Origin of the sequence: Natronococcus sp. A-GB7 (assembly GCF_029688865.1) — an archaeon.
Taxonomy (GTDB): domain Archaea; phylum Halobacteriota; class Halobacteria; order Halobacteriales; family Natrialbaceae; genus Natronococcus.
Genome location: NZ_JARUKV010000001.1, coordinates 278450 through 335027, shown reverse-complemented (window position 1 = coordinate 335027; position 56578 = coordinate 278450). Strand labels below are relative to the sequence as shown.

Here is a 56578-nt window from a genome sequence, read left to right as displayed (position 1 = left end):
GCTGACGCCTTCTCGCTGCGGCGAGCGGTCGGGCTCGTCCTCGCGTACTGGCTCGGCTCGCTCGCCGTCGATCTCGGCTGGTGGCTCGCGGGCGATCTCGCTGGCGATCCCGTGACGGTGCTCTCGGCACTTCAACACCTCGAGGCGACGCTGCTGTACTGGGTCGTGCCGACGATCGTCCTCTACGGGCTCGTCCTCGCGGTCGGCGCCGACGGCGAACCGGCCGAGACGCTCTCGCTCGCGGCCTGGGGGCTCGTTCCCCTGCTGGTCGGGCTGGCCACCTTCAACCTCACGCTCGCCGCGCTCGCGACCCTCGGCGTCGATCCGGACGCGATTCCGTCGGCCCCCGACGTCTGGCTGTTCGTCCCGCTCGCGCTCCTGGCCTGCGGCTGGGCCGCGTACGTCTGGCGCGGCGGGCTCGCGGTCGGCTTCTCCCTCGAGCGATCGACCGCCACCGCGACCGCGCTGCTGGCGGGCGGGGTCTGTGCGGCCCTGCTCGTCGTCCCCGCCCTCGGCTGAGAGCTCGATCCGAGTCGAACCGTTTACACCCCCGCCGTTCGACTCGTCGGGTATGATCCTCTCCGACGCCGATATTCTGAAGCGCCTCGAGGACGGGGACCTCGCTATCGATCCCCTCGACGATCCCGAGTTGCAGATCCAGCCCGCGAGCGTCGACCTCCGCCTGGGCCGGGAGTTCCTCGAGTTCCAGCGGACGAACATCTCCTGTATCCACCCGAACGCCGAACACGAGGTCGACGAGTACGTCACCGAGACGGTCGTCGACAACGGCGACGACTTCATCCTCCATCCGGGGGACTTCGTGCTGGGGACGACCCACGAGCGCGTCGAGATCCCCGCCGATCTGATCGCCCACGTCGAGGGCCGCTCGTCGCTGGGTCGGCTCGCCGTCGTCGTGCACGCGTCGTTGCCCGCCGACGAGGAGGTCTTCCTGTGGACCCCGGAGGACGGATACGGCTTCTACGAGATCGGCGACATCGTCGAAAACGAGCGCCCGGCTCACGCGGTCGCGTTCGATCCGAAGACGCTTCGCGTGAGCACGCACCCGGTGACGAACTACATCACGAATCCGACGAAGCGGATCTACCGCGTCACGCTCGAGTCCGGACGACAGGTACACGTCACGAAGGATCACAACCTGTTCACGATCGACGAGTGGGGCGGCGTCACCCGGATTCCCAGCGAAGATGCCGAGGGAACGCACGTAATGGTTCCCGATCAGCTCCCCGGACCGCGCGGGACGGAGACGGAGCTGGATCTCGTGACGCTGTTCGAGGGGGACGACGAGATCGTCGCGTACGCAGCCGACGGGTTGGGGGCCGTTCGATGGACCGACGATATCGGACGAACGACCCGCCGTCACTACGAGTCGAGGAACGCGGCTCCGCTCTCCTGTCTCTCGTCCGTACAGACGCCGGACGACGCCGAGGTTGCGTTCAAACAGAGTGACGCGCGGCTTCCCCGGCATCTCGATATCACGCCCGAGTTCGGGTGGGTCCTCGGCTTCTATATCGCCGAGGGCTCCGTCCGCCGAAAGCAGGTCCAGATCGCGAACACCGACCCGGAGCTGCTCGACCGCGTCGAATCGTGGTTCGAGCAGTACGGGACGAGTATCTACCGACGGGAACGAAACGACGGCGTCGAACGGCTGACCGTCTGTTCAGCACTCTGGGCGAAACTGTTCCGACGGCTGGCGGGCGAGGGTGCCGAAAAGAACGTCCCGGAGCGCGCGTGGAACTGGTCCGACGACGTGCTGGAGGCGCTGCTCGAGGGGATGCTCGACGGAGACGGTTGTCGGCGCGAGACGAGAGACACGCTGTACACGGCGAACGAAGCGCTCGCCGACCGAACGCTGTATCTCGCTAGCCGGCTGGGACTGTTGAGTTCGACCTACAGCCGGGACCGCGAGACCTACATCGAACCGAGCGACGTTCACAACAGCAGTACCGAATGGGCGATCGATCTCGCTCCGGACGCTCACAAGCGGGGCCAGTACGTTCCTGTCCCGAGCGAACTGCTTCAGTCCCTCCGCGAGGAGGCGGGGCTCCGTATGATCGACGCCGCAGAGAAGATGGGCTATTCCTCGAAATCGAGCATTTCGAACGTCGAAAACGAGGAGTACGGCTCGGTCAAGCGATCGACGCTGCGTCGGTTCTGCGACGTCTACGCCGACGAAGGTGCGGACACAGAGCGCCTCGAGCAGCTCCTCGAAGGAGGGGTCCGGTTCGAGAAGGTCGCAGCCGTCGAGGAGACCGATCGCGTCGAGCCGACCTACGACCTCGAGGTGCAGCCGAACGGACGGACGATCGAAAACTTCCTCGGCGGCCGGGGCGGGGTGTTCCTGTCGAATACAGCCGGGCTTTGCGATCCCGGGTACCGCGGCCAGATCACCCTCGAGCTGTCGAACCTCGGCACCGCGCCCGTCGCGCTCACCCCCGGGATGCGGATCTCACAGCTCACCTTCACCGAGCTCAAAACGGAGGCGGAACGACCCTACGGCAGCGAGCGGGGCTCGAAGTACCAGGACCAGGCCGGCCCGCAGGCCTCGCGGATCCAGAGCGACGACGAGTTCGGCGGCGACCAGCTCGAGCGCGAGGACTAGACCCGCTCGGAGGCGACGACTCCCAGGACGATTCCGACGGCAGCGCCCGCGGCGACCGACGAGCTGAGATCGAAGTGGAGTAGGTACGCCGACAGCGCGGTGCCGATCACGAAGCCGATGGTGAACCCGGCGAACCCACCAGTCAGCCGGCGCTGACGGGGCGGGGTCGACTCGGCGAGCCCGGTCGCGACGCTCGCGACCGCGACGGCGCCAGCCAACGCGCCGACGGGAAGGCCGACGAGCAGTCCCACTCCGATCAGCTCGCGAGCGAGTTCGCCGACGGCGATGCTGACGATGAAAAACGTCGCGACGCCGGAGCCGATCACGAGCCCGATGGATTGGTCGGTCATGGAGAGAGGGTTTCGCCGACGACGGGATAAATCGTCCGCGACGCGGCGGGCTCGAGGACGTCCGCGGTCCCCGTCGCCGCGAGCGATGCCGATTTGTACGCTCGAGTGATACGGTGTGGCATGGGGAAGCAGATCCTCGTCCCCGTCGACCGATCCGACCGCTCCGACCGGACCCTCGAGTACGCCGTCGAGTCGTTTCCGGACGCCGAGCTCACCGCGTTGCACGTGATCAACCCCTCGAGCTACTGGTACGGCAACACGGACGGCTACATCTACAGCGACGAGATCGAGGGCTGGCTCCGGAGACAGGGTGGGGAAGTGCTCGATGACGCGCGGCGGACGGCCGCCGAGCACGATCGGGAGATCCGAACGGAGCTGAAGCTGGGATCGCCGGCGCGGACGATCACCGAGTACGCGAGCGCCCACGGGGTCGATCACATCGTCCTCGGCAGCCACGGTCGGGACGGCGTTAGTCGGATCCTCCTCGGTAGTGTCGCCGAAACAGTCGCCCGTCGCGCTCCCGTCCCAGTGACGATCGTCCGCTGACGCTGACCGCCGGGACCCAGGAGTTATTTCCGCGGCGCGCGTCTGCTCACGTACGAAATGCAATTCGTCGAAGAGATCGTCGTCGACGAGTTCCTGCCGACGTTCCGCTCGCTGCTGGCCGGCGAGCTTCGGGAGCGGGGACTCACGCAGAGCGAGGTCGCGGCGGTGCTCGGCATCAGCCAGAGCGCCGTCTCGAAGTACGCCCACGGGGATGTGACGGTCAACGACCGTATCGCAGACGACGAACGGGTCACCGCCCTCGTCGACGAACTCGGCGAGGGCCTGGCTAGTGGCGATATGGCGCCGGTACAGGCGCTGATCGAGACCGAGGTGCTGGTCCGCGAACTCGAGAGCGGGAGCGACCTGCTCGCTCAGCTCCACGAGGAGGCCGTCCCCGAGCTGGCCGACCACGGTGCGAGCTTTCGGGTGCACGACCCCGAGAGCGAGCTTCGGACCAGCGAGCGGGTGCTGTCCTCGCTGCGACGCGGGCTGCGGCTCCTCGAGAACGCGAGCGGGTTCGCGACCCTGATCCCCGCGGTCGGCTCGAACCTCGTCGCCTGCACGCCCGACGCCGAGGACGTCGACGACGTCGCCGGCGTCCCGGGACGGATCTTCGACGTAAAGGGGCGGACGACGGTGCCCACGAGTCCCGAGTTCGGGGTCTCCGAGCACGTCGCGACGGTGTTGCTCTCCGCGCGTCGCCACGGCTCCGACGCCTCGGCGGCGATCAACGTCGCCTACGACCCCGACTTGCTCGAGGAGCTCGCCGAGCAGGGCCACGTCACCGCCGAGTTCGACGAGTCGGGCGACGTCGACGAGAGCGTCGGCGCGGCCATCGACGACCAACCCGACGCGACGGTGCTCTACCAGACCGGGGGGATGGGGATCGAACCGCTGATCTACGTGCTCGGGTCCGACGCGGAGTCGATCGCCGATAGCGTCCGCCAGCTCCTCTAACATGTCGGCGAGCACGAGCGGGGAGACCGCACAGGAGTTCTACGGCCGCTGGGCGCGCCTCTACGACCTGATCGCGCGCCGCACCCCCGGCATTCCGGCGCTTCGCCGTCGGGCCGCGGCCGCCTGTCGGCTCGAGCGCGGCGACACCGTCGTCGAGATGGGCTGTGGGACGGGCGCGAACCTCCCCTACCTGCGCGAGCAGGTCGGTCCCGAGGGAACCGTCGTCGGAATCGACTTCACAGGACCGATCCTCGAACGGGCGCGCGATCTAACGGCCGAGTACGACAACGTCCACGTCGCCCGCGGCGACGCGACCCAACCGCCCGTCGACGAGGACGTCGACGCCGTCCTCGCGACGTTCGTCGTCGGCATGCTCGAGGACCCCGCGGGGGCAGTCGACGACTGGTGTGACCTCGTCGGCCCCGGGGGCCACGTCGTGCTCGCCAACGCCGCCCGGAGCGACGCGTGGTACGCCCCGCCCGTCAACGCCGTCTTCCGGGCGATCGTCGTCCTTTCGACGCCACCGACGACGAAGCTGCGCTACGAGAACGAGCCTCATCTGCGACTCGACACGAAGATCGACGCGGCCCACGCGCGGCTCCGGGAGCGCTCGCGAGCGGTCGCTGACGAGACCCACGTCTTCGGCGTCGTTCGGCTGACGGGCGGACGGATCGGCGACGGCGCCTAGGTCGACGCCTGGAGTCCTTCGTACTCGCGGATCCGCTCGCGAACCGTCTCGTCGATCGGCGTCGAGGCGCCGGTTTCGGCGTCGACGTGGACCATCACGGTCTCGGCGGTCGCGGCGGCCTCGCCGTCGACCCGGATCTCGTAGGCCATCGTACAGCTGGTCTCGCCGAGGTCAGTTACCCACAGCGCGACGACGGGCTCGTCGCCGTACTCGATCGGCCGTCGGTAGGAGAGCTCGAGGTTCGCGATCACGAACGACAGCTCCCGCAGGCGCTGGTCCAGTACCTCCTCGATGTAGTCGATCCGAACCGACTCGAGGTAGCTCGCGTAGACGGCGTGGTTGACGTGGTTCAGCGGGTCGAGATCGCGAAATCGGACGGGAACCTCCCTCGTAAACTCCTCACTCATTGTCGGTTTTCCAGGGCGTTCGAGCAAAAGTAGGCTCCGATCCCGTCCGGGAGCTGCGACCGACGACCGTCGGACGGCGGAAGGCCACAGATAGAAGGACTTAGGCGTTCCACTCTGGTATCGGATTCAGTATGGATTCGGTTTCCGAGGGGGACGGGCCGCTCCGGCGTCGGATACGACAGCAGGAGGTCGTCGCCGACCTCGGTCGACGAGCGCTCGAGGCGGACGATCTCGATCGACTGTTTCGGAAGGCGTCGATCGCCGTCGCCGAGACCCTCGAGGTCGAGTACGCGGCGGTACTCGAACGGCGTTCCGACGACGCGCTCGCGCTTCGAGCGGGCGTCGGCTGGCCCGAGGGGGTGGTCGGCTCGGCGACGGTCCCCGTCGGTACGGACTCGCAAGCGGGGTACACGCTGCTGTCCGAGGAGCCGATCGTCGTCGGCGACCTGCACGACGAGGATCGCTTCTCCGGTCCCGATCTGCTCGTCGACCACGACATCGTCAGCGGAATCAGCGCCGTCGTCGGTCCGCCCGAAGAGCCGTGGGGGGTTCTCGGCGTCTACGCGACCGAGAGGAACGCGTTCACCCACAACGACGCCAACTTCGTCAAAAACGTCGCGAACGTCCTGGCGTCGACGGTCGAACGTGAGGACCAGCGGACCGAACTCGAGGAGGTCCACGGTCGCATCTCGGACGCCTTTTTCGCGCTCGACGAGGACTGGCAGTTCACCTACCTCAACGACCGCGCCGAGGAGCTGATCAACCCCGAGAACCGCGAACTCGTCGGACACAGCATCTGGGACGCGTTCCCGGCGGCGACGCGATACGCGTTCAAACCCCGCTACGAACGGGCAGTGGCTGACGGTGAGGTGGTCGCGTTCGAGGAGTACTACCCCGAGCCGCTGGACGGCTGGTTCGAGATTCGGGCGTACCCCTCCGAGACGGGGCTGTCGGTGTACTTCCGGGACGTCACCGACCGCGAGAAGCGCGAGCGCGAACTCGAGCTGTTTCGACGCCTGGTCGATCACTCCAACGACGGCATGTTCGTTATCGATCCCGAGTCGGGACGGTTCCTGGACGTCAACGAGACGGCCTGTCGGCACCTCGGCTACGATCGGGACGAGCTGTTGGACCGCTCGGTTCCGGATATCGAGGCCGAACTGCCGGACGACGACGCCTGGACGTCGTTCGTCGAGGAACTGCGGGCGAAAGAGGGAACGACCTTCGAGGGGATGCACGTTCGGGCGAACGGGGAGGCGTTTCCGGTCGAAGTCACCGTCAGCTACGTCGAGCTGGATCGCGAGTACGTGTTCGCAATCGCCCGCGACGTGACCGAGCGCCGACGGCGCGAGCGCGACCTCGAGCGCTCCGAGCGACGGTACCGAACCCTCGCCGAGTGCTTCCCGAACGGGATCGTCGCGCTGTTCGACGACGACCTCGAGTTCACGCTGGCGGCGGGGCGCGCGTTCGATGACCTGCCGATGGAGGCGAACGAACTCGAGGGCAGACACGTCCGCGAGATCGGCGACGGAACCGTCGCCGACGTGCTGGAGCCGAGCCTGCGGGCGACGCTCGAGGGGGCGGAGAACACGGTCGAACTCGAGTACGCGGACCGGAACTGGCGGGTTCACACGGTTCCGGTAACCGACGAGAGCGAGAGCGTCGTCGCCGGGATGGCGATGGCACAGGACGTCACCGAGCAGAAAGCACGCGAGCGCTCACTCCGGGAGACCAAATCACAGCTCGAGGCCGCGACCGACGCCGGGGCGGTCGGTACCTGGGAGTGGCAGATCCCGGAGGACCGGTTCGTCACTGGCGCCTCGTTTGCCCGTCAGTTCGGGGTCGACCCCGACGCGGCCCGGGAGGGGGTCTCGCTCGAGCAGTTCGTCTCCTCGATCCACGAGGACGACCGCGAGCGGGTCGAGCGAAAGATCGAGGCGGCGGTCGAGACGTGCGGGGAGTACGAGGCGGAGTACCGCGTCCGCAACGCCGACGACGAGGTTCGGTGGGTGGTCGCCCGCGGCCACGTCGAGTGTGACGCCGACGGGAACCCGGTTACGTTCCCCGGTGCGCTGATCGACATTACGAAACGAAAGCGGGCCGAGCGAAAGCTCGAGGAGCAACGGCGACAGCTCGAGACGCTGTTCGAGGTGTTGCCCGTCGGCGTCGTCGTCGCGGAGCCGGACGGGCGGCTGGTCGAGGCCAACGACGTCGCCGCGGAGATCTGGGGCGGGAACGTCTTCGACGCCGAAAGCGTCGCCGACTACGAGCGCTACGACGGCTGGTGGGCCGACACCGGCGAGCCGATCGAGCCCGACGAGTGGCCGATGAGTCGCGTCCTCGAGGGCGAGAGCGTCCTCGAACCGGACGTCGTCGAGATCGAGACGGCCGACGGGGACCGACGCACGGTGATGATCCACGGGATGCCGATCACGGACGAGGACGGCGAGGTCGTCCGTGGCGTCCTCACGCAGACCGACGTCACCGAACGTCGAGAGTACCGCCGCAAGCTCGAGGAGAGCGAACGGCGGTACCGAACGCTGGTAGAGAACTTCCCCAACGGCGTCGTCGCGCTGTTCGACGACGACCTGCGGTATACGGCCGCCGGCGGGAACCTCGTCGCCGACCTCGGCATCGATCGGGAGAGCGCGGTCGGGAAAACGATCTACGAACGGTATCCCGAGGAGCTCGTCGAGACGGTCGAACCGTACTTCGAGGACGCCCTCGAGGGCGAGGAGCACACCTTCGAGGTGAGCTACGCCGGGCGGGAGCTGTGGGCGCACACGATCCCCGTCAAGACGACCGGATCGACCCGACAGGGGATGCTCGTCGTGCAGGACGTGACCGAGCGCAGGGAGTACCAGCGCAGGCTCGAGGAGTCGAACGAGCGCCTGGAGCAGTTCGCCTACGCGGCGAGCCACGACCTCCAGGAGCCCCTGCGAATGGTCACGAGCTACCTCGGGCTCATCGAGGAGCGGTACGCCGACGCCCTCGACGAGGACGGTGAAGAGTTCCTGGAGTTCGCGGTCGACGGCGCCGAACGGATGCGCGAGATGATCGACGCCCTCCTCGAGTACTCCCGCGTCGAAACCCAGGGCGATCCGTTCGAACCCATCGAGCTAGACGAGACCCTCGAGGACGCTCTCGCCGACCTTCGGCTCCGGGTCGAGGAGAGCAACGCCGAGATCACGGCCGACCCGCTGCCGCGGATCGAGGGCGACGAGGACCAGCTTCGGCAGGTGTTCCAGAACCTGCTCGAGAACGCGATCACCTACAGCGGCGACGAGCCACCGCGGATCCACGTCGAAGCCGAGCGAACGGACTCGGGGTGGAAACTCGCTGTCCACGACGAGGGGATCGGGATCGACCCCGACGAGCAGGCGCGCGTCTTTCGGGTATTCCAGCGGCTCCACAGCCACGACGAACACGGTGGGACGGGGATCGGACTCGCGCTCTGTCGCCGTATCGTGGAACGTCACGACGGCGAGATCGCGGTCGACTCCGAGCCCGGCGAGGGCTCGACGTTTACGATCCGTCTGCCCGAAGAGCGCGATCGGTAGTCGGCTACGACCGACCGTACCGCCGTGCGTGGTCGGAACAGAACTCGGGTTCCCGAAGCTGTGCCTCGATCAGGTCCTCGTGGTAGTGAGCGTTGAATAGCCGACACCCCTCGCGGTCGCAAAACGGCTCCCCCGTCTCGAGGAAGTGGTACGCCTGTAGGGCGTACCCCTTCAGCGCGTCGGTCGTTCGGGGGTCGTCCTCGATCAGGAAGTCGCCCTCGACGCGGTTCTCGAGGACCTCTCGGGGCGGCGCGTCGCCCGACAGCAGCGAATGGCGCTGTTTTTCTTTGTAGTACGCCTCCGGCTTGGCGGGTGCCTCGTAGAGTCCCGGCACCGACAGCAGCGCCGGCTGGCCGAGAACGTTCACTCGCTTGTGCCAGCGCCCGTCGTGGTCACCCCAGGTGCCGATCACCCGGTCGAGGAGGGCGACGTGTAGCGTCTCGAGTCCGCGCTCCTCGGACGGGAGTGCACTGTTCAGCGCCCGCTGAACCTGCCGGCCATCGTAGAGCACGCCGCCCTCGCGCTCGGGGTGCTCGAGGGCGCGTTCCTCGTAGCGGATCGTCCCCAGCATCGTGTTGCCGGTCTCGCGGTCGTACGGCGAGGGGACCCGCGCCTCGGCGAACCGCTCGGCGAGGTCCTCGTCGCGGTGACCGTCGAGGAACCGATCCCGGACCGAGACCGACGCCTCGACGCGGTCCTCGAGCCAGGCCGCGATCTCGTCCGCGTCGACGACCGTCGTCGGCGCCCGATAGCACAGAATCTGCTCGACCATGTATTACCTAGTCGTACCACGGAGTGAATCAGTTACGGTCCCGCAGTCGGCGACCGATTTATGCCACCGCCGTTCGCTCACTACGATAAACATGTTTCCGCCGGTGTTCTCCAGCGAGTCGATCCTCACCGACGAGGTGAACCCGCTCACGCAGGCGTACCACGATGCGGTCGTCTACGACGAGGCCGACGCCGAGGACCCCCTCTACGAGGGTCCGATCGTCGTCCACGCCAACGGCTGGCTCGAGCTCGAGGGCAACCGCTTGCTCTCGCCGAGCGCGGTCCACCACGTCGATATCTACGACGACGAGCGACCGCCCGCTGAGAACGACGACCGCGCCGACCGCGACGCGGGCGACGACGATCGGCGAACCGGACGGTTCAGTCCCCGGTAGCCGCCCCGAGCCGTTTTAGCCGTCCAGAAACGACGGCTCCACCGGCTCCTCCTGCTCCGCTTCCCGCCAGGTGTGCTTGGGTTCCCAGCCCAGTACCTCCCGAGCCTTCGCCGTCGAGAACGCCGATTCTTCGCCCTCGAGCGTACAGTCCTCGGGCAGGTCGCCGTAGACGGCCTCGATCGTCTCCGCGGTCGGTCGACCGAGGTAGTTCTCCGCCGCGACCGCGAGGTAGGCCTCGTGGCCCTCGACGTCGGCCTCGAGGGCGGCTCCGACCAGCGAGACCAGATCCCGGACGTCGACGTACGACCAGAAGTTGCCGCTCCCCTCGTCCCCGGGCTCGGCCGTTTCCGGGTCGAGCGCCTCTCGAACGCGGGCCAGTTGCTGGCTGCCGGGATAGCTCACCCACGCGGGGCGCAGCGAGGTCACCGGAACGTCGAACGCCCGGACCGTGCGTTCGGCGATCACCTCGCCGACGAGCTTCGAGGTCCCGTAGGGGTCCTCCGGGCGCTGCGGGTGGGCCTCGTCGATGGGCAGATACTCCGGCAGGGAGGGAGTCGCTGCAAAGGGCATCCCGTAAGTGCTCTCGCTCGAGGTCCAGACCACGTCCGCGCCCGCCCGTCCGGCGGCCTCGAGGACGTGGTAGGTGCTCGAAACGTTCGTTTCGAAGGTCTCGCCGCCCGCACGGATCCCCATCGCGGGGATCCCGGCGCAGTGGACGACGGCGTCGGGATCGGCCCCGTCGATCGTCTCCCAGGCGACCCCCTGGTCGGTCAGATCCCCCGCGAGGAAGGTGGCGTTCTCGCGCTCGCCGGGCGGGCGCTCGAGGTCGACGCCGAGGACCTCGTGGCCCGCGCTCGCGAGTCCCTCGACGATCCAGCTTCCGATCCCACCGGTCGCGCCGGTGACGACGACGTGCATACTCGCCCCTTTCGGTCGCGGGGCGAAAACGGTGCGGGTCTCGCGGAACGGACGGGTGTGGGAACGGGAGTGTACCACGGTCCAGAGGGCCGTCCTTCCAGGCGGTCACCGGATCGTTCCATCCCGTGAGTGGTCGTAGCCGCACCGGTGCAACGCAGTTCGGACGCGCGGCGGCCCGGAGACAGTGCGGATAGATTCGGCCCGCGGGGTTCGCTGGTATCGAGATCCACGGGCGTTCCCGTGTATCGAAGATCCGACCGGTCTACGTATCACACTGGGTGGGTGTTTTCCAGTCGACGGGACGATCCGGCTGCTGATCGTCCTCGCACTGGCTCCGGACCGTTCGACGATCGACTGCCGTGCCGGTCCTCGAGTAGGGTTCCTGACCGACGATATCGACGAGACGTACACGCTGCCGATTGCTCACGTTCTACGACGGTCTCGTCGCGGACCACTGCGCCCCGAAATCGAACCGAACGCCGACCTGTCTGTTCGCGTTCGGTAGGTCGGATGCGCGGTGATCGATCAGGGACCCGGCTCGGGGCGCTCACTCGCCGCCGGCAGCGTGAACGTAAACGTCGAGCCCTCGCCGGGCTCGGAGTCGACCCGGATCTCGCCGTCGTGGCGCTCGACGATGCGCTCGCACAGCGCGAGCCCGATGCCGGTTCCGTCGTACTCCTCGGCGGAGTGGAGTCGGTTGAACACGGTGAACACGCGCCCCTGCTCGTCGGGGTCGATCCCGATTCCCTCGTCCCGAACCGAGATCGCCCACCTGGAGCCGCGTCGGTCGGCGTCGATCCGGACTCGCGGGGGCTCGTCCCCGCTGTAGGTGATCGCGTTCTCGAGCAGGTTCTGAACCACCTGTCGCACCTGGCTGCCGTCGCCGCTGACCCGGGGGAGCGTTCCCCTCTCGATCTCGGCGTCGGTCTCCTCGATCCGGAGTCGAAGATCGGCGAGGACGTCGTCGACGACCCCCTCGAGTTCGATCGGCTCGAAGGGGTCACCCTGGGTTTCGACGCGGGAGTACTCGAGGAGGGCGTCGATCATCTCGCGCATCCGCTCGGCGCCGTCGACGGCGTATGCGAGGAACTCCTCGCCGTCGGCGTCGAACTCGTCGCCGTACCGGTTCTCGATCAGTCCGAGGTAGCTCGTGACCATTCGCAGGGGCTCCTGGAGGTCGTGGCTCGCCGCGTAGGCGAACTGCTCCAGGCGCTCGTTCGACTCCTCGAGCTGGCGCTTTCGCTCTTTGAGCTCGTCTTCCAGGCGTTTTCGGTCAGTGACGTCGGCGATGATCCCTTCAACGTCGATGACGGCCCCCTCCTCGTCGAAGAGCGCGCGGCCGTAGTCCCTGACCCACCGCAGGTCGCCGTCGGCGGTCTCGATGCGGTAGGTCTCGGAGAACGGCTCGGCCTTCGACGCCTGCTCGTGGACCGTTTCCCACAGCTTGTCGCGGTCCTCCTGGACCATCACGTCCTCGCCCCAGCTGAGTTCGCCGCGTTCGAGGGCGTCCGGCTCGTACCCGGTCAGGTCCTCGCAGGCGTCGCTGACGAAGGTCATGGGCCAGCCGCGCTCGGTCTTACAGCGGTAGACCATCCCGGGGACGTTTTCGATCAGCGTCGAGAGCCGGCGCTCGCGCATCTCGAGTTCGCGCTCGCGCTCGTTGCGCTCGGTGATATCCTGCGCGATGGTCATTCCGCCGAACACGTCGCCGTCGCCGTCGGTGATCGGAACGACGTGGACGACCCACTCGCGATCGGCGTACTCGAGTTCGACTTCCCCCGACTCGCCCTCGAGGGCGGCCTGGAAGACGTTCTCGAGCGTCCCGGCGACGTCCTCGGGCCAGGTTTCCCGAACCGGCTGTCCCTCGATCTCGGCCGCCGAAACCGGAAGCGTATCGAACGTTCGTCCGGCGGCGAGCGTGTACCGCAGGTCGTCGTCGAACAGCGTCACGATCCCGTTAGGGACGTTCTCGGCGAGCGTTCGGTACTGCTGTTCGGACTTTCTGAGCCGGCGCTCGCGTCGTCGGCGATCGGTCACGTCGCGGGCGACCGCGAGCATGTACCCCTCGTCGATCCCGACGTAGCTCACGTTGACCTCCGCCGGGTAGGTCGTTCCGTCCTTCCGTTCGTGGACCCCTTCGATCGTCACGGCGTCCTCGAGCGCGACGTCTTCGACGTGGGCACGCCAGTCGTCGATGTCGGCGAACCGTCGCTCGATGTCGGGGACCGACAGCTCGAGCAGCTCGTTCCGGTCGTAGCCGAGCCGACGACACGCCGTCTCGTTTGCGTCGAGGATCCGCCCCGACTCGGGCTCGATCACCAGAACGACGTCGTTCGAGTGATCCAGCAGCGTCCGAAACAGCTCGAGTTCCCGCTCGCGTTCCTTGCGCTCGGTGACGTCCCGGAAGTACACCGACAGTCCCGTCTCGGAGGGGTAGGCCCGCACCTCGAACCAGCTGTCCAGCGGCTCCGGATAGTACTCCTCGAACGAGACCGTCTCCTGGTCGTACATCGCGCGCTCGTACTTCGGCTTGAACTGTCGCTCGAGGGCAGCCGAGAACGATTCCCAGACGTTCCTGCCGACGAGCTCCCGGTCATCGGGATTGATCAGTTCGTGGGCCCGGTCGTTGAGGTACGTGAAATTCCAGTTCGCGTCGACTGCGAAGAACCCGTCAGAGATCCGACCGTAGCTGTCCTCGAATTCCCGTCGGGTCTGGCGGTTCTCGAGTGCCGTCTCGAGAACGGCTGCGACGCTTTCGACGAAGCTGGCGTCGTGCCGGGTGAACGATCGGTCGTCGGTCGCGTACGCCCCCAGCGCCCCCCAGGGCTCCTCGACGGGACCGATCCGGATGCCGATCCCGCCGACGACGCCGTGATCGGCGAACAGCTCGGGGCTGTCGACGCGCTCCTCGTCACGGACGTCCTCGACGAGGAACGGCTCCTCTCGCCGAAGCACCTCGCCGACGAGCGTCTCGGCACTCGCCGAGACCGTCGCCGAGCCGACCAGTCCCGCACGCCAGCCGGCGCCCGCCCGGAGCAGCGCCTCGTCGGCGGGACGGCACTCGAGGACGGCCGCGTGTTCGATCGCGAGCCCCTCGATGAGGGCGTCTGCCGCTACGTCGAGCAGCACCTCGAGATCGTCCGTCTCGAGCGCTCGTCGACCGAGATCGGCGACGACCTTCTGTCGCCGCGTCTGCGTACGGACGTCGGGACCGTTCGGCGAGGGCGACTCCATTCTCGTCTACGGTAACCGAACTGTGAGTATAAAATCTGTGCCGTTCGGCTCGTCACGATTCCGACCGATACCGGACGATCCCCGTGGGACGACGGCCGAAAAACGGTAGCGTACGGCGGTCCGTCTCAGTCGTCGGCCGGCGTCGCCCGCGAGGTAACGTCGACGGGGTCGGCGTCGACGCCGAGTTCGTCGATGGCTTCCTGGGCCGCGCGCTTGCCCGAGACGAGCATGGCGCCGAACGTCGGCCCCATCCGCGGGAGGCCGTAGGTCGTCGCGGTGGCCATCCCGGTCGCGATCAGGCCGTCGTGGACGAGACCGGTGTGTTCGACGACGGCGTCCTCGCTCTTGCCGACCCACATCGAGTCGTGGCCGGGCGAGTCGTGGCCGGGGGCGCCGTAGCTGTCGTCGTCGGTCTGGTCCATTCCCGTGGCACTGGCCTCGGCGTCGCCGATGCCGGGCGCGTCGAGGACCCCGCGCTCGTCGAGTTTCTTGACGGCCATCGCGTCGTGGCCCGTCGCGTCGATGACGAGGTCGGCCTCGACCGCGATCGGGTCGACGCAGGTGATCTCGCGGGGCAGTGCGTGGACCGGGGTCCAGTTCATCACGATCCCCGAGACCTTGTGGTCCTCGCGGATGACGATATCCGTGAACTCGGTCATGTTCTGCATCTTCGCGCCCGCGTCGCAGGCGGCCTTGATCAGCCCCGAACAGGCCTCGGGACCGTTCGCGACGTAGAGGTCCTCGCTGTCCTGGGACTCCTTGTAGGAGACCTCGAGCTCCTCGAGGATGTTCTGTGCGGGATCGCGGACGGTGACCTTGTTCATCAGGAACCCGCCGAGCCAGAACCCGCCGCCGAGGTAGTTGTTCTTCTCGACGACCATCGTCTTCACGCCCCGCTCGGAGAGCTCCTTGGCCGCGGTCAGCCCCGAGGGGCCGCCCCCGACGATGATGACGTCGGAGTCCGAGAAGTCCATGAACTCCTCGGTCCACTCCTGTCCGATCGCACGGGTTACGTCCGCTTCGCCGACGTCGCTGAACTTGTCGAACTCGCTCATACAACTAGGTGGTAACAGTCGGTAGTGAAAAGTGTGTCGCGATACGTCGGGTTGCTAACCCGAATCCGTACCCTCAAGACCCGCGGCTGCAAACGACCGACTCGATGTATCGCCGTGCGTTCCTGGCCGTCGCCACGTCGCTGTCGGTGTCGGGCTGTCTCGAGTACTTCACCGAGGACGCAGAGGAGATCACCGAACCCGCCGACGTGGAGATCGTCTGGGACGACCTCGTGCGCGACGACCCCGGTACCGAGGACGAACGCGTCTACGTCTGGGGCGTCGTCAGGAACGCGGGCGAGCGAACGCTGTCGTACGTCGAGATCCGAGTGACGTTTTTCGACGACGAAGGGGAGGAGCTCGAGAGCGTCATCGAGAACGTCGAGGAGGACGTCGCCGAGGGCGAGGAGTGGCCGTTCGACGCGGAGTTTCCTCACTTCGGCGAGGAGGCCGCTGCGGTCGACAGCTACGAGCTCGAGCCGGCGACGGGTGTCTGACGTGTCCGAGCCGACCGCGGAAGCGAACCGACGACCGCACGCGACGCCGACGGAACGTCGCGACCATCGACAACCCACGTTGCCATGACCGACCAGGACGAAGGCGTTACCACGCTCGCCAGACAGGGGAGCATCACGTTCGCCGGGAACGTGATCAACGGCGCGCTGGGGTTTGCGATCGTCATGCTGATGACGCGGTTCGTCAGCCCCTCGGTCTACGGGCTGTTCGTGCTGGCGACGTCGGTCATCCTCTTCATGCAGGTCTTTGCCAACCTCGGACTTCCCCTCGCCATCGACTACTTCGTCCCGCAGTACCTCGACAACGACGAGTACGGGAAGGCAAAGGGCGTGATCGTCCAGGTGACCGCGACGGTGCTCGTGACGTCGTCGCTGGTCGCGCTCGCGCTCGCGCTCAGCGCCGCCACGTTCGCGGAGTTCTTCGAGGAGCCGGCGCTGCGGGTCGGACTCCTGCTCCTCTCGGTGACGATCCCGATGCTGGCGATCTACAACGTCCTGCTGACCTCCTACTACAGCATCAAGAAGCTTCAGTACCGGGTCATCATGCGGGACCTCGTGCGGCCGATCGTCCGGTTTACCGCCACCGCAGGGCTGTTGCTCGCGGGGTTCGGACTGCTCGGGCTCGTCGCCGGCTACATCGTCGGCCTGTTCGTCGCGATCACGGTCGGCGCCGCCGTCTTCACCTACAAGGCCTGGGACCTGCTCTCGAGGGAGCTCGAGCTGGTCGCACCAGGCCCGCTGGTGAAGTACTCGGTCCCGCTGGCGATGACCAGCGTCGTCTTCGTGCTGATGGGCCACGTCGACTACTTCGTGCTCGGCTTCTTCCTCGACTCCGACGACGTCGGGATCTACCGCGTCGGCTACATGCTCGGCTCGGGACTGATGATCATCTTCAACTCGCTGTCGCCCGTGTTCAAACCCCTGATCGCCGAGAGCCGGGACGATATCGATCTCGTCGAACAGCGGTTCCGGATCATGGCCCGCTGGATCGCCGGCATCACGCTGCCCGTCGCCATCTTCCTCTCGCTGGGCGCGAGCTCCTTCCTCGCGGTGCTGTACACGCCCCAGTACGCCGAGGCGACCGCCGTCGTCGCCCTGCTGGCCGCCGCCTTCCTCTTCAACGTCACCTTTGGCGGTCCCGACGGCTCGCTGCTGCAGGGCCTTGGCTACTCCCGGTTCGTCTTCGCCAACACTCTCGTGCTCTTCGGGGTCAACCTCCTCGTCTCGTTTACGCTCGTTCCGTTCATCGGGATGGAGGGCGCCGCGATCGGCTCGGCGACCGCCCTGTTTCTCGTCGGCGGGCTGACCCTCGCGGAGATCTACTACCTCGACGGAATCCACCCGTTCACCCGGGACTTCGCGAAGATCGTCGGTGCCGGCATCCCGGCGATCGTCGCGGGCGCGCCCGTCGTCTACGTCCTCGAGTCCGATCTCCTGATCGTCACGGTCCTGCCGATCGTCGTGGTCGCCACCTACGCGGGCACGCTCGTCCTCACGGACGCCTTCACCGACGACGACGCGCGCATGGCCGCGGAGTTCAGTCCGACGCTACGCAAGTGGCTCCCCGTCGGCGGCTCCGGTTAGGGATCGACGGCCTCGCGCTCGTCGCCCGCGCTCGAGTTGGCCCGAGCGTCTCGAGGCTCGTCCGCCTCGTCGATGACGCCCTCGGTCCAGGTCCCGAGCCGGAACCAGAACACGGCGACGACGAACGAGGCCACCATCCCGAACGAGAACGCCCACCAGATGCCCGCAACGCCGAGGTCGATCGCGGCGACCGTCGGAATCGTCACGCCGACGAACGGCACCGTCACGGCCGTGAAGGCGAGCACCAGCGCGACCGGGACCCGGAAGATCCACCGCGAGAGGAACGAAAGCACCATCGCCTCACGGGTGTTGCCGGCGCCCCGGAACGCCCCCTGAAGGACCATCACGCCGGCGAACAGCGCCCAGAACGGCGCCATGATCCGGAGGAAGAGAACGCCCTCTGCGATCACGTCTGGGTCGGCGACGAAGATCCGCATCGCCTGGGCGGGGAAGGCCACGAGAACCGCCGCAACCGCGAAGATCAACAGCATGGTCCCCGCAGTCGCGACCCGGGCGACGGCCGCGGCTCGGTCGGGGGTACCCGCCCCGAGGTTCTGTCCGACCCCGGTTGCGGTCGCGTTGCCGACCGCGCCCGCGACGGCCCACGTCACCGACATGAACCGGACGCCGATCCCGTAGGCTGCGGTCGGTGCGGCCCCGAAACGGGCGACGAAGCCGGCCATCGCCACCGAGGCGAAGCTGCGCGCCCAGCCGTCGATCGTCGCCGGGTAGCCGATGTCGATCAGTTGCTTCTGGATCGAGAGGTCGGGTGTCAGGTCGCCGAGCCGGAGCCGAACGCCGAACCGCCCGTCGAGCAGGATCCCGATTCCGACGACGGTGGCGAACGCACGGGCGATAAACGTCGCCACGGCCGCGCCCTGGGTTCCCAGCTCGGGAAACGGCCCCCAGCCGAGGATGAGGAAGGGATCAAGGACGACGTTGAGTCCGGCCGAGATCAGCACGAGCCACATCGCCGTCTTCGTATCGCCGGCGCCCTGTAGCGACGAGCGGAACGCGAAAAAGAGGAAGGTCAGCGGCAGCGCGAGGAAGATAACCTCGATGTAGGCGAGCGCCTCGACGAACACCTGGTCGCGGGCGCCGATCAGGACGAGCAGCGGTCGCCGGAAGTAGAGCCCGATGGCAGCGAGGACGCTCGAGACGGCCAGCGCGAGCAGGATCGTCTGGGCGACGACTCGGTCGGCCATTCGGTCCTCGTCGGCACCGACGTACTGGGAGACCAGCGCGATCGTCGCCGCCGTCAGTCCCATCGCCGTCGAGACGAACATCCACGACAGCGGAAACATCAGCGAGACGGCGGCGACGGCCTCGCTGCTCACGCGACCCACCCAGAACATATCCGCCAGGTTGTAGAACGTCTGCAGGAGGTTCCCCAGGACAAGCGGCCAGGCCAGGTGGACTAGCTTGGGCGGGATCGCCCCCGTGGTCATATCGACGCCTTTGCGCTCCGAGTCCGTCACGCGTAGGTCCTCGTCCGTACCTCGTCCGGGCGGCTGAAAAGCGCAGGCTTTCCGGCCGTGGTACCCGCCACTCCCGTATCCGTTTCCGGAACCACAATGGTTTATAATATGGGATGTGAACTGTGACCATAATGCGTGAAAAACAATCACAGCAATCATTACTCGACTCCAACAGGCGGACGTTCCTGTCCGGGGTGGCAGGTGCGCTGGCCGCTGCGGCGTACACGCGATCGGTACCGACCGAGGCCGCCGCTCGAGTGACGAACGGTGAGGACGATCCCGTCCAGCGGATCGACTCGCCCGACGGGTCGATCTCGGTTACCGTCGACGCGTCCGACGGCCTCCCTACTTACGAGGTTGCCGTCGACGGGACGACCTACGTCGACCCCTCGACGGTCGGCTTCGAGTTCCGAAACCAGCCGACGTTCGGCGCGGGCGAGGACGACGGCGTCGACCTCGAGGTGACCGGAACCGACCGCGAGTCCGCAACCGAGGAGTGGGAGCCGGTCTGGGGCGAGTTCGAGCGCGTCAGCGAGCCCTACGAGTCGCTCGTCGTCGGTCTGACCGAGACCGAGGACCCGGCTCGGTCCGCGAACCTCGAGGTTCGGGTGTTCGACGACGGCGTAGGGATGCGGGTGGTCCTCGACGAGAGCTTCGCGAGCAACAGCGACCGGGCCGTCGTCACCGCCGAGAACACCGAGTTCGCCTTTGCCGGCGACTACACGTCCTGGTGGATCCCGAACGAGGTGGTCAACCCCCGGTTCGAACAGGAGTACACCGAGACCCCGCTCAGCGAGATTTCGGGCGGGAGCCGGGAGACGGAGCCGACCGGGACGCCGATGCGAAACGGCGCGCACACGCCGCTGACGGTGCGGGCGGACGACGACGCCTACCTGAGCGTCCACGAGGCGGACCTCGAGGACTACGCGTCCGCGACGCTCGCACCGCGGTCCGAAGACGGTGGAACGACGTTCGATACGGAACTGACGCCGCTGCCCGACGGGACGAAGGCCTCCCTGGAGCTGCCGACGGCGACGCCCTGGCGGACGATCCAGATCGGTCGCCGGGACGGCGACCTGATCGAATCGCAGCTGATCCCGCTGTTGAGTTCGGCGCTGAAGGAGTCGGTCCTGCCGACCGTCGACGGGGAGCCCGATACCGACTGGATCGAGCCCCGGAAGTACATCGGTATCTGGTGGACGATGATCGCCGGCTCGGCCAACTGGGAGTACAGGACCGACGAAGAGATCGCAGCTGACGGCGAGGATCCGGCCAGCTACATCCACGGCGCCCGAACCGAGCGGATGAAGCGGTACATGACCTTCGCCGCCGAGAACGGGATCGACAGCGTCCTCGTCGAGGGCTGGAATCAGGGCTGGGACACCTACCCCGGCGACGGCACCGGCCTCGAGTTCGGCGTCGACGAGTCCTATCCCGACTTCGACGTTCGGGAGGTGACCGACTTCGGCGGGGAGTTAGAGCCCGCAGTCGAGATGACGATGCACAACGAGACCGCCGGGGCGCTTCCGAACTACGAGGAACAGATCCTCGAGGACGACATCTTCGCCCAGTACGAGGACGTCGGGATCCACTCGATCAAGAACGGCTACGTCTCGGATCCGGGGCTGGGCATCGACGGCGACGGGACCGAGGCGACCCACAACCAGCACAACCAGCTCGCGGTCAACCACCACCGGCTGGTCATCGAGGAGGCCGCCGCGAACCGCCAGCTGCTCGAGATCCACGAGGGGATCAAACCGACCGGCGAGATCCGCACCTACCCGAACGTGGCCAACCGCGAGGTCGTCACGGCCCAGGAGTTCGACGGCTTCGACCAGCTGAGCTCGAACGTCGGCGAGGAACACCACGTCACGATCCCGTTCACGCGGAACCTGGCCGGTCCGGTCAGCTACCAGCCCGGGATCTTCGACATCACGTTCACCGACGACCGGGGCGATCAGGTCCAGACCACGCGGGCGAAACAGCTCGCGATGTACCCCAACTACCTGAGCGGGCTCCAGATGGCCGCCGACCGCCTCGAGGCCTACATCAGCCCGGAGCTCGAGGTCGGCGAACTCGTCCAGGCCGCGGCCGGCGAGATCGAGGGCTTCATTACGCTCGACGAGTGGCGCAACGCGTTCGGGACGAACGCCGTTGCGGTCGATCCAAACCGCGTCCCGTCGGGCTCATCGGTCTCGGTGACGGTTCGCGACGCCGCGGCGGGCACGTACGACCTGCACTTGCGGTACGCGAGCGCCCCCGAGGACAACGCCGAGCGCGTGATCGAGGCCGGCGGACCGCAGGCGACCCTGCGGGTCAACGACGAGACGCGGACGATCGAACCCGACTTTACCGACTACTGGGACCGGTGGGAGGTGCTCACGACCGAGATCGAACTCGCCGAGGGAGACAACGAGATCGCGGTCGAACTCGACTACGAGGACGGCGAGACGTTCGAGGGCGACGTCGGCGGCTTCAACCTCAACACGATCGCCGTCACCGAACCCGGCGACGCCTCCCCGGTGCCAGCCGACTACGAGGGGTACACGCCCGAGCGCGAGAACTTCGCGGCCGAACCCGAGTTCGAGTTCATCGAGAACGTCCCGGCGGCCGACTGGGACGAGACGGCCGTCGTCGACTCGGCGATCGGCGACTACGTCGTCACCGCCCGCCGCGACGGCGAGGAGTGGTACGTCGGCGCGATGACCGACGAGAGCGGCCGCGCGGTCGACGTCCCCCTCGAGTTCCTCGCGCCGGGGAGCTCCGGCGACGCCGGCCAGGGGGCAGGTCCTCGCGGGCCGAACTACGTCGCCGAGATCTACTCGGACGGGATCGGCGGCGGCTACGAGTCCGATCCGGAAGCCGTCAGGATCGACGAGGCGATCGTCGACCCGAGCACGACGCTGCTGGCGTCGATGGCCCGCAGCGGCGGGACGGCGATCCGTCTTCGGCGGGCCCGAGGGCGGGAACGCAGCGAGCTCCCGACCTACGAGCGCCCGACCCAGGACCTCGCGTACGCCATCGACGAGGACGCGGGGCTCGGCGAGCCGTTCATCACGGCGACGGGCGACAACGACAGCGCGTTCGTCGGCGGGACGACGGTCGCGGTCGAGGTCGACGGCGACCGCGTCGCGCTCGACAACGTCCGGCTCTCGCCGGGAGCGTCCGACGAGACCTTCGAGTTCGGCTACACGATCGCCGCGCCCGGCGACTACGACGTGGCGTTGCGCGATCCCGACGGCGGGGACGTCCTCGCGTCGGCGACGGTCACCGTTTCGCCCGGCGAGCTCGTCGCGCAGTTCGACGATCCGCAGGGCGACGACCACGGGCCCGGCGAGTACGTGTATCCGACCGATGATGACTTCCGGGACGGGGCGTTCGATCTGCGGTCGGTCGCCGTCTACGAGTCCGAGACCGACTACCTGTTCGCCCTCGAGATCGAGGAGCTCTACGACGTCTTCGGCGGCGAGTTCTCGCCCCACTACTTCGTCACGTACCTCCGGGACCCGTCGCGGGCGGACGGCCGCACGACGGAACTGGGCGACCTCGCGATCACCGCCGAGTTCGAATCCGAGTGGCACTACCGGATCGGCGCGAGCGGGTTCGAGTCCGCCGTCGTCGACGCCGACGAGAACGACCTGGGTTCGGCGGAGACGTTCGTCGACTTCGAGACGGACACCGTCATCGTCTCGGTCGGCAAGGACGCCTTCGGGGCCGACTTCGATATCGAAGACGCCGAGATCCTCCCGATCGTCGGCTCCGAGGACTTCGGCGCGTTCCGACCGGTCGAGGTCGAGGCCGGCGGGTTCGTCTTCGGCGGCGCACGCGAGGGGGCGGTCGAGAACGCTCCACGGATCATCGATATGCTGACGCCGCCGGACGTCGACCAGTCCGCGGCCCTCGACTACGACGCGGAGTCGCTCGCGACGCTTCCGTTCACGCCGCTGTAGCGCGGTGCCGGCGTAGGACGGTCGCTCCTCCGCTGTTGTCTCGTCGGACCCTCTCTCTCTCTTTGTTCTCTGCTGACACCTCGTGCACGCGCGAGCGCAACGCCCGCGTAACGCACGCACACCCGCGCTGTCTGCCGGTTTTGCCGAAAGCGTTATCAGAGACTCAATCGTACCGAGCGACCATGACGACGACTCGTTTCCCGGACCTCCCGCTCGAGCCGCGGGGTGATCGGCGGTGGAACTGATCATTACGGAGAAGGACAACGCCGCACGCCGGATCGCCGACATCCTGAGCGGCGGGACGTACGACTCGAGCCGCGAGAACGGCGTCAACGTCTACGAGTGGGGCGGCAAGCGCTGCGTGGGGCTGTCGGGCCACGTCGTCGGCGTCGACTTCCCCTCGGAGTACTCGGACTGGCGCGACGTCGAACCCGTCGAGCTCATCGACGCGAACATCGAGAAGACCGCCACGAAGGAGAACATCGTCGCGACGCTGCGGATCCTCGCCCGGCGGGCCGAGCGCGTCGCGATCGCGACCGACTACGACCGCGAGGGCGAACTCATCGGGAAGGAAGCGTACGACATCGTCCGCGAGGTCGACGAGGACGTCCCGATCCGGCGAGTGCGGTTCTCCTCGATCACCGAGAACGAGGTCCAAAACGCCTTCGACGAGCCCGACGAGCTGGACTTCGACCTCGCCGCGGCGGGCGAGGCCCGCCAGATCATCGACCTGATCTGGGGCGCCGCGCTCACCCGATTCCTCTCCCTGTCGGCGGGCCAGCTCGGCAACGACTTCATCTCCGTGGGCCGAGTCCAGTCACCCACCCTCAAGCTGATCGTCGACCGCGAACGGGAGATCCAGGCGTTCGATCCCGAGACGTACTGGGAGCTGTTCGCCGACCTCCGACAGGCGGAGACGACGTTCGAGGCCCAGTACTTCTACCGCGACGAGGACGACAACGAGGCCGAGCGCGTCTGGGCGGAGGCCCGCGCCGACGAGGTCTACGAGACCCTCTCGAGTCGCGACGCTGCGACGGTCGTCGACGTCAACCGTCGCACGCGAACCGACGCCCCGCCCGCGCCGTTCAACACGACCCAGTTCATCCGCGCGGCCAGCGCCATCGGCTATTCGGCCAAGCGCGCGATGTCGATCGCCGAGGATCTGTACACCGCCGGCTACATCACCTACCCCCGCACCGACAACACCGTCTACCCCGACGACTTAGACCCCGAGGAACTGCTCGAGGAGTTCGTCGGCCACTCGACGCTTGGCGACTCGGCCGACTCGCTGCTCGAGGCCGACGAGATCCGGCCCACGGAGGGCGACGAGGAGACGACCGACCACCCGCCGATCCACCCGACGGGCGAGATTCCGAGCCGCGGCGGGGACGTCAGCGACGACGAGTGGGAGATCTACGAGCTGGTCGTCCGCCGGTTCTACGCGACCGTCGCCGACCCCGCCGAATGGGAGCACCTCAAGGTCGTCGCCGAGGTCGACGACGCCCGCCTGAAGGCAAACGGCAAGCGCCTCGTCGAACCGGGCTACCACGACGTCTACCCCTACTTCAACACCACGGAGAACTACGTCCCCGACGTCGAGACGGGCGAGGAGCTTTCGATCGAAGACGTCGAATGCGAGGAGAAAGAGACCCAGCCGCCCCGTCGGTACGGGCAGTCGCGGCTCATCGAGACCATGGAGGATCTCGGGCTGGGAACGAAGTCGACCCGCCACAACACGCTCGAGAAACTGTACGACCGGGGCTACATCGAGAGCGACCCGCCCCGTCCGACCAAGCTGGCGATGGCCGTCGTCGACGCGGCCGAGAACTACGCCGATCGGGTCGTCAGCGAGGGGATGACCGCCCAGCTCGAGGCCGACATGGACGCGATCGCCTCCGGCGAGGCCGACCTCGAGGACGTGACCGACGAGTCCCGGGAGATGCTCGAGGAGATCTTCGCGAACCTGGCCGACTCCCGCGAGGAGATCGGCGACCACCTCCGCAAGTCGCTCAAAGACGACAAGCGGCTGGGACCCTGTCCGGAGTGTGGCGAGGACCTGCTCGTCCGCCAGAGCCGTCACGGTTCCTACTTCATCGGTTGTGACGGCTACCCCGACTGCGAGAACACGCTGCCGCTGCCTTCGACGGGCAAGCCGCTGATCATGGACGGCGAGTGCGAGGACCACGGGCTCAACGAGGTGAAGATGCTCGCGGGACGGCAGACGTTCGTCCACGGCTGCCCGCTCTGTAAGGCCGACGAGGCGGGCGAGGGCGAGATTCTGGGTAGCTGTCCCGACTGCGGTGACGAGCACGACGGCGAGCTCGTCGTCAAGACCCTCCAGAGCGGCTCGCGCCTGGTCGGCTGTACGCGCTACCCCGACTGCGAGTACTCGCTACCGCTGCCTCGCCGGGGCGAGATCGAGGTCACCGACGACCGCTGCGAGGAGCACGACCTCCCCGAACTCGTCGTCCACAGCGGCGACGAACCCTGGGAGCTGGGCTGTCCGATCTGTAACTACCAGGAGTTCCAGGCCCGCGAGGCCGACAGCGGGTCGGACCTCGAGAGCCTCGACGGCGTCGGCGCCAAGACCGTCGAGAAGCTCGTCGACGCGGGTATCGAGAGCCTCGATGATCTGAGCGACGCCGACCCCGACGCGGTCGCCGACGACGTCGACGGCGTTAGCGCGGATCGGGTCCGAAGCTGGCAGGCGAAGGCGTAGCGCCGTTTCAGTCCGTTTCCGAGTCGCTCTCGTTTTCGGAGGCGTCCGTATCGCCCTCCGCTCCGTCGTCGGCACCGTTCTCAGTCTCGTCGTCCGACAGGTCCTCGGTCTCGGCTTCGCCGTTCTCGTCGGCCGTCGCCTCGAGGACGCTTTCGACCTCCGCGGCGACCTCGCGGCCGCTGGTCGTCCCCGTTTCGCGCCAGTGTTCCTCCCCGTCGGGATCGATGACGATCGTCACGGGGTAGCCGACGGCCGCGTACTCCTGCATCGGTCTCGAGGCCTCGTAGCTCAGGAAGCCGTTCCCGCCGTGGGTCTCCCACCACTCCCGGAGTTCGTCGGGCGGAATCTGCTCCTCGGAGTCGTAGGTCAGCGACAGGAACCGGACGTCGTCGCCGTGATCGGCCTCGAGTTCCCCCCTGGCGTCGGCGAGGCGTCCGGCTTGAACCTGGCAGTTGCCACAGCCGTTGACGAAGAACATGAGGACCATGACGTCCTCGGAGGGAACGGTCAGCGTCCCGGCCTCGCTCCCCCGGGCCTCGATCGTCTCGACCTCGATCGGCCACTCCTCGTCCTCCTCCCCGTCGTCCTCGGTCTCTCCGTCGGCCTCGCCGTCGCCGCCGACCGACGGCGGGCCGTAGCGCACGATCGACCCTGCGCCCGCGAGCACGCCGAGGCTGCCGATCCCGGCGACGAGGTCGCGCCGTCTCATCGGTCACTCACCCCTCGAGTGCGACCGAACGGGGCGACGCCGTCAGTGGGCCGACGGACGGGAGGGCAGTTCATGGCCTCACGTAGGGGACGAACGGAAAAGGATCCTCCGGTTCAGTTACCCTTCCGACTCGTTCGCGTCCTCCGGATCCGGAGCTTCAGACTCGGCCTCGAGGGCGCGCTCGACTCCCCTCACCATGTTGCTGGCGCCGGTGCCGCCCGTATCCCGCCAGTGGACCTCGCCGTCGGCGTCGAGGGCCAGCACCGTCGGGAACCCGCGAACCTCGTAGTAGTCGTTGATCGTCCCGTTCTCGTCGATCCCGACCGTCCACTCGCCGCCGTGTTCCTCCCACCAGTCGGCCAGTTCCTCCTCGGTGGGGTCCGGACCGGATCGGGGGTCGACCATCGAGACGAACCGAACGTCGCCTTCGGGACCGACGTCGTACCGGGACTCGAGGTCGGCTCTGGCGTCGCCGATCGTCTCGATCAGCCCCTCGCTCGTCGGACACAGCGTCCGCGTCGGGTTGAGAAACGTGACCTGCCCCTCGCCCGGGACGGTCGTCGTTCCGGCCTCGCTTTCGGGTGCGTCGACCGTTCGAAGTTCGAACGGCGGCGATTCGGGCTCGTCGTCGACGTCGTCACCGCTGTCGTCGGAGTCGGACTCATCCGCCGTGTCGTCCTCGAGACAGCCCGCGACCGCACTCGCGCCGGCGACCGCGAGCAGCGTTCGGCGGTTCAGTCCCATCGCTCCCTCGTCGTCTCCGGACGTCGGTTCCGGGGCGTGCCCGCCGACGGACCGTCACGGAGTCGATTCATACACGCAGTATCGAGCGTTGGCGCCAAAGAACTAACCGCCGTCCGACACAGCCGCGAGGCGGTCACGACACAGCTAACGACAATCGCCAATAGAAATAAATTCGCTCGGGTGAACGTTCAGTCGAACGCCGACTCGGGAGCCACCGTCTCGAGTGGGAACCGAGCTGTATCCATGATCCACGACCGCGCAACACGTTCAACGCCTCGCTCGAGACGACCGCAAACGCCGAACCGGGGTGAACGATGACCCGCGACGCCGCCGACTCGGAGTCTCCGGGAACGCTTCCCGACTGCCCCGTCTGCGGGCGGCCGATCGTGACGGTAACGCTGACGGGGCCGACCGAGGGGGTAGCCTCGCCCTGTGGCTGCCAGTTCGTTCCCGGCAGCCTCGAGTAGCCGTCGAACGCGGCGTTTTTCACGATCGGCGGCGGAGAGTAGACCGAACACGTGCCAGTCGCAACCGCGCTCGCCGGCGTCCTCTTCGGTATCGCACTCGCCGCACCCCCGGGACCGATGAACGCGATTATCGCCGAGGAGAGCGTCGTCCGCGGCTGGTCGGCCGGCTTCCGGGCGGGACTGGGCGCGATGCTCGCCGACGTGCTCTTCTTCGTCCTCACGCTGGCCGGCGTCGTGGCCGTGATCGACCGCTACCCGCTCGTTCGTCCGGTCCTCTACCTGCTGGGCGGAGTGCTCATGTGTTACTTCGCCGTCGGCGCGATCCGGGAGGCGCGAGCCGCGACTTCCTTTACCGACGGGGGCCACGCGACCTCGACCGGGTTTCGCAAGACGTTCGCGCTGTCGCTGACCAACCCCTACCAGATCGGGTTCTGGCTCACCGCCGGCGTCGGCCTGCTCCGACCGGGATCGCTGGACGTCCTCGCACACGTCCCGGCCGTCGGCGCCGCCCTCGAGGGGACACTCGTCGTCGAAACCGGCTCGCCCGCGTTGCTGGCCGGCTTCTTCGGCGGGATCGCGGTCTGGATCGTCCTCTACCCTGCGGGACTGGTATCGGCCGGTCGGCGGGTCGACGCGCTGGCGCCGATCGTCGCCGCGGGCAGCGCGCTCGTGCTGGCGGGCTTCGGCGTCGTCTTCCTCGCGGTCGGAGCGATGGGACTCGTCTGACGAGGCCGGACGCGTCGCTCGAGCCGCACATCACACGAAAAGGGTCGTTTCGACGCCGTCTCAGCCCATCGCCGCGATCTCGTCCTCGAGCCACTCGCGGAACCACTTGACGCGCTTGAGTCGCTGGTGGGCGATCCCCTCGGCGGTGTCGCTCTCGACCCGTGAAGCCGCGTCGTAGCCGCGCTCTAAGACGCGCTCGACCATCTCGTCGGTGTCCATATGCGTGCGGGCCTCGTACCCCATTCGCAACAGCATGAGGGCGGTCCCGTTGGCGCCGATCTTGTCCAGCAGGTCGGCCTCGATCAGACACTGGGTTTCGAGCGAAACGTCGTTCAGATCGCCCTGGTAGGCGTGCTGTTCGACGGCGCGACACACCTGGTCGATAAAGGAGTCGGGATACTCCGCGCGGGACTCGAGGTACTCGCGGGCGACGCGGGCGCCGGCCTCCGGGTGGAGGTCCTGGTCGGTCTCGAGTTTCGCTACGTCGTGAAAGAGCGCGGCGACGCGGGTGATGTCGACGTCGGCGCCCTCCTTCCGGGCGATCTCCTCGGCCAGCGAGACGACGTTGAGGATGTGGTTGTGCCGGTACTCCGCGGAGTGCCAGGGGTACCAGCGCATCCGTCCGCCCTCCTCTTCTTTCTCGACGCTCGCGGCGAGGTACTCGAAGACGAACTCCCGCATCGCTTCGAACTCGGCGTCGGTTACTCTAGTTTCTTTTATTTCGACGCCCATGAGAGATCCCTCCGCAATAGATGTACGATACTCATTGGGTGAATGTAAGCTGGTTTCGCTCTTAGGCCTTTGGTTCGGAATGGTGGCTGTTGTCACGATCGCTCGGAGCTGTCCGGTTCGGTACCGTTTCGGTCGCGACCGAACCGATCCTCGGCTGACGGGCGAACCGGGACGGAGAAATCTGCAGGAATTTCCGTTAAAGTCAAACAGCCGGCTCGGGAAGGGAGCGTATGAGCAGTGAACAGGAGCAGGAGTCGATCCGTTGTCTGGTCGCCAAGGTCGGTCTCGACGGGCACGACCGCGGGGCACACGTCATCGCGCGCGCGTTCCGCGACGCCGGGTTCGAGGTCATCTACTCGGGGCTGCACAAAGCCCCCGAGGAGATCGTCCAGGCGGCCGTCCAGGAGGACGTCGACGTCCTGGGGATCTCGATCCTCTCGGGCGCCCACGACACGCTCGTCCCGAAGATCATGAGCGGCCTCGAGGAGTACGACGCCAAAGACGACACCCTCGTTCTCGTCGGCGGCGTCATCCCCGAGGAGGACCGCCCCGAACTCGAGGCCGAGGGCGTGTCGGCCATCTTCGGTCCCGGGACGTCGATCGAGGAGACGATCGAGTTCGTCCGCGAGAACGCTCCCGACCGATGAACGCCGACGACGAGACGCTGCTGGCGGAGCTCCTCGAGGGCAAACACCGCGCGCTGGCCCGGACGATCTCGAAGATCGAGAACCGCGCGCCGGGCTACCGGGAGCTGATCTCCGAGCTGTACGCCCAAACGGGCGAAGCCGAGGTGATCGGGATCACGGGCAGCCCCGGCGCGGGGAAGTCGACGCTGGTCGACAAGCTCGCCGAGACCTACCGCGAGCGCGGCGAGACCGTCGGCGTCATCGCGATCGACCCCTCCTCGCCGTTCACGGGGGGTGCAGTGCTCGGCGACCGAATCCGGATGGCCTCGACGGTCGGCGATATGGACGTCTTCGTGCGCTCGATGAGCGCCCGTGGGACGCTGGGCGGGCTCTCGACCGCCACCGCCGATGCGGTGAAGGCGATGGACGCCTTTGGGAAGGACAAGATCATCATCGAGACCGTCGGCGCCGGACAGAACGAGATCGACATCGTCCGTACCGCCGATACCGTCGCCGTGCTCGTCCCGCCGGGGTCGGGCGACGACGTCCAGACGCTCAAGGCGGGCATCCTCGAGATCGCGGACGTCTTCGTGGTCAACAAGGCGGACCGTCGGGGCTCCGATCGAACGGTCCAGGAGCTCCGGGAGATGATCGAACTCGACTCCGGGGGCGGCTTCGGCGGCGGCGGCCACCACGGTGCGGACGCCGCCGACGCCCACGGCGGCTCCGCAGTCGCGACGCAGAACGAACACGAGGAGCGTGCGACGTGGACGACGCCCATCGTCGAGACGGTCGCCACCGATGGCACCGGCGTCGACGAGTTCATCGACGAGCTCGCGGCCCACCGGGAGTACCTCGTCGACTCCGGCGCCCGTGCGGAGAAGGCCCGCCAGCGTTCGGCCGAGGAGATCCGAACCCTGCTGCGCGAGGACGTCCACGCTATGCTCGAGGACGAACTCGAGCGCGCGGGCGGGATCGACGACCTCGCCGCTTCGGTCGCCGCGGGCGAGACTGACCCCTACACCGTCGCCGACGAGGTGCTCTCGCCGGTCGAAGACTGCCTCGCGGAGCTCGAAACCCGCGACCCGTAGCTGTGCCAACCGCAGGCCTAAGGTAATCGCCGCGGTACGAGTTGGTATGCGAGTCCGAACAGTTCTGGGAGGTATCGTCGGAACGGTCGGGGCCGCCGTGCTCGGCAACCGACTTCTGAAGCGTCGTGCCAGCGAGTTCGAGCACCGACTGCCCGGCCTCGAGCGAACGTACCGCTGGCGGGGGATGGAGGTGAGCTACACCGTCGCCGGCGATCCGAACGACGACGATCTACTGCTCCTCCACGGGATCCACGCCGGCGCCAGCAACTACGAGTTCGAACCCGTCATCGAGCTGCTGGCCGAGAACTACCGCGTCGTCGCCGTCGATCTGCCCGGGTTCGGGCGCTCGGAGCGACCGCCACTTGTCTACTCCGCGGGGCTGTACGCCGAGTTTATCCGCGACTTCGCGGCCGACGTCACCGACGAACCGATCGTCATCGCGTCCTCGATGACCGGGGCGTTCGCCGTCGACGCGGCCGAGGACGGCGAGTTCGAGCACCTGGTGTTGATCGGCCCGACCGGCGACACTGGCGACGGCCGCCCGTGGCTGCGAACCCTGATCCGCTCGCCCGTCGTCGGCACGACGCTGTTCAACCTGCTCGCGAGCAAACCCTCGATCCGGTACTTCTACGACCGCGACGGCTACTACAACCCGGAGCGGATCGACGACGAGGAAGTCGAGTACGCCTGGACGAGCGCCCACCAGCCCGGCGCCCGGTACGCCCCCGCTTCGTTCGCCGCGGGAACGCTCGATCCCGACTTCGATCTCCAGACTGAACTCGCGGCCCTCGAGACGCCGACTACGCTCGTCTGGGGCCGGGACGCCGAACTCGTCCCGCTCCGGGAGGGACGGACCCTCGCCGACGCGGCCGACCGCGACCTCGTCGTCATCGACTACGCGACACAGCTCCCCCACGCCGAACACCCCGAGAAGTTCGTCGAATACCTGACCACGGAGCTGCTCGAGGGCGACCTGAGCGTCGACTCCGGGGCCAGCTCGGACTCCGGCATCGGCTCCGACTCCGATCTCGAGGCCTGACGAACGACCGACTCGAGCGCTCGCTGCTGTCGGGTTCACGACGAGAGAGAAACCGTGCGACTCGAGGCGAGAAGAACTTAGTACAGCGGTTCCGGTTCCGTCGGCGGCGTCCGCTTGTGAGCGCTTTCCTCGTGGAACTCCTGGATACGCTCGACTGCCTCGATCGAGGTGTCGGTCAGTCGGGCCGTCACCGACGCGGGGAGGTTGCCGTCGACGTAGAACGCGAGAACGGCGTCGAGCGTGTCGTAGCTCATCCCCATCTCCTCCTCGTCGGTACCGTAGTCGACCATTCCGCCGGTCGGCGTCTTCTGGACGACCGACTCGTCGACGCCCAGGTGGGCCGCGACCTGGCGGACCTGCTGTTTGTAGAGGTTGGCAAGCGGGTTGCAGTCGACGCCGCCGTCGCCGTACTTCGTCACGTAGCCGGTCGCGAGCTCGGCGCGGTTCCCGGTGCCGAGCACGATCCGGTTCTCGCGGTTGGCCAGCAGGTAGATGAGCGTCATCCGGACGCGAGCGCTTGTGTTGCCGACGTAGCGTCCCTCCCACTCGTCCTCGGAGGGGTTCTCGGTCTTGGCGTCGCCCTGGGCCAGGACCTCCTCCATGATCGAGTCGATGCCGATCACGTCGTACTCGATCCCCAGTTCTTCGGCGACGCGTTCGGCGTCGCTCATGTTCTCGTCCTCGTTTACCTCCTTGGGGAGGAGCACGCCGTGGACGTTCTCCGCACCGAGTGCCTCGACGGCGAGGTAGGCGGTCGCCGTACTATCGATGCCGCCCGAAAGCGCGATCTCCGCACCGTCCGCGCCCATCGCATCGACGCGTTCCCGAACGAAGTCGGTCAGGTGATCGACCTGCGCTTCTATCTCGTCTTCGGAAAATCGAAGGTCTACGGGGCTGATCTCCTCTTGTGTCTGCTCGTAGAGGGTGTCCATTGTGAGTACTGGATAACCGGGCGTCTGACTGAAAAGCCATACGCTTTCGTTATCAGATCAGGCCCTGATCTTCCCGATTTCGGGTGAACTATCATCTTCGATCTCGGCCTCGAGACCCTGCTCGCGGAGCTCCCGTAACGCTCCGTCGACGGCGCCCGTCGGAACGGGAACGGACGCCAGCGTGAGTCCCCGGTCAGTCGCCTCCTCGACGAGAAAACACTCGAGATCGAGTTCGTCACACGCCTCGCGGACGTCTCCGCGCTGAACCTCGTCGAGTTCAGCTACAGGGGATGCACGTCCAGAAACTCCCACGACTCACCTGCGAAGGATAGTAACGGTTCTGGGTTTTCCGAACCCGCCCGTCAGGCCGGGCTGAACCCGAGGACGCGCTCGCCGGTCGTCTCGGAGACCGTGATCTCGAGTTCGACCTCGAGGCCGGTCTCGACGGTCTCGAGGTCCGCGCCGACGACCTGGCCGGTCAGTCGCACGGGACCGAACGCGGCGACGGCCGTCGCGTAGGGGGCGTCCTCCTCGAAGGCGGGGGTCGGGACGTGGGTGACGGTGAACGTCTCGATCTCGCCGCTGTCGGGTAGCACGGTCTCCTCGAGGTCGGTCGCGCCACAGTCCGGACAGACCCGGCGGGGCGGCAGCGAGGCGTGACCCTCCGGACACTCGAGGCAGTAGGCTTTGCCCTCTTCGGCGGCGTCGAGCCACTCGTCGAAGCCGGCGTCCTGGACGTCGTCGTCGCTCATCGGTCGCTCACCTCCAGCACGTGAACGGTCGCGCTGGCGACGGTACCACCCGCGTTGTGTGCGACGCCGGTCGTCGCGTCGTCGACGAACTCGCTGTTGGGGTGGTCACCCGCCAGCAGGTCGGCGAGCTCGGCGATCTGGGAGACGCCGGTCGCCCCGACGGGGTGGCCCTTCGCTTTCAGCCCGCCCGAGAGGTTGATCGGCGTCTCGCCGTCGGCCGTCGTCCGCTCGTCGCGGGCGGCCGAGATCCCCTCGCCGATCGGCTCGAGGTCGAGCGCCTCGATCGCTAGCACCTCGGCGATGGTAAAGCAGTCGTGGACCTCGGCGACGTCGACGTCGGCCGCGTCGATCCCCGCGTCGGTGTAGGCTTCCTCGCCGGCCTCGCGGGCGGCAGGCGAGCGCGCGAGGTACTCCCGGTCGTGCAGGGCCATGCGGTCGCCGCCCTGTCCCGTACCCGAGATCGAGACCGGCGCGTCGAGGTCGTGTTCCTCGGCGTACTCCTCGCTGACCAGCACGGTCGCGGCGGCGCCGTCGGAGATCGGACAGGAGTCGTACAGTCCGAGCGGCTCCGAAACTGGGGGCGCCTCGAGGACGTCCTCGATCTCGATCGCGCTCTGGTACTGGGCCTTCTCGTTGGTCAGGGCGTTCTCGTGGTTCTTCATCGCGACGTGGGCCAGGTCCTCGTGCTCCCCGCCGTACTCGTCGAAGTACGCCTGTGCCATCAGGGCGTAGGCGCCGGGGAAGGTCATCCCCGCACGGACCTCCCAGAGGTCGTCGGCCGCGATCGCAAGCGCCTCCGTCGCGCCCGCGGTGCCGAGGTTGGTCATCCGCTCGGCGCCCCCGACGAGGACGACGTCGTCCTCGCCGTTGCGGATCCGGAAGACGGCGTCGCGGACGGCGGCCCCGCTCGAGGCGCACGCCGACTCGTAGCGGGTCGCCGGCGCCTGGATCCCCGCGGCCTCGGCCATCAGGGGGCCGTGGTGGCCCTGGTGTTCCGACAGCTCGCCCATGAAGTTTCCGTACAACAGTGCGTCGACGTCTCCTCTCGGGACGCCGCTTTCTTCGAAGGCGGTAACGGTCGCCTCCGCGAAGAGGTCCCGGCTCGTCCGCTCGGGACTGTGACCGAACGCGGTCAGCCCGGAACCTGCGACACGTACGTCAGACATACGCATCCCTTGTGGACCGACCCGTTAATACCCCGCGGTTAATATCTCAACATCGGCAGTATTGGCCGCTCAGGCTGTGAATTAACTCTTCCTCGAGTTCAACTCCGTATCGGGCACCGATCGGTTTCCACGCGCTTATCACCGGTTCGTCCGCACGTTCGGGCATGGAATCCCCTCCGTTCGACAGCGAACTTCTCGAGGAGCTGACCGAGACCAGCGGGGTCCCCGGCTACGAGGACCGCGTCCGCGAACTCGTCGTCGAGGAACTCGAGGACAGCGTCGACCGCGTTCGAACCGACGCGATGGGCAACGTCGTGGGAACGCTCGAGGGCGAGTCGGAGTACTCCGTGGCCGTCGCCGCACACATGGACGAGATCGGCTTCATGGTCCGCAACGTCCGCGGCGAGGACGACGGGTTCGGCTTCGTCGAACTCGACGCGCTGGGCGGGTGGGACGCGCGCGTCCTGAAGGCCCAGCGGGTGACGATCCACACCGAGGACGGCGACCTACCGGGGGTCATCGGTTCGCCCCCGCCCCACACTTTGGACGACGAAGAGCGAGAGAAGAAGGCCAAGGTCGAGGACGTCGACGTCGACGTCGGCCTCCCCTACGAGGAGGCCGACGAGCGGATCTCGCCGGGCGATCTCGTCACGATGGACCAGACCACCGAACGCGTCGGTGAGACGATCACGGGGAAGGCCCTGGACGACCGGGTCTGTCTGTTCGCGATGCTCGAGGCCGCCCGCCGGCTCGAGGCGCCCGACGCCACGATCCACTTCTGTGCGACCGTCCAGGAGGAGGTCGGGCTCCGGGGTGCGAACGCGCTAGGCGTCGACGTCGATCCCGACCTCGCGGTCGCGCTCGACGTCACCGTCGCCAACGACCTCCCCGGGTTCGACGACGGCGACCACGTCACCGAACTCGGCGGGGGGACCGCGATCAAGCTCAAGGACTCGAGCGTCATCACGAACCCGAAGGTCCACCGTCGGATGCAGGCCGTCGCCGACGAGCGGGGGATCGACTTCCAGCTCGAGATCCTGCCCGCGGGCGGGACCGACACCGCCGGCTTCCAGAACACCGCGGGCGCGAAGCCCGTCGGCGCGATCTCGATCCCGACGCGGTACCTCCACACCGTCACCGAGACCGCCCACGTCGACGATATCGCGGCGACGATCGACCTGCTCGAGGCGTTCCTCGAGAGCGAGGACGGCGACCACGAGTACACGCTCTGAGAGCGACGAGTGGTGCCCGGTTCGAGCGACCTCACGCCATCAGTTAATACGTTGATGTGAAAATTGTAGCGAAAGTACTCGGCGTACTCATATCAATTCAATAACCTTTTGTATGTCGTCGACGTTGACTGTCTCGTGGATCGAAGAAACGTGCTACTTGGTGGATCAGTGGTGCTGACCAGCGTTCTGGCGGGCTGTGCCAGCGACGACGACAACGGTGACGACGAGTATCAGGACGGTGATGGAAACGGTGATGAGGAGAACGGCGGCGACGGAAACGGTGGCGACGAGAACGGTGACGATGACGACGAGACCGACGACGGTGGTGAGGAGGAACTCGACGAGGAGGACGTCGAGGGCCGCGATGAGGGCGAGGACGTCCTCGAGTTCGGCGACCTCGAGATCCTCGAGCACGAGCTCGTGATCGAGGAAGACGAGTTCAGCGACGATATCGAGGTCGAGGGTATTATCGAGAACACCGGAGACGAGCAGTTCGACTACGTCGAAGTCGGCGTTCGGATCTACGATCCGGACGGCCACCAGCTCGACCGGTACATGACCAACACCCAGGACCTCGACGGCGACCAGACCTGGGCGTTCGAGATCATGATTCTGGAGGACGCCGAGGACGTCGACGACTACGACATCGGGGTCAGCGGCAGTCAGTACTGACGTCGATCGGGTACACCGACGGCGTCGCTTTTTTGCAGGCGTCCACCGGAGAAGCCGCGGGATTTCGCGGAACGAACTTGCACTCTCCCGACCGCTCTCAGTCCGGAAGCTGCGCGAGCGAAAACCAGAACGTCTGGATCAGTTCGACCCGTTCGACGAGTTCGTCGGGATCGACGGGTTTCGTCAGGTAGGCGTTGGCGCCGGCCGCGTAGGCCCGCTGGATGTCGTCGTCGTCGTTCGAGCTCGAGAGGACGATGATCGGAATTCTGCTGTGGTCCGGATCCGACTTCACCTCGGTGAGCACCTCGTGGCCGTCCGTGTGCGGAAGGTTCAGATCGAGCAGGATCAGGTCGGGCTGGGGTGCATCGGCGTACTCGTCGCGCTGGTAGACGAACTCGACTGCCTCGTCGCCGTTGGTGACGACGTGAAGCTGGTGTGGGATATCGGTGACCGCCAGCGCTTCCTGGAGCAGGCGGACGTCACCGGGGTTGTCCTCGACGAGGAGGATCTCTGCCTCCTCGGATCGGGGTTCCGCGGGGGGAGTGCGCCTCGAGACCTCGTCGTCGGTCATCGCTCCTCGAGCGTGAACCGTGCGCTTGCGGTGTCCGTCGAGAGGCTATCGATCGCAGAGGAGCGTACGTCCGTCGCCGACCGGCGTGTGCTCGAGCGTCCCATACAGAGTGACAGACTACCGACCCCCGAGAGAATACGGACTACCTATGTAACGCCTTTATATACCCAGTGGGTTCCGTCGCCGTCGGAACGAACGAGTCGGCTCGCGCCTGCATACGAGCCGGAGCGGTTCCTCGGCGGTCGGGGACCGATAACAGCGACAGTTCGGAGTAACAGTCGGTTACGGCATCTCGTGGACCGTCAGCTCGACGTCCCGGTACTGGCCCTCGATATCGGCGACCAGCCGTTCGACGACGGTTTCGGCCTCGTTCAGGAGCTTGGGCTCGGCCTTTCGGACGACCCAGTCCAGCGAGACGAACCGGGGCAGTGAGAGGGCGCTCTCGTCGGCCGAGTACGGATCGTAAGTTGCGTCGAAGTAGATCCGACTCGCCGTCTCGATGCCCGCGGGCGCGGCGTCGGGTTCCGGTTCGACGCGCCACTCGCCGCTGGCGTCGACGTCGTTGAGCAGGTGCCACTCGAGCGATCGGGGGGCGTCGATCGCGGTCACCTTCGATCGGGCGGTGTAGTTGAGTTTCCACCAGGCGACCCGGAGGTCGTAGACCGAGCCGACGTCGCCGTTTCCGCGAACGCGCACCTCCTCGAGATGTTCCGTGTACCGCGGATAGTCGACGAACGACTGAACGTACGGGAACACCTCCTCTGGCGGGCGGTACGCGACCGTACTGAGCAGGATCCTGTCCACGACCCATATAAGACGGTCGCCGATAGTAAGGATTCCCATTCGGAGAGTGACGTCCTCCCACGACTGAAGTCGTGGGCTTCCGCTATATTTGTGTCACGCGTCGCGACGGAACGAACACCGACGGTTCGCGCTCGAGGACGCACCTGGTTGGGAATCTTCTATACGGCGGGCCGTCAACGGCCACGTATGCGAGATGTCTGTATCGTCGGTGGAGGCGTCGCCGGCCTCGCCGCGTCGATCTTCACTGCGCGCGCGGGACTGGACACGCTGGTCGTCGACGGGGGCGAGTCGATCCTCGCGCGCAACGCCAGCCTCGAGAACTACCCCGGCTTTCCGGACGGGATCGACGCCCGTCGGTACCTCCAGCTGACCCGTGACCAGGCCAAAACCGCCGGCGTGACGTTCGAACTCGGCACGGTGACGAGCGTCGAGCCCGTCGATAGCGCCGCCGCATCGGAGCCCCGAGAACTCGGGGAACCCGCCGCCGAGACCGACCTCGAGGACGGGTTCGTCCTCGAGACCGACGGGGGTGACCCGCTCGAGGCTCGGCGGGTGATCGCGGCCTCCTGGCCGGACAGCGACTACCTCGTGCCGCTGGACGTCGGCCGGCTCCAGCGCGGGAACAAACACTTCGTCAGCGTCGACGATGGCGGCCGGACCGCCGTCGACGGCGTCTACGCCGCGGGCCGGATCGCCGACGAGCCCCACCAGGCGATCGTCGCCGCAGGTCACGGCGCGAAGGTCGGCTTCGCGGTGATCCACGACGCCGACGTCAACTACTACCAGGACTGGGTCGTCCCGGAGGGGTACTTCACCGGCCGCGGCCGCGAGGTACCCCCGGCGTGTGAGGAGATCGACGACGAGGAGCGCCGACGGCGAGACGAACGCGCCCGCGAAACGATGGTCGAGGCGCTCTCGGAACCGCTCGAGGAGCGACCGACGATGCACCCGAGCGTCGAGCGTGACCGGGAATGAACCGCACCCGCCGGATGCCGGCCGCCGCAGCGGCCCTCGGTCCGGAAATTGAGAACAGCCCGCTGCCGATCGTCCGGACGGAGCGACGATGAGCGAACGCCTCGACGGCGAGTCGGTTCGGCTCCGAACGAGCGCCGAGCGGGAGAGCCTCGGCGCGGCTACCGGCTACGCGCGTGCGAACGATCTCAGCGTTCCGGCCGAGGCGGCGTACCTCGAGGCGCTTCCAGGGGCCCGCCGAGAGATCCTCCGCCGCTTCGTTCGGGGACTGCTTCGCGGCCGGCCGGCGGGCCTCCCCGACTTCAGGTTCGTCGACCCGGCAGATCCAACCGTTCCGGACGAGCCGGCTCCGCTCGAGGGTCTCGAGGCGACCGAACTCCGGTCGCTCGTCGATCCGCTACCCGAGTGGTGGTGTCGGCTCGCGCTGATACCGTTGCCGGCCTCCGAAACGGTGCTGGTGGCTCCGATCGCGGCGAGACACGGCTACGACCGCTTTCGGTTCGCCGGACCGATGCGCCGGTCGCCCGAGTCGGCGGGATTCGATGGCGGACGTCGAGGGCTCGAGCATCCGGTCGACCTCGTTCCGCTGCTCGAGCGCGAGGGGGCGTTCAGCGACGCCGAGCAGGCCGAGCGGATCCGCCTCGAGGTTTCCGAGAGCGTCGCTAACCTCGCGTTAGCGCGGCTGGCGAGGCCCGTCCACGCGCGAGCCGTCGAGACGGCCGTCGCCGCGAGCGAGTCGATCCTCGAGGCCGTCGCGACGGGCGTCCCGAGTGCCGACGCCGCGACCGCCTTCGAACGGATCGTCACCGACGGCCACCCGTTCCACCCCGCCGGAAAGATCCGTCGGGGCATGAACGCCGCCGACGGCCTCGCGTACGCGCCCGAGTTCACCGATCGGGTCGATCTCCGGTTCGTCGCCGTCGACCGGGAGTACGCCCTCGAGACACGAGCAGAAGCGGCCGAGGACGGACGGCTGACCGATCGCCTGTACGCGACGTTCGAGGGCCTCGAGGGCGCACTCGAGCGAGCGATCCCCGCGGGTCGCGCGAGGGAGTCGTACGCGGTCGTCCCCGTCCACCCGCTGCAGTACCACCGAACGATTCCCGAACGGTACGCGGACGGGATCGAGGACGGACGGGTCGTTCCGATCGCCGACTACGCGGTACCGGTGACGCCACAGCTCAACCTCCGGACCGTCGTTCCCTACGAAACCGAGCGGACCGCCGACGGTCCGCTCCCACATCTCAAGCTCGCGATTCCGGTTCAGACGACCAACGTCGTGCGGACGCTGTCGCCCCACGCCGTCTCGAACGGGCCGCAGGTAACCGACGTCGTCCGGGAGATCGAGCGGCGAGAGGACCTCGATCGACTGGGGCTGCTCGCCGAGCCGGCCGCAACCTGTTACTATCCGCCGGGCGGTCCCCACCCCGAGGGCGAGGCGTTCGACGACGCCCGTCACCTCTCGGGGCTGCTGCGGGAGAACCCGGCCGAGCATCCGCTCGTCCCCGAAGACGGCGTTCCGGTGGTCGCCTCGAGCCTGGTCGCCGACGCGCCGACGACCGGGCGCCCGCTCGTCTGCGAGCTGATCGAGCGCTACGGCGATCGAACGGGGGCGTCGACGGCCGGTGAGGCGGCGCTGTTGTTCCTCGAGCGCTACGCCGCCGTCGTCGTCCCCGAGCAGCTGGCCCTGCTGAGCGAGTACGGGGTCGCCCTCGAGAGCCACCTCCAGAACAGTCTGATCGTCCTCGAGGACGCCGAGCCCGTCGCGACGCTGGTTCGCGATCTCGGCGGGATCCGCGTCCACCGGGATCGGCTCGCCGAGCGCGGCCTCTCGCTCGATCCTTACCCGGATTCGGACCTCGAGGCCGACGACGCCGTGGACTGTTACCGGAAGCTGCACTACGCGCTGTTCCAGAACCACCTCGCGGAGCTGGTCGCGACGGTCGCCGACGAGTTCCCGGTCGACGAGCGGGTCTGCTGGGAGCGGATCGCGGATCGCTGCGAGCGCGCGTTCGAGGCGATCCGAGCCGAGGGGTCGGTTCCCGCGGACCGCCTCGAGCGCGACGAACGCGCGCTGTTCGCGGCGTCGACGCCCCACAAGGCCCTGACCGCGATGCGCCTGCGGGGCAAGCGCCACGAGTACGTGACCAGCGAGGTCGCGAACCCGCTCTCGGCGCGCGGACGGGATCTGATCGACCCGTAAGGTCGCGGTCCTCGCTACGCTTAACACGTCCCGAGCGAGAGTAGGGGACGAATGCTCGAGGGAGTCAACGTCGCGCTCGGAGTGACGGGGTCGATCGCGGCCGTGAAGACGGTCGAGTTGGCCCACGAGCTGCGACGCCACGGCGCAGCGGTGCGAGGGGTGATGACTGGGAGTGCACGGGGGATCATCCACCCCTGGGCCGTCGAGTTCGCGACCGAGAACGACGTCGTCACTGAAATCACGGGTAGCGTCGAGCACGTCGAGCTCTGCGGGTACGACGGCTGGGCCGACGTGTTCCTGATCGCGCCCGCGACGGCGAACACCGTCGGCAAGATCGCGGGTGCGGTCGACGACACGCCCGTAACCACGACCGCGACGACGGCGCTCGGCGCCGACACGCCGGTCGTGATCGCCCCCGCGATGCACGAGCCGATGTACGACCATCCCGGCGTGCTCGAGGCGATCGAAACGGTCGAGGACTGGGGTGTCGAGTTCGTCGATCCCCGAATCGAGGAAGGGAAAGCCAAGATCGCCAGCGAGGCGGCGATCGTCGCGAGCGTCGCCCGCGCGGTCGACGACCGCCCGCTCGAGGGGCGTCACGTCGTCGTCACCAGCGGCGCGACGAGCGAGTCGATCGATCCCGTTCGCGTGCTGACGAACCGGTCGTCGGGGAAGACGGGCCGGGCCGTCGCCAGAGCCTGTGCGGTTCGGGGCGCCGACGTGACGCTAGTCCACGGCGTCGTCGGCCCGCACTCGCTCGAGGCGGGCGGCGGGTCGGAGTGGGAGTCGATCCCTGGCGTCGAGGTCGAACGGGTCGAGAGCGCCGCGGAGATGCTCGCGGCAACGGCCGACGCCTGCGACGACGCCGACGCGCTGGCGTCGGTCGCCGCCATCGGCGACTACACCCTCGAGTCCAGTCCGGAGAAGATCCGCTCCGGTCAGGAGCTCTCCCTGGAGCTCGAGCCGACGCCGAAGCTCATCGACGAGATCCGCGAGGCCCATCCCGACCTGGCGATCGTCGGCTTCAAGACCGAGACCTCGGGGGACGACGAGGCGATGGTCGAGCGGGCCAGGGAGACCCTCGAGCGAACGGCTCTCGAGTTCGTCGTCGCCAACGACGCAAGCGTCATGGGATCGGATCGGACGCGCGCGCTGCTGGTACGGGAGGAGGGGACGTCGTCGTACACGGGCTCGAAAACGGGGCTCTCCCTCGAGGTCGCCGACTCGCTGGCGGCGGTCCTCGAGACGTAGGGCCGGCGACACGTCGGGGTTCCGAGATCGCGCTCCGACGGCCGTGTGGCTCGCTCACAGCGCTCGATGCCGGTGATAGAGCCGCAATACGGACGATTCGGCGCGGACGGCTCCGGCGTGTATCGTCAACTTTTACTCGCCTACCGTCCGACCCACGACATGGACCAGCTGAAGCGGTCGCTCCTCGAGGCGCCGATCATCGAGAAAGACGGCTACCACTACTTCGTCCACCCGATCAGTGACGGCGTCCCGAAGCTCGACCCCGGCCTGCTGCGGGAGATCGTCATCCGCATCATCCGGAAGGCCGATCTCGAGGACGTCGACCGGATCGTCACGCCCGCGGCGATGGGGATCCATATCTCCACCGCGGTGTCGCTGATGACCGACATCCCGCTGACCGTCATCCGGAAACGGCAGTACGGGCTCGACGATGAGGTCGCGATCTTCCAGGAGACGGGCTACTCCGAGAACGAGATGTACATCAACGACGTTCGCGAGGGCGAACGGGTGCTCGTCCTCGACGACGTCCTCTCGACGGGCGGGACGCTGGCGGCGGTGCTCGAGGCGCTCGACGAGATCGGTGCGGAGGTCATCGACACGGTTGCAGTGATCAAGAAGGCCGGCGGCGAGAACAAGGTCGCGGACGCCGGCTACGACGCCAAGACGCTGATCAACGTCGACGTCGTCGACGGCGAGGTCGTCATCGTCGACGAAGAGGGCGATTGAGTTACACGTTAGTTTCTAGACGATTGAAACTCTAGGATAGTTTTCTATTCCTTTAACAGGCAACCGGATCTTTCCAACGATCGTCCCGTACTGGTGATCCTACTGGACGTCCATCCGCCAGAGTAACGCCGAATTAGACGGGGTAAGTGTTGCGCCGTCCTGAAGCAATACATATATATATCAGCTTTACACATGAAAGATCATGGTGCAGGATCACAAGCAATCCTCAATCGATATCGATAGACGGCGATTACTGCAGGGTGCTGGTGGGGTAAGTATCGCGGCGGTCGCCGGCTGTCTTGGTGGGGACGACGGCGACGACGACGCACCGATTCACGTCCAGTTGGAGGTCAACTCCGACAACGACGACCGGGTCCAGATGGTCGACCTGATCGCGACCTCCCTGGAGGAGTCGGGCTACTTCACGACCGAGATCGACACCTACGAGTTCAACGACTACACTCAGCGGGTGATGGACCCCGAGTACGCCGAGAACGGGTACGTCCCCTGTATCGGGCTGTCGGGGACGTTCAACCCCGAAAGCTTCTGTCAGGCGCTCCACCACAGCGACAACATCGGACAGTGTTGTAACCTGAACGGGATCAGCGACGCCGACCTCGACCAGATGTTGGACGACGCCCGCTACGGCGTCGACGTGGCTGACGACGACGAGGAACGACGCGAGCGCTACGACGAGATCTGGGAGTACCTCGCCGAGGAACGGTACAGCTCGATCACGCACTTCGACCTGCAGGCCGGCGTGATGAACACTAACGTTCACGGGTTCCGTCAGAACCCGTTCACCGAGAGCACGTTCGAATACGGCCTCTACGCCCCCCAGGACGAGGTCGTCACCTGGATCGACGAGGACGCCCACCCCGACGAGACCGACCTCTCGGACCTCGAGGAGGGCGGTACCCTCCGGGGCGGACTCACCGAGGATCCCGAGCTGTTCGACCCGCCGTACACGACCGGCGCGAACTCGACGATCGTCCAGGTGCTGATCTTCGAGCAGCTGGTCGTCAGCGACAGCGAGGGGAACCTCTACCCGTGGCTCGCCGAGGACTACGAGCTCGTCGAGACCCAGGACGTCGACCGAGCCGACTACGAGGAGTACATGATCGAGGTCGACGCCGACGAGGAAGGCGTCCTCGATACCGACGAGCAGATCGTCGTCACTCACCCCGAGGACAACCCGATCGAGGACGACACGGTTCGGGTCCTCACGCCGGAGCAGGCCGGCGACGCCGTCGACGACGGCACCTTCGGGATGCAGTTCCAGTACGAGCTCCACGAGGGAATCGAGTTCACCAACGGCGAGGAGCTCACCGCCGAGCACGTCGTCGCGACCGCCGAGCGCTACGAGAACTCCGACCTCGAGGCCCAGACGTACGACTCGCTGCTGTACGCCGAGGAGGTCGACGAGTACACCGTCAACCTCTACGCGCAGATCCCCGACGCCGAGGCCGAACGCGAGCTGCCCGGACTGTACATCCACTCGCTCGAGCAGGCCGAACTCGAGGGCGGCGAGCTCGACCCTGGCGCCGACAACGATCCGATCGGGACCGGACCGTACGAACTCAGCGACTACTCCGAGGGACAGTACATCGAGTACACGAAAAACGACGGCTACTGGCTCGAGGAGATCGGCCTCGAGAGCAAGGAGTGGTTCGACGGGCCCGAGGACTTCCCGAACGGCCCCGTCATCGACGAACTCGAGTTCGAGATCGTTCCCGACGACTCGAGTCGCGCCGGAGCGCTCCAGAGCGACGAGATCGACATCACCTACGGGCTGGCCACGGGCGTCCTCGACGACTTCGAGGAGGACGACGACTACGTCATCGACAGCGTCGAGGCCGGCGGCTACGAGTACATCCAGTACCCGATGAACGTCGAGCCGTGGGACGACGAGCGTCTCCGCCGGGCCGTCAACCACCTCGTGCCGCGCCAGGAGATCGTCGACAACGTGCTCAACGGCTGGGCGCGTCCCGCCTGGACCGACCTGCCGGAGCTCGCCGAGGAGAACGGGACGACCGACGCCGACGCCCTCGAGGAGAACATCCGGCCCCACAACGAGTACGATCCCGAAGCCGCCGCGGAGCTAATCGAAGAAGTGATCGACGACTACGACCTCGACTGAGGTCGCCCCGGTAGCCGTTTGCAGTGTTCGAGAAATATCATGAGTTTACGACGTTTCATACTGAAGCGACTGTTATCGATCGTTCCGATTCTGTTCGGCGTCTCGGTGATCACCTTCGGACTGGTGCATCTCACGCCGGGTGATCCGATCAGCCAGATGACTGCGATGAACCCCCATATGACCGCAGCCGACGAGGCCCAGATGCGCTCCCGATACGGTCTCGACGGGCCGGTCTGGGAGCAGTATCTGACCTGGATGGGGAACGTCCTGACCGGCGACTTCGGCGAGGTCATCAGCTCCGGCCAGGACGTCTCGTCGGTTATCCTCGCGCGGCTTCCCGAGACCATCGTCCTCGGCCTGTTCGGCTGGGTGTTCGGTCTCGTGATCGCGATCCCGACCGGGATCTACGCGGCCGTCAACAAGGATCAGTTCGCCGACACCGTCAGCCGGTTCGTCGCGCTGTCGGGCATCTCGATCCCGAACTTCTGGCTCGGCCTGATGTTGATCCTGATCGGCGCGCTCTGGCTCGAGATCTGGACCGTGTTGCCACCCTCTCGCTTGCCGCTGTACCACCCTCAGATGCTGTTCTATCTGATCCTTCCGGGGATCACGATCGGGACCGCGGCGGCGGCGAGTATCATGCGCGTGATGCGTACGTCGATGGCTGAGGAGCTGAACAAGGAGTACGTCACCGCGGCGCGAGCGAAGGGGCTCCCGGAGCGACAGGTGATCCTCAAGCACGTGCTGCGGAACTCGCTGATTTCCGTTGTGACGCTGGCGGCGACGCTGACCGCGAGCATCGTCGCCGGGTCGGTTGTCGTCGAGGTGGTGTTCAACTGGCCGGGACTCGGCCGAGAGTTCATCGAAGCGATCAACCAGCGCGAGATCAACCTGATCATGGCGATCACGCTGTTTACCGGCGTGTTCATCGTCCTGGCGAATCTGCTGGCGGACATCCTGTACGCGGTTCTCGATCCGAGGATCAGATATGAGTAGCAAGCAACACACCGAGCGCGGACGAATCCGAGTGACCGGGTTCGACCCGGAGCAGGTCCGACAGCGCGATCCGCTGTCGGATTGGACCGAAGAGAGCGGCGGCGAAACCGAGGGCCGGTTCGAGCGGGCCTGGAAGCGGTTCAAGCGCAACCGGTCGGCGCTGATCGGACTGTTCGTCGTCGGCGTTCTCACCCTGCTCGCGGTCTTCGCCCGTCCGATATCGGTGATGGGAATGACCGTCCAGCCGTTCTCGCTTGCGCCCTACGATCCGACGACGATCATGTACATGAACCCCGACTCGTCGGCGGGCGTCTACGACTCGCCGACGCTCTCTCACCCGATGGGGACCGACGGCGACGGCCGTGATCTGTTCTCACGGCTCCTGTACGGCGGCCGGTACAGTATCTCGATCGGCTTCATCGTCGTCGGACTCAGCGCCACGTTCGGACTGGTCTACGGCGCGATCTCGGGATATTACGGCGGCTGGACCGACGAGATCCTGATGCGGATCGTCGACACCGTCTACGCGTTCCCCGGTCTCATCCTGGCGCTGATCATCGTCGCCACGCTCGGCGGCGGCTACTGGCAGCTCGTCGCCGCGTTCGCGATTCCGGGCTGGATTACCTACGCCCGCCTCATCCGCGGCGAGGTCCTGACGATCAAGGAAAACGAGTACGTTATGGCGGCGAAGGCGTTAGGGGCGCGCGATCGATCGGTGATCTTCAAACACATCGTCCCGAACGCGATGCCGCCGCTGATCGTCTACGGAACGCTCAACATCGGCACCGTCGTCATCGGCGTCGCCGCGCTCGGCTTCCTCGGGCTCGGCATGCCGCCCGGAACCGCCGAGTGGGGGACGATGCTCGATCAGACGCGAGAGACGCTCATCCAGGGCCCCGGCGGTTCGATCCCCTGGTGGGCCACGGTCTTCCCCGGCGGCGCGATCTTCCTGTTCGTGATGGCGATGAACATGATCGGCGACGGGGTCAACGACGCCTTCGACGCCCAGGAGACCGGCATCGAAGGGCAGGGAGGTGGCTAAGATGGCACTACTCGAGGTCAACGATCTCACGGTCAAGTTCTACACGCAGGAGGGCGTCGTCACCGCCGTCGACGACCTCTCCTATCGCATCGAACGCGGCGAGAAGTTCGGCGTCGTCGGCGAGAGCGGGGCCGGGAAAAGCGTCACCGCCCTCTCGCTGATGCGGCTCATCGAGAGCCCGGGTCGCATCGAGAGCGGCGAGATCCTGTTCAAGGGCGAGGACTTGCTCGAGATGAGCGAGGAGGAGATCAGGGACGTCCGGGGCAACGAGATCGCGATGATCTTCCAGGACGCCCAGACGGCGCTGAACCCCGTCTACACCGTCGGCGAACAGATCGGCGAGGCGGTCAGACACCACCTCGACCACGACGAGGAGGAGGCCCGCGAGCGGACGATCCAGCTCCTCGACACCGTCGGCATCCCCGAGGCCGAGTCGCGGTACTCCGACTACCCCCACGAGTTCTCCGGCGGGATGCAACAGCGGGCGGTGATCGCGATGGCGCTGTCCTGTGACCCCGACCTGTTGCTCTGTGACGAGCCGACGACCGCACTGGACGTGACGATCGAGGCCCAGATCCTGGAGGAACTCGAGAGCCTGGCCGACGAGTTCGACACGGCGATCCAGCTCATCACCCACGACCTGGGCGTCGTCGCCGAGGTCTGTGACCGAGTGATGGTCATGTACGCGGGCAGTCCCGTCGAGAAGGCGCCCGTCGAGGAGCTGTACTACGATCCCAAACACCCTTACACGGTCGGCTTGATGAGCTCGATCCCTCGCGTCGGCGACAGACGCGAGCGACTGCAGACGATTCCCGGCACGATGCCGGATCTCGTCGAGCTCCCGCCCGGCTGTAGCTTCCACCCCCGGTGTCCGTACGCCGAGGACGTCTGTACCAAGCGTGAACCCCCGCTTCTGGATCCGGAGACGGGCCAGGACGCGTCCGGCGTGGATGCCGAACGCGCGGCGGCGTGTCTCGAGTACACCGGTGAACTCCAGGAGGGACTCGACTACGAGGTCACGGTCGGCGACGGCCACGAGACCCGCGCCGACGCGACCGCCCCGAACCCGGAGGGTGATCGACGATGAGCCGGTCCAGCGGGGAGCCAATTCTGCGGGCCGAGGACCTGACGAAGTACTACGACGCGAGCAGCGGGTTCATCGACGGGCTACTCGGCCGAACGCAGTGGGTCAAGGCCGTCGACGGAATCGACCTCGAGCTTCACGAGGGCGAGACCCTCGGCGTCGTCGGCGAGTCGGGTTGTGGGAAGAGTACGCTGGGCCGATCGCTGCTGCGTCTGCTCGAGCCGACCGACGGCTCGGTCTACTACCGCCAACGGACCGGTTCGGGCGATACCCGCAAGGAGGTCGAGATCACCGGCCTCTCGAGTTCGGAGCTGCGGGATCTGCGGACGGACGTCCAGTACATCTTCCAGGACCCGTTCTCGAGTCTGAACCCTCGGCTGACGGTCGGGGACATCATCGGCGAGCCACTGGATATTCACGACATCGCCGAGGACGAGGCGCGAACCGAACGGATCTACGAGCTGTTAGAGACCGTCGGGCTGAGCCAGAACCACGCCCACCGGTATCCCCACGAGTTCTCGGGCGGCCAGCGCCAGCGCATCGGGATCGCCCGAGCGCTGGCGGTCGACCCGGAGGTCATCGTCTGTGACGAACCCGTCTCGGCGCTCGACGTCTCGGTGCAGGCCCAGATCCTCAACCTCCTCGAGGACCTCCAGGAGGAGTTCGGCCTCTCCTACATCTTCATCGCCCACGACCTGAGCGTCGTCGAGCACATCTCCGATCGGATCGCGGTGATGTACCTCGGCGAGTTCGCGGAGGTCGGGACGACTGAGGAGGTGTTCTCGCCGCCACACCACCCCTACGCGGAGGCGCTGCTGTCGGCGATTCCGGAGCCAGATCCGCTCTGGAACGGCGAGCAGATCCTGCTCCCCGGAACCGTCCCGTCGCCGATGAATCCGCCGTCGGGCTGTCGGTTCCACACCCGGTGTCCGCGGATCATCCCGCCCGACGGGATCGACCTGCCACAGGTGGTCTGGCGCTCGATCGTCGATCTCAAACTACGGGTTCGGGGAGCCGAGGAGATCGAGGCGATTACGTCGGTCGACGAGGAGGCGACGGATCCGAACGACCTCACACGCGAGGCGTTCGGTCGGTCGGTCCGCGAGGAGTTCGAGATTCCCGAGACGGTTTCCGACCCGACGGCCGAACGAGCGCTCGACGAGAGCCTCGACGCGCTTCACGCCGCAGAGTTCGAGGCTGCCCGGGAGCGACTCGAGGAGACGTTCACTTCGCCCTGCGAGACCCACGACCCCCATCAGGTCCAGACGGGCGAGACCCACGAGATCGCGTGTCTGCTGTACGACGATCGATACGCCGACGGCGAGTTCCGCTCGGACGACGGCGTAAGCGACGCCGTCGCCGACGACTAGCCGCTCGGTTCCGAACGTTTTAGTTCTCGTCGCGCCTGTATCCGCCAATGCGTCGGATCTACGAGTCGAGCGCCCTCCGCCGGGACGACGACGAACCCTTCTCCCCTCGAGAGCGAGAGACCGAGCCGCAGTCGATGCGGTCGATCGACAGCACGAGCCTGAGCCGCCGGTTCGTTCCCGACCGACTCTGTCACCGAGCGATTTCGGTCGACGTCTCGACGCCGCGGTCGACGTATCCGATTGGGGCCGCGATCCCGTTTCGAGTAACGATGCGAAACTCGATGCCGTTCCCGATCACGGTGACGACGCGCTCGCCGATCCTCTGGCGCTGGAGCGTCGACGGACTCACCGATGCCGCCGAGATACCGATCCACGATCCACCCGCGGAACCGCGAGGCTTCCGGTTCGACCGGGGCGAACGAAAACAGTTCACGAAGCGCTGGCACCAGCGCTTTCGAATCGCGGACGACGAGTGGGAAGCCGCCGAGCCCGGAACCCACACGATCGGTGCCGGCCTGAACGTCGCCGACGCCGACGAGAAGGGACTGTACGACGAGACGACGATTACCGTCGAACTCGACGACGCCTGATTCGGCGGATCCCTACGGCTGGAAGCCGCCGCTCGAACCATGATCGGTACCGTTCGGATCGAACTCGAGCAGCGGCTGTCCGCAGCCATCGCAGTTGAGCGCGTGGACCGCGTAGGTCTGACAACAGGAGTCGACGGTGTCCTCGGTCAGCGTGATCGGCCCCTCACAGGACGGACAGCGCTCGCGGAACGATCGCAACACCTCGAGCAGTTCGATCCGCTGGGCCTGCGGAACCTCCCGCCAGCGTTCGGTCAGCTCCTCGAGCGCGCGGTGGGTCGCGAGATCCGCGAGCAGGGCAGCCGTCGACGGCCACTTGTGAATCCGCCGGCCGATTCTGACGGCGGGGTAAGAACGGTCCACGACCGTTACCGTCGCAGGCTCGAGCCCGTACAGTTCGGCAACGAGTTCCGGCTCGAGCGGGTCGTCGGGCAGCGCTCGGAGCCGATCGTCGATCCGATCGGCGAGCTCGTCGGTAAAGCTGAGATCGTTCCCCCGGGCCTCGACGGCGCCGACCTCCAGCAGGAACCGCTCGGGATCGACTGCCCGTTCACGCTGGCGGTCGTACTCCTCGATGGTCTCGGTCGTCAGCTCCTCGGCGTCCTCGTCGGTCTCCTCGAGGGGGTGCGTATCGAACTGCTCGAGGATCGGCGCCGGAAGGTACCGCTTCGTCAGCGCCGGCGTTCCGGGAACGAGGTAGCCCCGCAAGCCGATCGCGGCCAGCGAGCCCGCGAACGCCGCGGCGCCACCCTTTCGTGAGACGCTACCGACGATGGCGCTCGCCACGGCGGCGAGCGAGACGTTGACGATCGTACACGGAACGCACCTGTTCTCGCCGGTGTACTCGGGGTTTCGGACGCGAGCCAGCGCCGCCCGAATCGACTCTCTCATAGCCGTCAGTTGTGACGGTGTCGTGAAAAACGGGACGGCTCGAGCGGACCGGATACTCCCGCCCTACTCGTTCCGGCAGCCGCATCGCCGCCGATCTCGTCGAACCCCTCGAGCGGTCGCTCGTCCCGTCTTTCGGGCGCGAACTCGCGAACGGCTCGAGTTCGGTCCACTCGACGTCGTCCTCGCTACCGTGACCCGCGTGAAGGGAGTCGTCGGATGGCAGCAAGGAGCTGGTGGCGACGGTGACTGTTTGGAAAACAGGCCTCCCCTCGAGTCGGCTGCGGTCGGACGACCGTACGTCCCGAATCGGTTGTCCGAGGGCGGCTCGACCGTTCTCGAGGTGGAAACGGGGGGTAGATTTGAACCACGGTCGCAGCAAAGCTGCTCCCTGCTTCAAATCTACCCCATACTACTTTGACGAATTCCGGACTCACTCCTCGCCGTGCTCGTCGTTCGTCGTTGAATTCGTCAAAAGTAGCGGGAGGTAGATTTGAACTACCGGTCTGCGGGTTATGAGCCCGCCGGAATCTCCTGGCTATCCCATCCCGCTACTTCCTCGTAACCCGGTGCGCTAGTTAAGGGTTGTGATTCGGCCGCCGTATGTGGGTTTCTGTCGTCAACCCTGGTGGACCTTCCACGTGTAGAGGCTCTCACAGGTGTAGTTGACGAAGAAGCCGACCCCCATTCCGACGAGGTTCGCCGCCAGATACCAGACGTCGAAGCCGTACACCAGCAGAGTCAGCACGCTCAGCGTGACGAGAAAGCCCGCAAACCGAACCAGGTTCGACCGGAGAAACCGCCGGCCGAGCGCTCGAGGCGTCCAGGCGCCGTGGCTCGCGAACGTCCAGCGTTCGTTGATCACGAAGATCACCGCGATGGCGAACTCCCAGGCGATCACCTTCGCGACGACTGGCCCCAGAACGGTGAGTTCGACGAGCGCGACGAGAACGAGGTTGTCGACGGTCGCGCCGACGAGCCCGACGCTCGCGAACTGGGTGAACCGGGTCGCCGAGAGCAACGCCCGGATTCGCACCCGGAGCGCGTCCGTAGGTGATCGTGACATCGCCGTCCCTGGCTGGAGTGTCGGTCTCGAGAGAACGACCGGCGTTCGTGGCTATAGCTCGAGGTCGGCTTTCGCGCGGACGACGTCGATCTCCTCCGCGTCGACGCGGTCGACGTCGAGGAAGTGAGGGGTGAAGTTGCGCTTCTCGAAGTCCTCGAACTCCGAGTCGGCGCCGACGGTACACCACAGCTGGACCTTCTCGGGGCCGTGCCACTCGCCGTTGCGCGTCACGGCGAAACACACCACCTCCTCCCCGTCGTACTCCACGATGGCCCCTTTGCGGATACCCGGGTCCCCGTGGATGATGAGACGCTTCATGCGAATGCGTTTACGCGAGAGGGGATTAAACGCTTCGAAGGTCGGGGAACCGCCCGGCGACGGTGAACCAAACGGGTTTTAAACAGCGCTGTCTTAGCCCACGTCAAGTGAGCTAACGATGCAGATGCCACGCCGATTCAATACGTACTGTCCGCACTGCAACGCACACCACGAGCACGAGGTCGAGAAGTCCCGTACCGGCCGCTCCTCGGGGATGAAATGGGACGCGCGCCGCACCCGGCGCAACACCGCGACGATCGGGAACGCCGGTCGGTTCTCGAAGGTGCCCGGCGGCGAGAAGCCAACGAAGAAAACGGACCTGAAGTACCGCTGCAGCGAGTGTGGCAAGGCCCACCTCCGAGAGGGATGGCGCGCCGGCCGACTCGAGTTCCAGGAGTGATCACAATGGCAGGAAATTTCTACAGCGTTCGATGCAGTGACTGCGAGAACGAACAGACCGTCTTCGGCAAGGCCTCCACGGAGGTCGCGTGTGCCGTCTGCGGAACGACGCTGGCGCGACCGACCGGCGGCAAGGCCGAGATCGACCACGAGATCCTCGAGACAGTCGAGTCACGATGAAGTACAGCGGCTGGCCCGACACCGGCGAGCTCGTCGTCGGCAAGATCGACGAGATCGAGGACTTCGGTGTCTTCGTCGACCTCGAGGAGTACCAGGACCAGCGCGGGCTGATCCACATCTCCGAGGTCGCGAGCGGCTGGATCAAGAACGTCCGCGATCACGTTCGCGAGGGCCAGATCGTCGTCTGCAAGGTACTCGACGTCGACACCGAGTCCCAGCAGATCGACCTCTCGCTGAAAGACGTCAACGATCACCAGCGCTCCGACAAGATCCAGGACTGGAAAAACGAACAGAAGGCCGACAACTGGATGAGCCTCGCGCTCGGCGAGGACGCCGACGACGAGACCTACACCGCCGTCGCCAACGAACTGATCGGTGCCCACGGCAGCCTCTACGACGGGTTCAAGCAGGCCGCGATCCACGGCGAGGAAGCCCTCGAGGGAACCGACCTCTCTGCGGACGAGATCGGCGCGCTCGTCGAAACCGCCCGCGAGAACGTCTCGGTGCCGTACGTCACCGTCACCGGCTACGTCGACCTCGAGAACGCCTCCCCGACCGGTGTCGACGGGATCCGAACCGCCCTGGAGGCCGCCGAGGGCAACGGAGAGGTCCCCGACGAGGTCGACCTCGAAGTTAGCTACGTCGGCGCTCCGGAGTACCGGATCAACGTCCGTGCGCCCAACTACAAGACCGCCGAGTCTCAGCTCGAGGAGAGCGCTCGGCGTGCAGTCGCCGCGATCGAGGGTGAGGGTGGCTCCGGCGAGTTCCACCGCGAACGACGCACCGACGACGAATGAAATCCGACATCCGGGTCTGTTCGGCGTGGCGCGACGTCCACGACCGCCCGGTGTACACCCTTTCTTCGACCTGTCCCGACTGCGGTTCCGAGGCCGTAAACAGCGCGCCGGCACCGTTCGACCCCGAGGACGCCCACGGCGAGTACCGACGCGCTCTTAAACGTCGCAGCCGCTGATAGCGTATGGACGAACTCGAGATCGACGCGGTCGCCGAGGTCGAACTGGACGACCCCGTACTCGTCGAGGGGCTGCCCGGCGTCGGACACGTCGGCAGCCTCGCGGCCGAGCACCTGCTCGAGGAGCTCGAGGGCGAGAGCACCCTCGTCCGGCGGATCTACTCCCACGAGTTCCCGCCGAAGGTGAGCATCGAGGACGGCGTCGCCGACCTGACCTGCGCCGAGATCCACGCGATTTCGGTGCCCGACGGTCGCGACCTACTCGTACTGACGGGTGACCACCAGGCCCAGACGAACGAGGGTCATTACGTGCTGGCGTCGGCGTTTCTCGACGTCGCCGAGGAGTTCGGCGCGAGCGAGCTGTACGCGCTCGGCGGCGTGCCGACCGGCGAACTGATCGACGAGTACGCCGTCGTCGGCGCCGTCAGCGACGAGTCGCTGGTCGAGTCCCTCGAGGACGCGGGCGTCGAGTTCCGCGAGGACGAGCCCGCCGGCGGTATCGTCGGCGTCTCCGGACTCCTGCTCGGGCTGGGCGAGCGCCGGGGTTTCGAGGCCGCCTGCCTGATGGGCGAGACCAGCGGCTATCTCGTCGACCCCAAGAGCGCGCGCGCCGTGCTCGAGGTGCTCGAGGAGCTGCTCGGGTTCGAACTCGACTACGAGAGCCTCGACGAGCGCGCCGACGAGATGGAGGACGTCATCGGCAAGATCCAGGAGATGGAACAGCAACAACAGCAGATGGACGTGCCGACGGACGACGACCTGCGCTACATCGGATAGCGGCTTCGTTCGGGGCCCGCGAGCGAGGTCGGGCGGCACGCTCGCTTTCTCAGCAAACAGTCACGCGGTTTCGCTACTCAATACAGGGCGAGAATCTGAATCGGCCGACTCGTTACCTGCAGATGCCCACGTACCTTTTTCTCGTCGGGTTCGCTCGCGTTGCTCGCTCACCACTCCTCCAAAAATCTACGCTAAAAAGCCGCCTCCGCGGGCTTCGCCCGCTTCGGCGGGAAACCGCTCGCTCCGCTCGCGGATGCTGGTGGTGATATCTGCTTCGCCTATACGTAGCAGCTATCACTCTCGAGTACAGTTACGCTCGAGACCAATACGCGTTGCATAGAGCTGCGTATTGACTGGCGGCTATCCTGCTACATCTAACAGATGTTCTAAGCGCCGTCCAAGATGGAAAGTGCGTATTCAGCGCGGCGAGTGAAAAAGGAGGATCTCTACCCCGTTGAACAGAACGAAGTTGGTGCTACTCCGTGCAAACACTATATGACTGTTCGTTGTACGCGTATCTGGACGACAAGCTATGAGTGATACAAACGCCGTGCTCGACCACCACCTTGACGCGTTCGCCAATCAGGAACTCGAAGAGACCATGGCCGACTACGGCGATGGCTCGGTCGTCGTTACGAACATGGGAGTCTTCCGAGGTCTCGACGAAATCGAGGAGCTGTTTGCGGATCTGTTCGACGAGCTTTCCCAGGAAGGGACGACCATCGAGGTGGATGACACCATCGTCGAGGATGAGTTCGCCTACCTCCTGTGGCACGCCGAAACGCCGGACAATAGCTACGAGTTCTGTACTGACACGTTCTATATCCCCGAAGAGACGATCGACTTCCAAACCTTCGCAGGCAAGGTCGAACCCAAAGACTGAGAGCAGTACTGAGACATCCAAACACTCCACAGATTACTTGGTACACTCGCTACACCTTGCACCGCAGTAGCGCGTTTCACCCACCATCTCGGGTCGGTCGGCTTCGGGAATCACCGCGGGAACCGCGAACGCTATTTTTGCGCCGACCCACGGACCACATATGACCGATTCTCGAACGACCGAACGCTACGACGTCGGCGTCGTCGGCGCGGGGCTCGCCGGGCTGACGGCGGCACGGGAGCTGACCGACGCCGGCCTCGAGATAGTCGTCCTCGAGGCCAGAGACCGCGTCGGCGGTCGGACGGCCGCGGGTTCGCTGTCGACGGGCGACGCGATCGACCGCGGCGCCGAGTGGATCGGGGCCGACCACGAGCGCGTCCTCGAGTTCGTCGAGGAGTTCGGCCTCGAGCTGTGCGAGCAGTACGACGACGGCGTCGATCGGGTCGCCGTCGCGGGCGAGCTGTTCGACCACGAGAACCGCTTTCGGGCGCTCCCCGAGGAATCGGCCTCGGAGCTGCAGACGGCGCTCGAACGGATCGAGAGCCTGCGTCGCGACGTCCCCCTCGAGTCGCCTTCCGAGGCGCCCGACGCCGACAGGAGGGACGCGACTACCCTCGAGTCCTGGAAGCGGGAGGCGATGGCGTCCGAGGCCGCGCGGGAGGCGTTCGATGCGTTCGTCCGCGCCGAGTTCACCGTCGAACCGAGCGCGATCTCGC

General features: G+C 66.7%; 54 protein-coding genes, 1 tRNA gene and 3 pseudogenes (2 of these 58 cut by a window edge). 37 read left to right on the top strand and 21 right to left on the bottom strand.

Annotated elements, in window-relative coordinates; genetic code table 11:
• From QA609_RS01680 to QA609_RS01665, 4 genes and pseudogenes are all read left to right on the top strand, one after another.
• Positions 1 to 519: the 3' portion of a YIP1 family protein gene (locus QA609_RS01680; RefSeq protein WP_278300838.1), read on the top strand. Its footprint begins 51 nt before the window's first position; only the last 519 of its 570 coding nucleotides appear in the window; its start codon lies beyond the left edge, outside the window; the stop codon is at positions 517 to 519.
• 52 nt (positions 520 to 571) lie between these two features.
• A pseudogene (dcd, locus tag QA609_RS01675) lies at positions 572 to 925 on the top strand (dCTP deaminase); the annotation flags it as partial.
• Positions 914 to 2329: pseudogene (locus QA609_RS01670) on the top strand (LAGLIDADG family homing endonuclease); the annotation flags it as partial. The pseudogenes dcd and QA609_RS01670, both read left to right, overlap by 12 nt.
• A 39-nt stretch (positions 2330 to 2368) precedes the next feature.
• Positions 2369 to 2620, top strand: a pseudogene (locus QA609_RS01665) (dCTP deaminase); the annotation flags it as partial.
• Here QA609_RS01665 and QA609_RS01660 read toward each other — a convergent pair.
• Together QA609_RS01660 and QA609_RS01655 are read right to left on the bottom strand one after the other, a co-directional pair.
• Positions 2617 to 2970 (bottom strand): hypothetical protein, encoded by a 354-nt coding sequence (locus tag QA609_RS01660; RefSeq protein WP_278300837.1) that lies wholly within the window; start codon positions 2968 to 2970, stop codon positions 2617 to 2619. The pseudogene QA609_RS01665 and the gene QA609_RS01660 sit on opposite strands and share 4 nt — an antisense overlap.
• Positions 2967 to 3092, bottom strand: a complete 126-nt coding sequence (locus QA609_RS01655; RefSeq protein WP_278300836.1) for a hypothetical protein — start codon at positions 3090 to 3092, stop codon at positions 2967 to 2969. Before QA609_RS01655 ends, QA609_RS01660 begins: the two co-directional genes overlap by 4 nt.
• Between QA609_RS01655 and QA609_RS01650 the strand changes: the two genes are divergently transcribed.
• The 3 genes from QA609_RS01650 to QA609_RS01640 are packed head-to-tail and all read left to right on the top strand — an operon-like array spanning position 3091 to position 5161.
• A complete protein-coding gene (locus QA609_RS01650; RefSeq protein ID WP_278300835.1) occupies positions 3091 to 3516 on the top strand; it encodes a universal stress protein in 426 nt (141 codons plus the stop codon). The two genes, QA609_RS01655 and QA609_RS01650, sit on opposite strands and share 2 nt — an antisense overlap.
• A gap of 57 nt (positions 3517 to 3573) precedes the next feature.
• Positions 3574 to 4473, top strand: a complete 900-nt coding sequence (locus QA609_RS01645; RefSeq protein WP_278300834.1) for a thiamine-phosphate synthase family protein — start codon at positions 3574 to 3576, stop codon at positions 4471 to 4473.
• Between the two features lies 1 nt (position 4474).
• Entirely contained in the window at positions 4475 to 5161 is a 687-nt protein-coding gene (locus QA609_RS01640) for a class I SAM-dependent methyltransferase (RefSeq protein WP_278300833.1), read from the top strand.
• On the opposite strand, the gene QA609_RS01635 is transcribed toward QA609_RS01640, so the two are convergent.
• Positions 5158 to 5568: a thioesterase family protein gene (locus QA609_RS01635; protein WP_278300832.1), complete on the bottom strand. Its 411-nt coding sequence runs from the start codon at positions 5566 to 5568 to the stop codon at positions 5158 to 5160. The two genes, QA609_RS01640 and QA609_RS01635, sit on opposite strands and share 4 nt — an antisense overlap.
• Positions 5569 to 5699: 131 nt before the next feature.
• Between QA609_RS01635 and QA609_RS01630 the strand changes: the two genes are divergently transcribed.
• Positions 5700 to 9128 (top strand): PAS domain S-box protein, encoded by a 3429-nt coding sequence (locus tag QA609_RS01630; protein WP_278300831.1) that lies wholly within the window; start codon positions 5700 to 5702, stop codon positions 9126 to 9128.
• Positions 9129 to 9132: 4 nt separating this feature from the next.
• On the opposite strand, the gene QA609_RS01625 is transcribed toward QA609_RS01630, so the two are convergent.
• Positions 9133 to 9900, bottom strand: coding sequence for a DUF6775 family putative metallopeptidase (locus QA609_RS01625; RefSeq protein ID WP_278300830.1), 768 nt, complete (start codon positions 9898 to 9900; stop codon positions 9133 to 9135).
• A 91-nt stretch (positions 9901 to 9991) separates the two neighbouring features.
• Here QA609_RS01625 and QA609_RS01620 point away from each other — a divergent pair, with 91 nt between their 5' ends.
• Positions 9992 to 10294 (top strand): hypothetical protein, encoded by a 303-nt coding sequence (locus QA609_RS01620; RefSeq protein WP_278300829.1) that lies wholly within the window; start codon positions 9992 to 9994, stop codon positions 10292 to 10294.
• A gap of 15 nt (positions 10295 to 10309) precedes the next feature.
• Here the strand turns inward: QA609_RS01620 and QA609_RS01615 are convergent, their stop codons facing one another.
• From QA609_RS01615 to QA609_RS01605, 3 genes are all read right to left on the bottom strand, one after another.
• Positions 10310 to 11212, bottom strand: coding sequence for an NAD(P)-dependent oxidoreductase (locus tag QA609_RS01615; protein ID WP_278300828.1), 903 nt, complete (start codon positions 11210 to 11212; stop codon positions 10310 to 10312).
• Between the two features lie 525 nt (positions 11213 to 11737).
• Positions 11738 to 14446 (bottom strand): PAS domain S-box protein, encoded by a 2709-nt coding sequence (locus QA609_RS01610; RefSeq protein WP_278300827.1) that lies wholly within the window; start codon positions 14444 to 14446, stop codon positions 11738 to 11740.
• 125 nt (positions 14447 to 14571) lie between these two features.
• Positions 14572 to 15501: a sulfide-dependent adenosine diphosphate thiazole synthase gene (locus QA609_RS01605; RefSeq protein ID WP_278300826.1), complete on the bottom strand. Its 930-nt coding sequence runs from the start codon at positions 15499 to 15501 to the stop codon at positions 14572 to 14574.
• Positions 15502 to 15605: 104 nt separating this feature from the next.
• Here QA609_RS01605 and QA609_RS01600 point away from each other — a divergent pair, with 104 nt between their 5' ends.
• A complete protein-coding gene (locus tag QA609_RS01600; protein ID WP_278300825.1) occupies positions 15606 to 15995 on the top strand; it encodes an FxLYD domain-containing protein in 390 nt (129 codons plus the stop codon).
• Between the two features lie 84 nt (positions 15996 to 16079).
• Positions 16080 to 17597, top strand: a complete 1518-nt coding sequence (locus QA609_RS01595) for an oligosaccharide flippase family protein (RefSeq protein WP_278300824.1) — start codon at positions 16080 to 16082, stop codon at positions 17595 to 17597.
• Here the strand turns inward: QA609_RS01595 and QA609_RS01590 are convergent.
• Positions 17594 to 19045 carry an MATE family efflux transporter gene (locus tag QA609_RS01590; protein ID WP_278300890.1) on the bottom strand — a complete coding sequence of 484 codons (1452 nt, stop codon included), beginning with the start codon at positions 19043 to 19045 and terminating at the stop codon, positions 17594 to 17596. The genes QA609_RS01595 and QA609_RS01590 overlap by 4 nt on opposite strands.
• A gap of 161 nt (positions 19046 to 19206) precedes the next feature.
• Between QA609_RS01590 and QA609_RS01585 the strand changes: the two genes are divergently transcribed.
• Together QA609_RS01585 and QA609_RS01580 are read left to right on the top strand one after the other, a co-directional pair.
• Complete coding sequence (locus QA609_RS01585) at positions 19207 to 23025, top strand: glycoside hydrolase family 97 catalytic domain-containing protein (protein WP_278300823.1); 3819 nt, start codon at positions 19207 to 19209, stop codon at positions 23023 to 23025.
• A gap of 235 nt (positions 23026 to 23260) precedes the next feature.
• Positions 23261 to 25744, top strand: coding sequence for a DNA topoisomerase I (locus QA609_RS01580; protein WP_278300822.1), 2484 nt, complete (start codon positions 23261 to 23263; stop codon positions 25742 to 25744).
• A 7-nt stretch (positions 25745 to 25751) separates the two neighbouring features.
• Here the strand turns inward: QA609_RS01580 and QA609_RS01575 are convergent, their stop codons facing one another.
• Both QA609_RS01575 and QA609_RS01570 read right to left on the bottom strand, forming a co-directional pair.
• The gene (locus QA609_RS01575) at positions 25752 to 26453 is read right to left on the bottom strand and encodes an alkyl hydroperoxide reductase (protein WP_278300821.1); all 702 of its coding nucleotides are present in this window, start codon (positions 26451 to 26453) and stop codon (positions 25752 to 25754) included.
• Between the two features lie 117 nt (positions 26454 to 26570).
• Positions 26571 to 27197 carry a TlpA family protein disulfide reductase gene (locus QA609_RS01570; protein WP_278300820.1) on the bottom strand — a complete coding sequence of 209 codons (627 nt, stop codon included), beginning with the start codon at positions 27195 to 27197 and terminating at the stop codon, positions 26571 to 26573.
• A 314-nt stretch (positions 27198 to 27511) separates the two neighbouring features.
• Here QA609_RS01570 and QA609_RS01565 point away from each other — a divergent pair, with 314 nt between their 5' ends.
• Positions 27512 to 27664 (top strand): hypothetical protein, encoded by a 153-nt coding sequence (locus QA609_RS01565; protein ID WP_278300819.1) that lies wholly within the window; start codon positions 27512 to 27514, stop codon positions 27662 to 27664.
• 51 nt (positions 27665 to 27715) lie between these two features.
• Positions 27716 to 28390, top strand: a complete 675-nt coding sequence (locus tag QA609_RS01560; RefSeq protein ID WP_278300818.1) for a LysE family transporter — start codon at positions 27716 to 27718, stop codon at positions 28388 to 28390.
• Between the two features lie 60 nt (positions 28391 to 28450).
• Here the strand turns inward: QA609_RS01560 and QA609_RS01555 are convergent, their stop codons facing one another.
• Positions 28451 to 29122: an HD domain-containing protein gene (locus QA609_RS01555; protein WP_278300817.1), complete on the bottom strand. Its 672-nt coding sequence runs from the start codon at positions 29120 to 29122 to the stop codon at positions 28451 to 28453.
• A 230-nt stretch (positions 29123 to 29352) separates the two neighbouring features.
• On the opposite strand from QA609_RS01555, the gene QA609_RS01550 reads away from it, so the two are divergent.
• From QA609_RS01550 to QA609_RS01540, 3 genes are read left to right on the top strand one after another with little or no spacing between them, the layout of a single operon-like run.
• Positions 29353 to 29769, top strand: a complete 417-nt coding sequence (locus tag QA609_RS01550; protein WP_278291383.1) for a cobalamin B12-binding domain-containing protein — start codon at positions 29353 to 29355, stop codon at positions 29767 to 29769.
• Positions 29766 to 30839: a methylmalonyl Co-A mutase-associated GTPase MeaB gene (gene meaB / locus QA609_RS01545; protein ID WP_278300816.1), complete on the top strand. Its 1074-nt coding sequence runs from the start codon at positions 29766 to 29768 to the stop codon at positions 30837 to 30839. The genes QA609_RS01550 and meaB overlap by 4 nt, the downstream gene beginning before the upstream one ends.
• A 46-nt stretch (positions 30840 to 30885) precedes the next feature.
• Positions 30886 to 31878 (top strand): alpha/beta fold hydrolase, encoded by a 993-nt coding sequence (locus QA609_RS01540; RefSeq protein WP_278300815.1) that lies wholly within the window; start codon positions 30886 to 30888, stop codon positions 31876 to 31878.
• Between the two features lie 77 nt (positions 31879 to 31955).
• Here the strand turns inward: QA609_RS01540 and QA609_RS01535 are convergent, their stop codons facing one another.
• From QA609_RS01535 to QA609_RS01520, 4 genes are read right to left on the bottom strand one after another with little or no spacing between them, the layout of a single operon-like run.
• Complete coding sequence (locus QA609_RS01535) at positions 31956 to 32810, bottom strand: NAD+ synthase (protein ID WP_278300814.1); 855 nt, start codon at positions 32808 to 32810, stop codon at positions 31956 to 31958.
• Positions 32811 to 32867: 57 nt separating this feature from the next.
• Positions 32868 to 33122: a hypothetical protein gene (locus QA609_RS01530; protein ID WP_278300813.1), complete on the bottom strand. Its 255-nt coding sequence runs from the start codon at positions 33120 to 33122 to the stop codon at positions 32868 to 32870.
• A gap of 50 nt (positions 33123 to 33172) precedes the next feature.
• Positions 33173 to 33562 carry a Zn-ribbon domain-containing OB-fold protein gene (locus QA609_RS01525; protein ID WP_278300812.1) on the bottom strand — a complete coding sequence of 130 codons (390 nt, stop codon included), beginning with the start codon at positions 33560 to 33562 and terminating at the stop codon, positions 33173 to 33175.
• Positions 33559 to 34728, bottom strand: coding sequence for a thiolase domain-containing protein (locus QA609_RS01520; RefSeq protein WP_278300811.1), 1170 nt, complete (start codon positions 34726 to 34728; stop codon positions 33559 to 33561). The genes QA609_RS01525 and QA609_RS01520 overlap by 4 nt, the downstream gene beginning before the upstream one ends.
• A gap of 164 nt (positions 34729 to 34892) precedes the next feature.
• Between QA609_RS01520 and QA609_RS01515 the strand changes: the two genes are divergently transcribed.
• Both QA609_RS01515 and QA609_RS01510 read left to right on the top strand, forming a co-directional pair.
• A complete protein-coding gene (locus tag QA609_RS01515; RefSeq protein WP_278300810.1) occupies positions 34893 to 35960 on the top strand; it encodes a M42 family metallopeptidase in 1068 nt (355 codons plus the stop codon).
• A 135-nt stretch (positions 35961 to 36095) separates the two neighbouring features.
• Complete coding sequence (locus QA609_RS01510) at positions 36096 to 36632, top strand: FxLYD domain-containing protein (RefSeq protein ID WP_278300809.1); 537 nt, start codon at positions 36096 to 36098, stop codon at positions 36630 to 36632.
• 97 nt (positions 36633 to 36729) lie between these two features.
• On the opposite strand, the gene QA609_RS01505 is transcribed toward QA609_RS01510, so the two are convergent.
• Together QA609_RS01505 and QA609_RS01500 are read right to left on the bottom strand one after the other, a co-directional pair.
• A complete protein-coding gene (locus QA609_RS01505) occupies positions 36730 to 37203 on the bottom strand; it encodes a response regulator (protein ID WP_278300808.1) in 474 nt (157 codons plus the stop codon).
• Between the two features lie 282 nt (positions 37204 to 37485).
• Positions 37486 to 38007: an SRPBCC family protein gene (locus tag QA609_RS01500; protein WP_278300889.1), complete on the bottom strand. Its 522-nt coding sequence runs from the start codon at positions 38005 to 38007 to the stop codon at positions 37486 to 37488.
• Between the two features lie 186 nt (positions 38008 to 38193).
• Between QA609_RS01500 and QA609_RS01495 the strand changes: the two genes are divergently transcribed.
• From QA609_RS01495 to QA609_RS01450, 10 genes are all read left to right on the top strand, one after another.
• Entirely contained in the window at positions 38194 to 38982 is a 789-nt protein-coding gene (locus QA609_RS01495) for an NAD(P)/FAD-dependent oxidoreductase (RefSeq protein WP_278300807.1), read from the top strand.
• A gap of 88 nt (positions 38983 to 39070) precedes the next feature.
• Positions 39071 to 41182, top strand: a complete 2112-nt coding sequence (locus tag QA609_RS01490) for an IucA/IucC family protein (protein WP_278300806.1) — start codon at positions 39071 to 39073, stop codon at positions 41180 to 41182.
• A gap of 51 nt (positions 41183 to 41233) precedes the next feature.
• The gene (coaBC, locus tag QA609_RS01485) at positions 41234 to 42433 is read left to right on the top strand and encodes a bifunctional phosphopantothenoylcysteine decarboxylase/phosphopantothenate--cysteine ligase CoaBC (protein WP_278300805.1); all 1200 of its coding nucleotides are present in this window, start codon (positions 41234 to 41236) and stop codon (positions 42431 to 42433) included.
• 159 nt (positions 42434 to 42592) lie between these two features.
• The gene (hpt, locus tag QA609_RS01480) at positions 42593 to 43159 is read left to right on the top strand and encodes a hypoxanthine/guanine phosphoribosyltransferase (RefSeq protein WP_278300804.1); all 567 of its coding nucleotides are present in this window, start codon (positions 42593 to 42595) and stop codon (positions 43157 to 43159) included.
• Positions 43160 to 43361: 202 nt separating this feature from the next.
• On the top strand, positions 43362 to 45299 hold the full coding sequence (locus QA609_RS01475) for an ABC transporter substrate-binding protein (RefSeq protein WP_278300803.1): 1938 nt from the start codon (positions 43362 to 43364) through the stop codon (positions 45297 to 45299).
• Positions 45300 to 45338: 39 nt separating this feature from the next.
• Entirely contained in the window at positions 45339 to 46295 is a 957-nt protein-coding gene (locus QA609_RS01470; RefSeq protein ID WP_278300802.1) for an ABC transporter permease, read from the top strand.
• Complete coding sequence (locus tag QA609_RS01465; protein WP_278300801.1) at positions 46288 to 47337, top strand: ABC transporter permease; 1050 nt, start codon at positions 46288 to 46290, stop codon at positions 47335 to 47337. Before QA609_RS01470 ends, QA609_RS01465 begins: the two co-directional genes overlap by 8 nt.
• A gap of 1 nt (position 47338) precedes the next feature.
• Positions 47339 to 48424 (top strand): ABC transporter ATP-binding protein, encoded by a 1086-nt coding sequence (locus QA609_RS01460; protein WP_278300800.1) that lies wholly within the window; start codon positions 47339 to 47341, stop codon positions 48422 to 48424.
• Positions 48421 to 49791, top strand: a complete 1371-nt coding sequence (locus QA609_RS01455; RefSeq protein ID WP_278300799.1) for an oligopeptide/dipeptide ABC transporter ATP-binding protein — start codon at positions 48421 to 48423, stop codon at positions 49789 to 49791. The genes QA609_RS01460 and QA609_RS01455 overlap by 4 nt, the downstream gene beginning before the upstream one ends.
• Positions 49792 to 49838: 47 nt before the next feature.
• Positions 49839 to 50381: a hypothetical protein gene (locus QA609_RS01450; RefSeq protein WP_278300798.1), complete on the top strand. Its 543-nt coding sequence runs from the start codon at positions 49839 to 49841 to the stop codon at positions 50379 to 50381.
• A gap of 12 nt (positions 50382 to 50393) precedes the next feature.
• Here QA609_RS01450 and QA609_RS01445 read toward each other — a convergent pair whose 3' ends face one another.
• From QA609_RS01445 to QA609_RS01430, 4 genes are all read right to left on the bottom strand, one after another.
• Positions 50394 to 51269, bottom strand: a complete 876-nt coding sequence (locus QA609_RS01445) for a hypothetical protein (protein ID WP_278300797.1) — start codon at positions 51267 to 51269, stop codon at positions 50394 to 50396.
• A gap of 475 nt (positions 51270 to 51744) precedes the next feature.
• Positions 51745 to 51819, bottom strand: a tRNA-Met gene (locus tag QA609_RS01440).
• A 66-nt stretch (positions 51820 to 51885) separates the two neighbouring features.
• Positions 51886 to 52332: a GtrA family protein gene (locus tag QA609_RS01435; protein WP_278300796.1), complete on the bottom strand. Its 447-nt coding sequence runs from the start codon at positions 52330 to 52332 to the stop codon at positions 51886 to 51888.
• 51 nt (positions 52333 to 52383) lie between these two features.
• Positions 52384 to 52650 (bottom strand): HAH_0734 family protein, encoded by a 267-nt coding sequence (locus tag QA609_RS01430; protein WP_278300795.1) that lies wholly within the window; start codon positions 52648 to 52650, stop codon positions 52384 to 52386.
• Positions 52651 to 52768: 118 nt separating this feature from the next.
• On the opposite strand from QA609_RS01430, the gene QA609_RS01425 reads away from it, so the two are divergent.
• The 7 genes from QA609_RS01425 to QA609_RS01395 all read left to right on the top strand — a co-directional run.
• Positions 52769 to 53050: a 50S ribosomal protein L44e gene (locus QA609_RS01425; RefSeq protein WP_278300794.1), complete on the top strand. Its 282-nt coding sequence runs from the start codon at positions 52769 to 52771 to the stop codon at positions 53048 to 53050.
• A gap of 5 nt (positions 53051 to 53055) precedes the next feature.
• Positions 53056 to 53229, top strand: coding sequence for a 30S ribosomal protein S27e (locus QA609_RS01420; RefSeq protein ID WP_278300793.1), 174 nt, complete (start codon positions 53056 to 53058; stop codon positions 53227 to 53229).
• Positions 53226 to 54026: a translation initiation factor IF-2 subunit alpha gene (locus tag QA609_RS01415; RefSeq protein WP_278300792.1), complete on the top strand. Its 801-nt coding sequence runs from the start codon at positions 53226 to 53228 to the stop codon at positions 54024 to 54026. The genes QA609_RS01420 and QA609_RS01415 overlap by 4 nt, the downstream gene beginning before the upstream one ends.
• Positions 54023 to 54202 (top strand): RNA-protein complex protein Nop10, encoded by a 180-nt coding sequence (locus QA609_RS01410; protein WP_278300791.1) that lies wholly within the window; start codon positions 54023 to 54025, stop codon positions 54200 to 54202. Before QA609_RS01415 ends, QA609_RS01410 begins: the two co-directional genes overlap by 4 nt.
• 6 nt (positions 54203 to 54208) lie before the next feature.
• Positions 54209 to 54979 carry a proteasome assembly chaperone family protein gene (locus QA609_RS01405; protein WP_278300790.1) on the top strand — a complete coding sequence of 257 codons (771 nt, stop codon included), beginning with the start codon at positions 54209 to 54211 and terminating at the stop codon, positions 54977 to 54979.
• Between the two features lie 550 nt (positions 54980 to 55529).
• Positions 55530 to 55862 carry a nuclear transport factor 2 family protein gene (locus tag QA609_RS01400; protein WP_278300789.1) on the top strand — a complete coding sequence of 111 codons (333 nt, stop codon included), beginning with the start codon at positions 55530 to 55532 and terminating at the stop codon, positions 55860 to 55862.
• A 160-nt stretch (positions 55863 to 56022) separates the two neighbouring features.
• A protein-coding gene (locus QA609_RS01395) for an FAD-dependent oxidoreductase (RefSeq protein WP_278300788.1) crosses the window boundary here: on the top strand, positions 56023 to 56578 show its beginning. 824 nt of this gene lie beyond the right edge of the window; the window shows 556 of its 1380 coding nt (coding positions 1-556); the start codon lies at positions 56023 to 56025; its stop codon lies off the right edge, out of view.

Coding starts and splice junctions, on each gene's coding strand:
- QA609_RS01660 (WP_278300837.1), bottom strand. CDS start 2,970: ATGACCGACCAATCCATCGGGCTCGTGATCGGCTCCGGCGTCGCGACG.
- QA609_RS01650 (WP_278300835.1), top strand. CDS start 3,091: ATGGGGAAGCAGATCCTCGTCCCCGTCGACCGATCCGACCGCTCCGAC.
- QA609_RS01655 (WP_278300836.1), bottom strand. CDS start 3,092: ATGCCACACCGTATCACTCGAGCGTACAAATCGGCATCGCTCGCGGCG.
- QA609_RS01645 (WP_278300834.1), top strand. CDS start 3,574: ATGCAATTCGTCGAAGAGATCGTCGTCGACGAGTTCCTGCCGACGTTC.
- QA609_RS01640 (WP_278300833.1), top strand. CDS start 4,475: ATGTCGGCGAGCACGAGCGGGGAGACCGCACAGGAGTTCTACGGCCGC.
- QA609_RS01635 (WP_278300832.1), bottom strand. CDS start 5,568: ATGAGTGAGGAGTTTACGAGGGAGGTTCCCGTCCGATTTCGCGATCTC.
- QA609_RS01630 (WP_278300831.1), top strand. CDS start 5,700: ATGGATTCGGTTTCCGAGGGGGACGGGCCGCTCCGGCGTCGGATACGA.
- QA609_RS01625 (WP_278300830.1), bottom strand. CDS start 9,900: ATGGTCGAGCAGATTCTGTGCTATCGGGCGCCGACGACGGTCGTCGAC.
- QA609_RS01620 (WP_278300829.1), top strand. CDS start 9,992: ATGTTTCCGCCGGTGTTCTCCAGCGAGTCGATCCTCACCGACGAGGTG.
- QA609_RS01615 (WP_278300828.1), bottom strand. CDS start 11,212: ATGCACGTCGTCGTCACCGGCGCGACCGGTGGGATCGGAAGCTGGATC.
- QA609_RS01610 (WP_278300827.1), bottom strand. CDS start 14,446: ATGGAGTCGCCCTCGCCGAACGGTCCCGACGTCCGTACGCAGACGCGG.
- QA609_RS01605 (WP_278300826.1), bottom strand. CDS start 15,501: ATGAGCGAGTTCGACAAGTTCAGCGACGTCGGCGAAGCGGACGTAACC.
- QA609_RS01600 (WP_278300825.1), top strand. CDS start 15,606: ATGTATCGCCGTGCGTTCCTGGCCGTCGCCACGTCGCTGTCGGTGTCG.
- QA609_RS01595 (WP_278300824.1), top strand. CDS start 16,080: ATGACCGACCAGGACGAAGGCGTTACCACGCTCGCCAGACAGGGGAGC.
- QA609_RS01590 (WP_278300890.1), bottom strand. CDS start 19,045: ATGACCACGGGGGCGATCCCGCCCAAGCTAGTCCACCTGGCCTGGCCG.
- QA609_RS01585 (WP_278300823.1), top strand. CDS start 19,207: ATGCGTGAAAAACAATCACAGCAATCATTACTCGACTCCAACAGGCGG.
- QA609_RS01575 (WP_278300821.1), bottom strand. CDS start 26,453: ATGAGACGGCGCGACCTCGTCGCCGGGATCGGCAGCCTCGGCGTGCTC.
- QA609_RS01570 (WP_278300820.1), bottom strand. CDS start 27,197: ATGGGACTGAACCGCCGAACGCTGCTCGCGGTCGCCGGCGCGAGTGCG.
- QA609_RS01565 (WP_278300819.1), top strand. CDS start 27,512: ATGACCCGCGACGCCGCCGACTCGGAGTCTCCGGGAACGCTTCCCGAC.
- QA609_RS01555 (WP_278300817.1), bottom strand. CDS start 29,122: ATGGGCGTCGAAATAAAAGAAACTAGAGTAACCGACGCCGAGTTCGAA.
- QA609_RS01550 (WP_278291383.1), top strand. CDS start 29,353: ATGAGCAGTGAACAGGAGCAGGAGTCGATCCGTTGTCTGGTCGCCAAG.
- meaB (WP_278300816.1), top strand. CDS start 29,766: ATGAACGCCGACGACGAGACGCTGCTGGCGGAGCTCCTCGAGGGCAAA.
- QA609_RS01540 (WP_278300815.1), top strand. CDS start 30,886: ATGCGAGTCCGAACAGTTCTGGGAGGTATCGTCGGAACGGTCGGGGCC.
- QA609_RS01535 (WP_278300814.1), bottom strand. CDS start 32,810: ATGGACACCCTCTACGAGCAGACACAAGAGGAGATCAGCCCCGTAGAC.
- QA609_RS01525 (WP_278300812.1), bottom strand. CDS start 33,562: ATGAGCGACGACGACGTCCAGGACGCCGGCTTCGACGAGTGGCTCGAC.
- QA609_RS01520 (WP_278300811.1), bottom strand. CDS start 34,728: ATGTCTGACGTACGTGTCGCAGGTTCCGGGCTGACCGCGTTCGGTCAC.
- QA609_RS01515 (WP_278300810.1), top strand. CDS start 34,893: ATGGAATCCCCTCCGTTCGACAGCGAACTTCTCGAGGAGCTGACCGAG.
- QA609_RS01505 (WP_278300808.1), bottom strand. CDS start 37,203: ATGACCGACGACGAGGTCTCGAGGCGCACTCCCCCCGCGGAACCCCGA.
- QA609_RS01495 (WP_278300807.1), top strand. CDS start 38,194: ATGCGAGATGTCTGTATCGTCGGTGGAGGCGTCGCCGGCCTCGCCGCG.
- QA609_RS01490 (WP_278300806.1), top strand. CDS start 39,071: ATGAGCGAACGCCTCGACGGCGAGTCGGTTCGGCTCCGAACGAGCGCC.
- coaBC (WP_278300805.1), top strand. CDS start 41,234: ATGCTCGAGGGAGTCAACGTCGCGCTCGGAGTGACGGGGTCGATCGCG.
- hpt (WP_278300804.1), top strand. CDS start 42,593: ATGGACCAGCTGAAGCGGTCGCTCCTCGAGGCGCCGATCATCGAGAAA.
- QA609_RS01475 (WP_278300803.1), top strand. CDS start 43,362: ATGGTGCAGGATCACAAGCAATCCTCAATCGATATCGATAGACGGCGA.
- QA609_RS01470 (WP_278300802.1), top strand. CDS start 45,339: ATGAGTTTACGACGTTTCATACTGAAGCGACTGTTATCGATCGTTCCG.
- QA609_RS01465 (WP_278300801.1), top strand. CDS start 46,288: ATGAGTAGCAAGCAACACACCGAGCGCGGACGAATCCGAGTGACCGGG.
- QA609_RS01460 (WP_278300800.1), top strand. CDS start 47,339: ATGGCACTACTCGAGGTCAACGATCTCACGGTCAAGTTCTACACGCAG.
- QA609_RS01455 (WP_278300799.1), top strand. CDS start 48,421: ATGAGCCGGTCCAGCGGGGAGCCAATTCTGCGGGCCGAGGACCTGACG.
- QA609_RS01450 (WP_278300798.1), top strand. CDS start 49,839: ATGCGTCGGATCTACGAGTCGAGCGCCCTCCGCCGGGACGACGACGAA.
- QA609_RS01445 (WP_278300797.1), bottom strand. CDS start 51,269: ATGAGAGAGTCGATTCGGGCGGCGCTGGCTCGCGTCCGAAACCCCGAG.
- QA609_RS01435 (WP_278300796.1), bottom strand. CDS start 52,332: ATGTCACGATCACCTACGGACGCGCTCCGGGTGCGAATCCGGGCGTTG.
- QA609_RS01430 (WP_278300795.1), bottom strand. CDS start 52,650: ATGAAGCGTCTCATCATCCACGGGGACCCGGGTATCCGCAAAGGGGCC.
- QA609_RS01425 (WP_278300794.1), top strand. CDS start 52,769: ATGCAGATGCCACGCCGATTCAATACGTACTGTCCGCACTGCAACGCA.
- QA609_RS01420 (WP_278300793.1), top strand. CDS start 53,056: ATGGCAGGAAATTTCTACAGCGTTCGATGCAGTGACTGCGAGAACGAA.
- QA609_RS01415 (WP_278300792.1), top strand. CDS start 53,226: ATGAAGTACAGCGGCTGGCCCGACACCGGCGAGCTCGTCGTCGGCAAG.
- QA609_RS01410 (WP_278300791.1), top strand. CDS start 54,023: ATGAAATCCGACATCCGGGTCTGTTCGGCGTGGCGCGACGTCCACGAC.
- QA609_RS01405 (WP_278300790.1), top strand. CDS start 54,209: ATGGACGAACTCGAGATCGACGCGGTCGCCGAGGTCGAACTGGACGAC.